Source organism: Buttiauxella cochleicola (genome assembly GCF_021283185.1).
GTDB classification, from domain to species: Bacteria; Pseudomonadota; Gammaproteobacteria; order Enterobacterales; family Enterobacteriaceae; genus Buttiauxella; species Buttiauxella massiliensis.
Genome location: NZ_JAJSOS010000001.1, coordinates 115,344 through 171,665, shown reverse-complemented (window position 1 = coordinate 171,665; position 56,322 = coordinate 115,344). Strand labels below are relative to the sequence as shown.

Annotated in this window: 55 protein-coding genes and 1 riboswitch (2 of these 56 running past the window's edge); of the genes, 32 read left to right on the top strand and 23 right to left on the bottom strand. The window is 50.4% G+C overall.

The genetic code is table 11. The annotated features are described in order from the left end of the window. On the bottom strand, positions 1 to 2,220 hold the 5' portion of the coding sequence (gene rcsD / locus LVQ76_RS00790) for a phosphotransferase RcsD (protein ID WP_370640053.1). 420 nt of this gene lie to the left of the window's left edge; only the first 2,220 of its 2,640 coding nucleotides appear in the window; its start codon is at positions 2,218 to 2,220; its stop codon lies off the left edge, out of view. An 880-nt stretch (positions 2,221 to 3,100) separates the two neighbouring features. Between rcsD and LVQ76_RS00785 the strand changes: the two genes are divergently transcribed. The 9 genes from LVQ76_RS00785 (at position 3,101) to modC (ending at position 13,123) form a co-directional block, all read left to right on the top strand. Beyond that, the gene (locus LVQ76_RS00785) at positions 3,101 to 4,195 is read left to right on the top strand and encodes a porin OmpC (protein ID WP_232920749.1); all 1,095 of its coding nucleotides are present in this window, start codon (positions 3,101 to 3,103) and stop codon (positions 4,193 to 4,195) included. A gap of 139 nt (positions 4,196 to 4,334) precedes the next feature. Next, positions 4,335 to 5,375, top strand: coding sequence for an FAD:protein FMN transferase ApbE (gene apbE / locus LVQ76_RS00780; protein WP_232920748.1), 1,041 nt, complete (start codon positions 4,335 to 4,337; stop codon positions 5,373 to 5,375). Between the two features lie 82 nt (positions 5,376 to 5,457). Further along, a complete protein-coding gene (ada, locus tag LVQ76_RS00775; RefSeq protein WP_232920747.1) occupies positions 5,458 to 6,528 on the top strand; it encodes a bifunctional DNA-binding transcriptional regulator/O6-methylguanine-DNA methyltransferase Ada in 1,071 nt (356 codons plus the stop codon). Beyond that, positions 6,528 to 7,169, top strand: a complete 642-nt coding sequence (gene alkB, locus LVQ76_RS00770; RefSeq protein WP_232865111.1) for a DNA oxidative demethylase AlkB — start codon at positions 6,528 to 6,530, stop codon at positions 7,167 to 7,169. The genes ada and alkB overlap by 1 nt, the downstream gene beginning before the upstream one ends. An 83-nt stretch (positions 7,170 to 7,252) precedes the next feature. Next, entirely contained in the window at positions 7,253 to 8,899 is a 1,647-nt protein-coding gene (locus LVQ76_RS00765) for a multidrug ABC transporter permease/ATP-binding protein (protein WP_151992831.1), read from the top strand. Between the two features lie 150 nt (positions 8,900 to 9,049). Continuing rightward, a complete protein-coding gene (gene mgtE, locus LVQ76_RS00760) occupies positions 9,050 to 10,477 on the top strand; it encodes a magnesium transporter (protein ID WP_232920746.1) in 1,428 nt (475 codons plus the stop codon). 122 nt (positions 10,478 to 10,599) lie between these two features. Beyond that, positions 10,600 to 11,376 (top strand): molybdate ABC transporter substrate-binding protein, encoded by a 777-nt coding sequence (modA, locus tag LVQ76_RS00755; RefSeq protein ID WP_232920745.1) that lies wholly within the window; start codon positions 10,600 to 10,602, stop codon positions 11,374 to 11,376. After that, entirely contained in the window at positions 11,373 to 12,065 is a 693-nt protein-coding gene (modB, locus tag LVQ76_RS00750; protein WP_064517172.1) for a molybdate ABC transporter permease subunit, read from the top strand. Before modA ends, modB begins: the two co-directional genes overlap by 4 nt. Continuing rightward, a complete protein-coding gene (gene modC / locus LVQ76_RS00745) occupies positions 12,065 to 13,123 on the top strand; it encodes a molybdenum ABC transporter ATP-binding protein ModC (RefSeq protein WP_232904018.1) in 1,059 nt (352 codons plus the stop codon). The genes modB and modC overlap by 1 nt, the downstream gene beginning before the upstream one ends. 48 nt (positions 13,124 to 13,171) lie before the next feature. On the opposite strand, the gene LVQ76_RS00740 is transcribed toward modC, so the two are convergent. Continuing rightward, on the bottom strand, positions 13,172 to 13,990 hold the full coding sequence (locus tag LVQ76_RS00740; protein ID WP_232920744.1) for a pyridoxal phosphatase: 819 nt from the start codon (positions 13,988 to 13,990) through the stop codon (positions 13,172 to 13,174). 129 nt (positions 13,991 to 14,119) lie between these two features. Here LVQ76_RS00740 and pgl point away from each other — a divergent pair, with 129 nt between their 5' ends. After that, positions 14,120 to 15,118, top strand: a complete 999-nt coding sequence (gene pgl / locus LVQ76_RS00735; protein ID WP_232920743.1) for a 6-phosphogluconolactonase — start codon at positions 14,120 to 14,122, stop codon at positions 15,116 to 15,118. 66 nt (positions 15,119 to 15,184) lie between these two features. Here pgl and LVQ76_RS00730 read toward each other — a convergent pair whose 3' ends face one another. From LVQ76_RS00730 to bioA, 4 genes are all read right to left on the bottom strand, one after another. Beyond that, a complete protein-coding gene (locus LVQ76_RS00730) occupies positions 15,185 to 16,483 on the bottom strand; it encodes a putative acyl-CoA thioester hydrolase (RefSeq protein WP_232920742.1) in 1,299 nt (432 codons plus the stop codon). Positions 16,484 to 16,785: 302 nt separating this feature from the next. Then, the gene (locus LVQ76_RS00725) at positions 16,786 to 17,262 is read right to left on the bottom strand and encodes a kinase inhibitor (protein ID WP_232865104.1); all 477 of its coding nucleotides are present in this window, start codon (positions 17,260 to 17,262) and stop codon (positions 16,786 to 16,788) included. Between the two features lie 15 nt (positions 17,263 to 17,277). Further along, positions 17,278 to 17,958 (bottom strand): type 1 glutamine amidotransferase domain-containing protein, encoded by a 681-nt coding sequence (locus tag LVQ76_RS00720; protein WP_232904015.1) that lies wholly within the window; start codon positions 17,956 to 17,958, stop codon positions 17,278 to 17,280. Between the two features lie 70 nt (positions 17,959 to 18,028). Further along, positions 18,029 to 19,318, bottom strand: a complete 1,290-nt coding sequence (bioA, locus tag LVQ76_RS00715; protein ID WP_232920741.1) for an adenosylmethionine--8-amino-7-oxononanoate transaminase — start codon at positions 19,316 to 19,318, stop codon at positions 18,029 to 18,031. Between the two features lie 89 nt (positions 19,319 to 19,407). On the opposite strand from bioA, the gene bioB reads away from it, so the two are divergent. The 6 genes from bioB (at position 19,408) to LVQ76_RS00685 (ending at position 23,986) form a co-directional block, all read left to right on the top strand. Further along, positions 19,408 to 20,448, top strand: coding sequence for a biotin synthase BioB (bioB, locus tag LVQ76_RS00710; protein WP_064517189.1), 1,041 nt, complete (start codon positions 19,408 to 19,410; stop codon positions 20,446 to 20,448). Beyond that, positions 20,445 to 21,596, top strand: coding sequence for an 8-amino-7-oxononanoate synthase (gene bioF / locus LVQ76_RS00705; protein ID WP_232920740.1), 1,152 nt, complete (start codon positions 20,445 to 20,447; stop codon positions 21,594 to 21,596). The genes bioB and bioF overlap by 4 nt, the downstream gene beginning before the upstream one ends. Next, the gene (gene bioC, locus LVQ76_RS00700) at positions 21,580 to 22,338 is read left to right on the top strand and encodes a malonyl-ACP O-methyltransferase BioC (RefSeq protein ID WP_232920739.1); all 759 of its coding nucleotides are present in this window, start codon (positions 21,580 to 21,582) and stop codon (positions 22,336 to 22,338) included. The genes bioF and bioC overlap by 17 nt, the downstream gene beginning before the upstream one ends. Further along, complete coding sequence (gene bioD / locus LVQ76_RS00695) at positions 22,331 to 23,014, top strand: dethiobiotin synthase (protein WP_232920738.1); 684 nt, start codon at positions 22,331 to 22,333, stop codon at positions 23,012 to 23,014. The genes bioC and bioD overlap by 8 nt, the downstream gene beginning before the upstream one ends. Positions 23,015 to 23,186: 172 nt before the next feature. Then, complete coding sequence (locus LVQ76_RS00690; RefSeq protein ID WP_151992814.1) at positions 23,187 to 23,450, top strand: hypothetical protein; 264 nt, start codon at positions 23,187 to 23,189, stop codon at positions 23,448 to 23,450. 17 nt (positions 23,451 to 23,467) lie between these two features. Beyond that, positions 23,468 to 23,986, top strand: a complete 519-nt coding sequence (locus tag LVQ76_RS00685; RefSeq protein ID WP_232865098.1) for a helix-turn-helix transcriptional regulator — start codon at positions 23,468 to 23,470, stop codon at positions 23,984 to 23,986. 44 nt (positions 23,987 to 24,030) lie between these two features. On the opposite strand, the gene LVQ76_RS00680 is transcribed toward LVQ76_RS00685, so the two are convergent. Continuing rightward, positions 24,031 to 24,741, bottom strand: coding sequence for an ABC transporter ATP-binding protein (locus LVQ76_RS00680; protein ID WP_232920737.1), 711 nt, complete (start codon positions 24,739 to 24,741; stop codon positions 24,031 to 24,033). Between the two features lie 814 nt (positions 24,742 to 25,555). Here LVQ76_RS00680 and uvrB point away from each other — a divergent pair. Then, positions 25,556 to 27,571, top strand: coding sequence for an excinuclease ABC subunit UvrB (gene uvrB / locus LVQ76_RS00675; RefSeq protein ID WP_151992811.1), 2,016 nt, complete (start codon positions 25,556 to 25,558; stop codon positions 27,569 to 27,571). Positions 27,572 to 27,601: 30 nt separating this feature from the next. Here the strand turns inward: uvrB and yvcK are convergent, their stop codons facing one another. Further along, complete coding sequence (gene yvcK / locus LVQ76_RS00670; protein ID WP_232865096.1) at positions 27,602 to 28,510, bottom strand: uridine diphosphate-N-acetylglucosamine-binding protein YvcK; 909 nt, start codon at positions 28,508 to 28,510, stop codon at positions 27,602 to 27,604. 209 nt (positions 28,511 to 28,719) lie between these two features. After that, positions 28,720 to 28,851: riboswitch (molybdenum cofactor riboswitch) on the top strand. Here yvcK and moaA point away from each other — a divergent pair. The 6 genes from moaA to LVQ76_RS00640 all read left to right on the top strand — a co-directional run bounded on the left by moaA (position 28,839) and on the right by LVQ76_RS00640 (position 32,366). Next, positions 28,839 to 29,828, top strand: coding sequence for a GTP 3',8-cyclase MoaA (moaA, locus tag LVQ76_RS00665; RefSeq protein ID WP_151992809.1), 990 nt, complete (start codon positions 28,839 to 28,841; stop codon positions 29,826 to 29,828). (Overlaps the previous riboswitch by 13 nt.) 46 nt (positions 29,829 to 29,874) lie before the next feature. Next, positions 29,875 to 30,387, top strand: a complete 513-nt coding sequence (moaB, locus tag LVQ76_RS00660; protein WP_232920736.1) for a molybdenum cofactor biosynthesis protein B — start codon at positions 29,875 to 29,877, stop codon at positions 30,385 to 30,387. A 3-nt stretch (positions 30,388 to 30,390) separates the two neighbouring features. Further along, positions 30,391 to 30,876: a cyclic pyranopterin monophosphate synthase MoaC gene (gene moaC / locus LVQ76_RS00655; protein ID WP_232920735.1), complete on the top strand. Its 486-nt coding sequence runs from the start codon at positions 30,391 to 30,393 to the stop codon at positions 30,874 to 30,876. After that, entirely contained in the window at positions 30,869 to 31,114 is a 246-nt protein-coding gene (gene moaD, locus LVQ76_RS00650; protein WP_232920734.1) for a molybdopterin synthase sulfur carrier subunit, read from the top strand. Before moaC ends, moaD begins: the two co-directional genes overlap by 8 nt. Before the next feature lies 1 nt (position 31,115). Then, a complete protein-coding gene (moaE, locus tag LVQ76_RS00645) occupies positions 31,116 to 31,568 on the top strand; it encodes a molybdopterin synthase catalytic subunit MoaE (protein WP_151992805.1) in 453 nt (150 codons plus the stop codon). A gap of 87 nt (positions 31,569 to 31,655) precedes the next feature. Then, positions 31,656 to 32,366, top strand: coding sequence for a Bax inhibitor-1/YccA family protein (locus LVQ76_RS00640; RefSeq protein ID WP_034456535.1), 711 nt, complete (start codon positions 31,656 to 31,658; stop codon positions 32,364 to 32,366). A gap of 51 nt (positions 32,367 to 32,417) precedes the next feature. On the opposite strand, the gene LVQ76_RS00635 is transcribed toward LVQ76_RS00640, so the two are convergent. The 3 genes from LVQ76_RS00635 to LVQ76_RS00625 are packed head-to-tail and all read right to left on the bottom strand — an operon-like array spanning position 32,418 to position 35,385. Then, on the bottom strand, positions 32,418 to 33,386 hold the full coding sequence (locus tag LVQ76_RS00635) for a lysylphosphatidylglycerol synthase domain-containing protein (protein WP_232865091.1): 969 nt from the start codon (positions 33,384 to 33,386) through the stop codon (positions 32,418 to 32,420). Next, positions 33,386 to 34,630 (bottom strand): cardiolipin synthase ClsB, encoded by a 1,245-nt coding sequence (clsB, locus tag LVQ76_RS00630; RefSeq protein WP_232904006.1) that lies wholly within the window; start codon positions 34,628 to 34,630, stop codon positions 33,386 to 33,388. Before clsB ends, LVQ76_RS00635 begins: the two co-directional genes overlap by 1 nt. Continuing rightward, positions 34,627 to 35,385 carry an endonuclease/exonuclease/phosphatase family protein gene (locus LVQ76_RS00625; protein WP_232904005.1) on the bottom strand — a complete coding sequence of 253 codons (759 nt, stop codon included), beginning with the start codon at positions 35,383 to 35,385 and terminating at the stop codon, positions 34,627 to 34,629. Before LVQ76_RS00625 ends, clsB begins: the two co-directional genes overlap by 4 nt. Positions 35,386 to 35,517: 132 nt before the next feature. Between LVQ76_RS00625 and LVQ76_RS00620 the strand changes: the two genes are divergently transcribed. After that, positions 35,518 to 35,928: a YbhQ family protein gene (locus LVQ76_RS00620; protein ID WP_232904004.1), complete on the top strand. Its 411-nt coding sequence runs from the start codon at positions 35,518 to 35,520 to the stop codon at positions 35,926 to 35,928. On the opposite strand, the gene LVQ76_RS00615 is transcribed toward LVQ76_RS00620, so the two are convergent. From LVQ76_RS00615 to cecR, 5 genes are read right to left on the bottom strand one after another with little or no spacing between them, the layout of a single operon-like run. Then, a complete protein-coding gene (locus tag LVQ76_RS00615) occupies positions 35,890 to 36,996 on the bottom strand; it encodes an ABC transporter permease (protein ID WP_232904003.1) in 1,107 nt (368 codons plus the stop codon). The two genes, LVQ76_RS00620 and LVQ76_RS00615, sit on opposite strands and share 39 nt — an antisense overlap. Positions 36,997 to 37,005: 9 nt before the next feature. Continuing rightward, positions 37,006 to 38,145, bottom strand: coding sequence for an ABC transporter permease (locus LVQ76_RS00610; RefSeq protein ID WP_232920733.1), 1,140 nt, complete (start codon positions 38,143 to 38,145; stop codon positions 37,006 to 37,008). Then, complete coding sequence (locus LVQ76_RS00605) at positions 38,132 to 39,880, bottom strand: ATP-binding cassette domain-containing protein (RefSeq protein WP_232920732.1); 1,749 nt, start codon at positions 39,878 to 39,880, stop codon at positions 38,132 to 38,134. Before LVQ76_RS00605 ends, LVQ76_RS00610 begins: the two co-directional genes overlap by 14 nt. Further along, positions 39,873 to 40,859, bottom strand: coding sequence for a secretion protein HlyD (gene hlyD / locus LVQ76_RS00600; protein ID WP_370639849.1), 987 nt, complete (start codon positions 40,857 to 40,859; stop codon positions 39,873 to 39,875). The genes LVQ76_RS00605 and hlyD overlap by 8 nt, the downstream gene beginning before the upstream one ends. A 1-nt stretch (position 40,860) precedes the next feature. Continuing rightward, the gene (gene cecR, locus LVQ76_RS00595; protein WP_232920731.1) at positions 40,861 to 41,556 is read right to left on the bottom strand and encodes a transcriptional regulator CecR; all 696 of its coding nucleotides are present in this window, start codon (positions 41,554 to 41,556) and stop codon (positions 40,861 to 40,863) included. Positions 41,557 to 41,809: 253 nt separating this feature from the next. On the opposite strand from cecR, the gene rhlE reads away from it, so the two are divergent. Together rhlE and dusC are read left to right on the top strand one after the other, a co-directional pair. After that, the gene (gene rhlE / locus LVQ76_RS00590; RefSeq protein WP_232920730.1) at positions 41,810 to 43,177 is read left to right on the top strand and encodes an ATP-dependent RNA helicase RhlE; all 1,368 of its coding nucleotides are present in this window, start codon (positions 41,810 to 41,812) and stop codon (positions 43,175 to 43,177) included. Positions 43,178 to 43,245: 68 nt separating this feature from the next. Continuing rightward, entirely contained in the window at positions 43,246 to 44,178 is a 933-nt protein-coding gene (dusC, locus tag LVQ76_RS00585) for a tRNA dihydrouridine(16) synthase DusC (protein WP_232865081.1), read from the top strand. Positions 44,179 to 44,282: 104 nt separating this feature from the next. Here the strand turns inward: dusC and hpdC are convergent, their stop codons facing one another. From hpdC to LVQ76_RS00575, 3 genes are all read right to left on the bottom strand, one after another. After that, the gene (hpdC, locus tag LVQ76_RS22345; protein ID WP_166671953.1) at positions 44,283 to 44,537 is read right to left on the bottom strand and encodes a 4-hydroxyphenylacetate decarboxylase small subunit; all 255 of its coding nucleotides are present in this window, start codon (positions 44,535 to 44,537) and stop codon (positions 44,283 to 44,285) included. A gap of 464 nt (positions 44,538 to 45,001) precedes the next feature. Next, positions 45,002 to 45,211, bottom strand: a complete 210-nt coding sequence (marB, locus tag LVQ76_RS00580) for a multiple antibiotic resistance regulatory protein MarB (protein WP_232904000.1) — start codon at positions 45,209 to 45,211, stop codon at positions 45,002 to 45,004. Positions 45,212 to 45,233: 22 nt separating this feature from the next. Next, positions 45,234 to 45,629, bottom strand: coding sequence for a helix-turn-helix domain-containing protein (locus tag LVQ76_RS00575; protein WP_232865080.1), 396 nt, complete (start codon positions 45,627 to 45,629; stop codon positions 45,234 to 45,236). Positions 45,630 to 45,946: 317 nt separating this feature from the next. Here LVQ76_RS00575 and licT point away from each other — a divergent pair, with 317 nt between their 5' ends. The 3 genes from licT to LVQ76_RS00560 all read left to right on the top strand — a co-directional run bounded on the left by licT (position 45,947) and on the right by LVQ76_RS00560 (position 50,183). Continuing rightward, complete coding sequence (gene licT, locus LVQ76_RS00570; RefSeq protein WP_232865079.1) at positions 45,947 to 46,789, top strand: BglG family transcription antiterminator LicT; 843 nt, start codon at positions 45,947 to 45,949, stop codon at positions 46,787 to 46,789. A 144-nt stretch (positions 46,790 to 46,933) separates the two neighbouring features. Beyond that, positions 46,934 to 48,781 (top strand): PTS beta-glucoside transporter subunit IIABC, encoded by a 1,848-nt coding sequence (bglF, locus tag LVQ76_RS00565; RefSeq protein ID WP_232903999.1) that lies wholly within the window; start codon positions 46,934 to 46,936, stop codon positions 48,779 to 48,781. Between the two features lie 10 nt (positions 48,782 to 48,791). Further along, positions 48,792 to 50,183, top strand: coding sequence for a glycoside hydrolase family 1 protein (locus tag LVQ76_RS00560; protein WP_064517269.1), 1,392 nt, complete (start codon positions 48,792 to 48,794; stop codon positions 50,181 to 50,183). A gap of 57 nt (positions 50,184 to 50,240) precedes the next feature. Here LVQ76_RS00560 and LVQ76_RS00555 read toward each other — a convergent pair whose 3' ends face one another. The 4 genes from LVQ76_RS00555 to LVQ76_RS00540 all read right to left on the bottom strand — a co-directional run bounded on the left by LVQ76_RS00555 (position 50,241) and on the right by LVQ76_RS00540 (position 53,482). Beyond that, positions 50,241 to 51,155: a LysR family transcriptional regulator gene (locus tag LVQ76_RS00555; protein WP_232920729.1), complete on the bottom strand. Its 915-nt coding sequence runs from the start codon at positions 51,153 to 51,155 to the stop codon at positions 50,241 to 50,243. Between the two features lie 120 nt (positions 51,156 to 51,275). Then, on the bottom strand, positions 51,276 to 51,359 hold the full coding sequence (gene yohP, locus LVQ76_RS00550) for a small membrane protein YohP (protein ID WP_072009412.1): 84 nt from the start codon (positions 51,357 to 51,359) through the stop codon (positions 51,276 to 51,278). 106 nt (positions 51,360 to 51,465) lie between these two features. Further along, complete coding sequence (locus LVQ76_RS00545) at positions 51,466 to 52,203, bottom strand: class I SAM-dependent methyltransferase (protein ID WP_232920728.1); 738 nt, start codon at positions 52,201 to 52,203, stop codon at positions 51,466 to 51,468. Positions 52,204 to 52,333: 130 nt separating this feature from the next. Beyond that, positions 52,334 to 53,482 carry an MFS transporter gene (locus tag LVQ76_RS00540; RefSeq protein WP_232920909.1) on the bottom strand — a complete coding sequence of 383 codons (1,149 nt, stop codon included), beginning with the start codon at positions 53,480 to 53,482 and terminating at the stop codon, positions 52,334 to 52,336. A 242-nt stretch (positions 53,483 to 53,724) separates the two neighbouring features. Between LVQ76_RS00540 and LVQ76_RS00535 the strand changes: the two genes are divergently transcribed. The 3 genes from LVQ76_RS00535 to LVQ76_RS00525 all read left to right on the top strand — a co-directional run. After that, entirely contained in the window at positions 53,725 to 54,189 is a 465-nt protein-coding gene (locus LVQ76_RS00535; protein ID WP_232920727.1) for a winged helix-turn-helix transcriptional regulator, read from the top strand. A 165-nt stretch (positions 54,190 to 54,354) separates the two neighbouring features. Next, complete coding sequence (gene mdtQ / locus LVQ76_RS00530; protein WP_232920726.1) at positions 54,355 to 55,800, top strand: multidrug resistance outer membrane protein MdtQ; 1,446 nt, start codon at positions 54,355 to 54,357, stop codon at positions 55,798 to 55,800. Between the two features lie 65 nt (positions 55,801 to 55,865). Continuing rightward, positions 55,866 to 56,322, top strand: partial view of an SDR family oxidoreductase gene (locus tag LVQ76_RS00525; RefSeq protein WP_232865072.1) — the 5' portion only. 317 nt of this gene lie beyond the right edge of the window; the window shows 457 of its 774 coding nt (coding positions 1-457); its start codon is at positions 55,866 to 55,868; its stop codon lies beyond the right edge, outside the window.

Genomic DNA, 56,322 nt, shown 5'->3' with positions numbered 1-56,322 from the left:
GCTTAAAAGCAAACCCGAAGATGTAAGATTAGACGGATTATCTGTCAGGAAGATATCAAACTCTTGACTTGCCAGTCTTTCATCCGGAGTGATGCATTGCGCGCCCCAGTTTTCCAGCAGGCGGGTGACAATATTTCGGACTTCATTGGAGGTGATATCAATCATCGCCACCACATCATCGAGCAGTTTCTCTTCTTGCTCTTCCTGCTGCGGTTCGGCTGTCATTCTGATGTGCAAATTGTAACGTGTACCTATTTCCTCACGGGTCTTGATATTCAGATGCCCGCCGAGTTTGCGTGAAAGCTGATCGCATAAATAGAATGTTAATCCATTAGCACGCCCGTAACGATCTTCACTGGTTTCGTTGAGGAAAGGGAAGTGCAGATTATCGACTTCACCACTACTGATGCCTTCACCAGTATCCAAAATACGGAATAGTAGACGGTCCGGCCCGGACTCTTCTTCAGTAATATCCAGGGTGATTTTGCCAATTTGGGTAGTCGTTACTGAATAATGCAGCAATAACTGGAGCACTTTGCGAAGCGCTTCCCGGTCGCCATGACGCTCTTCATCTGCCGCCAGATGGTTGTTGATTAGCAGTTGCAAGCCTTTACGTTTGATGATCGGCAACATCTCAAGTGCAACTTCATCAATCAATGGCTGGATTGCGAACAGCGTTGCATTCGTTTTCCAGGTATCGGTTTCCAGCATGTTCAGCAACTGAATCTCATCCACCAGGCGCACAATGCTTTGGGCTTCATTGGCAACTGCATGCGCCTCTGGAGTATCTAGTGCGCTGGCGTGTTCGGCGATATTTTTCACCGGTTGCTGTAGCGCTTCCCCAATGTGCTGCATGAACGTAATTCGTCCCTGCTGGTTTTTTTCGTATAAACGCTGAGCTTGCTTGAGCTTTTTGTTAACCAGAATTTCGCGGTCCTGATCGCGAATCACAAATATCTGCGTGCGTGGTGCAATCTGGCTGCGAAACTGGCGAATCTCATACAATTCATTATTGATAGTTGCCTGAATAACACCTTGATGCTGATCGGCCATCGCAATGATGTTTTGCAGATTAAGGTGTGGCAACAAATGATCGGCAATTTTATTGCTGATGACTGTGCGATTTGAATCCAGGTCATGTACCAACAGGCCCAGCGGCAATTGCGAGACAATCTCTTCGTTAAGTGCACGTAAAATTTGCAATTCGCCGTTGCCGTTTTGTACTTCTGCAGGACGTGCTGCCTGTTGGCGGAAAGTGGTGAAGCCGAAGAGCGCCAGTGCCAGCAGGCCAATATTGAGTAGCAGAGGTAAGATAATATTCTGCAAGGTGTCCATCAGCAGAGTGCCGAGCGGAACCTGCCAGACCAGCCGCATATGGGTTGTAGCAAGCGGGGACGCTATTTCAATTTTCGCGCCATTAAAATTAATGGAGATGCTATCCGGATCTTCTTTTTCTATGCCGTTAGCCGCCATTGGAGCGTCGTTATTTTCCAGACGGAAGTTGTCAAGTGACATCCCCGGTGGGATCAAATCGTTGATGGGTAAATCAAACGCTACGACCGTTGCCAGGTGGCCTGGCTGGTTAAAGGTTGTTCGCAGGGTAAAGTAATAACCGTTTTGCCATGCCAGGTGGCGTAGTTGAGAGAAGCTTTCACGCTCATCAAGTGCGTTTGCTTGCTGAAGCATTTCAGCTCGGCGTGAATCGACTATTGAACTGACGCCGCTTTCTTTAAGACCGGAAGAAAGATCTTTAAGTGGAAGGGTGGAAACCAGGATCATGCTGTTATCCTGGCCATTTAAATAGTACATCGACCATGGGTTGTTTTCAGCGCCCCACAACGTATCAAGATAAGTAGAGATACGTTGTGTCATATCCAGTGTTGAGCTGTCGTGTGAGCCAAAAATCAGGGCTTCGGTTTTACGACGTGGCTTTTCTAAATAATACACATCCTGGCGTAGACGCGTTTCTTGCAGGCCGTCGCTTGCTGGCGCCGTTGAGACGGCGATGTTGTCATATATCTGCCAGGTTGCGTAACGATAGGTCTCAACCCTTTTGTGAAGTGCATGGGTGATGTCGACAATCTGATAGCTTTTATCCTTGAGCCAGGTGTTGACGGCACTTTGCACCATGACACCCATGGCAACCAGTAGCACGACTATCAATAGCAGGAAGAAGCGCGTGATATTACCGGGAATAAGCGAAAATTTATTAGGGATCATACGGTCTGACTGACTCATTGTTAGCGCGCAACCCGGCGAGCATTCGCCACTTAAAAAAATCCACTGCTCTGCAAGGCAAGCCAGCAGGCGTTATAGCTGTTAGTAAGTAAACCAACATATCCAGATCAAGAATACCTGCAACAGGCGTTGGCGTCATCGTCTGTGTCTTAAAACTCAACGAGTATAATTCGAAATCGTGACATTTCCAGGCTGTTGATAATTAGCCGAAATAACGTCATTGAACGGAGTGTATTTTAATCAACTTTCCGCGGTATTTTTGTACAAAACAGTTTCACTTGTACAATTATTTAATATGAAATGATTGTCTATTTAGGTTTTCTTTTTTTAGAAAGTTCCCGCATGAGAGGTGAGATTTATCTGTAAGCGAAGCGGTAATTTGTTAATAGACGTTATTTTTTGAAGGGGATAGCACAAAATGATTAAAGTTACGTAAAGAAACGTAAAAAAAACCGGATGCAAGCATCCGGTCCAAATTGGGGTAAACAGACATTCAAAGCTGAATGACGGTAATAAATAAAGTTAATGATGATAGCGGGAGTTATTTTATATATAAATAATGAGCGTGTTTTATCATTCAGTGCTACAGCGGGCGATATAATTTTAACTATTGATTTTAATAGTTATTTTATTTTTTTTGACGATTAGTGCTTATATTATTATCTTTTTGTGCGGAAAAAAGTTCCATTGAATTTACATTTTGAAACACGTATGTGGATAAATGAAACATCTCTATGGTTTTAGTATCATATTCGGATTGGATTAATCTGTATTTGTTTTGGACAATGGGTTAGCCGACTGATTAGAGAATTAATCAGTAAGCAGTGGCATATAAAAAGGCATATAACAGAGGGTTAATAACATGAAAGTTAAAGTACTGTCCCTCCTGGTTCCAGCATTGCTGGTAGCAGGCACCGCTCATGCGGCCGAAATTTATAACAAAGACGGCAACAAATTAGATCTGTACGGTAAAGTAGATGGTTTACATTACTTCTCCGACGACAAAGGCGTTGACGGTGACCAGACTTACTTCCGTCTTGGCATTAAAGGCGAAACTCAGATTAACGACCAACTGACCGGTTATGGCCAGTGGGAATACAACGTTCAGGCTAACAACGTTGAAGGCAGCAGCGATCAGGCGTGGACTCGTCTGGCATTTGCAGGTTTGCGTTTTGCTGACTACGGTTCATTCGACTACGGTCGTAACTACGGCGTTGTCTACGACGTAACTTCATGGACCGACGTTCTGCCAGAATTTGGCGGCGACACTTACGGTTCTGATAACTTCCTGCAATCACGTGCAAACGGTGTTGCAACATACCGTAACACCGACTTCTTCGGTCTGGTTGACGGCCTGAACTTTGCTCTGCAATACCAGGGTAAAAACGGCAGCGTTTCTGGCGAAGGTTCTACTCAGAACGGTCGTGGCGCTCTGAAACAGAATGGTGACGGCTTCGGCGGCTCCCTGACTTACGATCTGGGCGAAGGTTTCAGCCTGGGTTCAGCAATCTCTAGCTCTAAGCGTACTACTGAGCAGAACAGCGCTGCATATTTGGGTGAAGGCGATCGCGCTGAAACTTACACCGGCGGTCTGAAATATGACGCTAACAACATCTATCTGGCAACTCAGTACACCCAGACTTACAACGCAACTCGCGCGGGTGACCTGGGCTTTGCTAACAAAGCACAGAACTTCGAAGTTGTCGCTCAGTACCAGTTCGACTTCGGTCTGCGTCCTTCCGTTGCTTACCTGCAGTCCAAAGGTAAAGACATCGAAGGTTACGGCGACCAGGATCTGGTTAAATATGTTGATGTTGGCGCGACTTACTACTTCAACAAAAACATGTCCACCTACGTTGATTACAAAATCAACCTGCTGGACGAAAACGAATTCACTCGTAACGCTGGCGTCGGTACCGATGACATCGTAGGTGTTGGTCTGGTTTACCAGTTCTAATTCCTGCTTTCGCAGTGTTCGTTGTAAAAGGCGCCTTAGGGCGCCTTTTTTACGTCCGGACTCTCAACAATCTTTCACTTTTAATCCAATTCTTTGCCAGTTGGTGTACCCTTTTGCGCTCAAACAGGAGAGAGAAACAATGGACTTACGATTATTACGCTATGGCCTGTTTGCCATAGTTTTGGGTGCTTTGGCAGGCTGTGATAACCCAGCAGCAAAAGGTAATACTGGCATGGTGCTGGAAGGTAAAACCATGGGGACATACTGGCGTGCAAGTCTCGCGGGTGTGGACAATGCAAGACAGACTGAGCTGCGGGAAAAAATTCAGGCGCAGCTAGATGGTGACGACCGCCTGTTGTCGACCTACAAAAAAGATTCTGCCTTATCGCGCTTTAATCAGTCCTCTACGACGGAACCTTATCCCGTCGCTGAAGCAATGAGCGATATTGTGACTATGGCTTTGCGCATTGGCGCGAAGACCGATGGCGCGATGGATATTACCGTCGGGCCGCTGGTGAATCTGTGGGGATTTGGCCCAGATAAACAACCGATAAAAACGCCTGATCAGGCACAAATTGATGCTGCGAAAGCGCTGACCGGGTTGCATCATCTCACGGTGATAAACCAGGCCGGGAAACAGTGGTTACAGAAAGATCTTGTGGGTTTGTATGTTGATCTCTCCACGATGGGTGAGGGTTATGCTGCCGATCATCTGGCGCGTTTAATGGAACAAAATGGCATCAGCCGCTATTTGGTTTCCGTGGGTGGCGCAGTGGTAACGCGAGGGACTAATCCTGATGGTAAAGCCTGGCGAGTGGCGATTCAGAAACCTACCGATCGTGAAAATGCTGTACAGGCGGTGGTTGATCTCAATGGGCACGGGATAAGCACCTCCGGCAGCTATCGCAATTATTACGAACTGGATGGCAAGCGTTTGTCCCATGTAATTGACCCACAAACGGGCCAACCGATTCAGCATAAATTAGTTTCCGCGACAGTGATTTCACCAACAGCAATGGAAGCTGATGGTTGGGATACCGGTTTGATGGTGCTTGGAACTGAAAAAGCTAAACAGGTGGCAGAAAAAGAGGGTTTGGCGGTTTATTTAATCACTAAAGAGGGCGATAGTTTTACTACCTGGATGTCGCCTCAGTTTAAAACCTTCTTACTTAGCGAGTAAAATTAGAAAGCAAGATTGCGGGTTTCCCAGCGTCCTAAAACTGTCACAGTCATATCATGACAGCAAAATACAGGAGCCAGTCATGAATCATTTTTTTGATAAAGCCAACGATGAAAGCCGCTGGCAGGCTGTGGAAACCCGTGATAGTCGCGCTGATGGGCAGTTTGTCTTTGCGGTGAAAACTACCGGGATCTGCTGCCGTCCTTCTTGCAGCGCGCGCCATCCGTTACGCAAAAATGTGCTGTTCTTTGAAAACGTTGACGCCGCCGTTGATGCTGGTTTTCGCCCGTGCAAACGTTGCCAGCCAGACAAACAAGCGCCTGAGCAACAACGTATTGACCGCATCACGCAGGCCTGCCGAATTCTTGAAGCCAGCAACGAGTCAATCGTTCTTGCCGACCTGGCTTCGCAAGTGGCAATGAGCCCGTTCCATTTTCATCGTCTGTTTAAACAAGTCACTGGGCTAACGCCTCACGCGTGGCAAAAGGCGTTGCGGGCGAAACGGTTACGTGCGCAGTTGGCTCAGGGTGAGCCTGTCACACGGGCTGTTTTCGACGCCGGTTTTCAGTCAGGAAGCAACTACTACCAGCAGGCGGATAAAGTCTTAGGGATGACGGCGAAGCAATACCGGCAGGGAGGGGAACGCACCGTGATTCAATTTGTGGTGGGGTCCTGTCGTTTGGGGATGTTTCTGGTCGCGCAGAGTGAGCGAGGTATTTGCGCCATACTGTTAGGTAACGATGCCAAAACGCTGATTGCCGAATTGGAAACGCTGTTCCCGCACTCTGCATTAATGGCCGGTGACGAACTCTTTGTGCAAAATGTCGCCCAGGTGGTGAGTTTACTGGAGAGACCGGGCCAGCAGTTTGATTTGCCGTTGGATATTCAGGGCACCGCATTTCAGCAGCAAGTCTGGCAGGCATTGCGTGAGATTCCTACCGGGCAGACTGCAAGCTATCGTGACATTGCTGAACGTATCGGCAAGCCGCAGGCAGTACGTGCAGTGGCCGGAGCATGCGCCGCAAATAAACTGGCGGTCATTATTCCATGCCACCGTGTTGTGCGTAATGACGGTGCGCTTTCTGGCTACCGTTGGGGTGTTGAGCGTAAGCGCCTACTTCTTAAGATTGAAGCCCAACAGCAGGGGGAGTGATGCTCGATTTATTTGCCGATGAAGCACCGTGGCTAGAGCCGTTGGCTGATGGCGCAGTTATTTTGCGTCGCTTTGCCTGTGCTGATGCACGGCTGCTTATCGCGCAAATTGAGGAGGTTGCCGCACTTTCCCCATTTCGCCAGATGGTCACGCCAGGCGGTTACACGATGTCGGTGGCGATGACCAACTGCGGCGAAGTCGGCTGGACCACTAACGCTCACGGCTACCTCTATTCCCCGATTGACCCGCTGACCTCACAACACTGGCCCGCGATACCGACTGTTTTTCGCCAGTTATCCGATGCCGCCTCAAAGGCTGCGGGGTATCCTGATTTTAATCCTGATGCCTGTCTGATTAACCGCTATGCACCGGGCGCTAAGCTTTCACTCCATCAGGACAAAGATGAGCTAAATCTACAACAGCCAATTGTTTCGGTGTCGCTTGGGTTACCCGCCGTGTTTCAGTTTGGTGGGCTTAAGCGCAATGACCCGCTGAAAAGAGTGATGCTTGAACATGGTGATATCGTGGTTTGGGGCGGGCCGTCAAGGCTGTTTTATCATGGTATTTTACCGCTTAAACCGGGCCATCATCCTGCTACTGACGAGTTTCGCTACAATCTCACTTTCCGGCACACCCGTTAACACGAATATAAATAAGAATTATTCTTGCTGTACAGTAATTGCCGTTTAAACTGCTCGCTGTTTTCGATTTTGGGTAGTGAGTGATGGAACTTTTACGTGTGGTTTACCGGCAGTATCGCTGGCCTTTCTTGACAGTAATGGCATTAAGCCTGCTCAGTGCGGCGTTAGGTATCGGCTTAATTGCCTTTATTAATTTGCGGCTGATTGAAACGCCCGATCTCTCCCTATCGGTGCTACCAGAATTTCTTGGCTTATTACTGCTATTAATGGCAGTGACATTAGGTTCACAGCTGGCGTTGACCACACTTGGCCACCACTTTGTATTCCGTCTGCGCAGTGAATTTATTAAACGCCTGATGGATACGCACGTTGAACGGGTTGAACAACTGGGCAATGCGGCACTGCTGGCGGGTTTAACCAGTGACGTGCGCAACATTACCATTGCCTTTGTGCGCCTGCCGGAATTGGTGCAGGGCATTATTCTGACCTTTGGTTCAGCGGCATATCTGGCGTGGTTGTCGCCAAAAATGCTCGGTGTGACGGCGATTTGGGTCGCGATAACCATCTATGGCGGCTACGTGCTGGTGGCGCGAGTTTACAAGCATCTGGCGCAGTTGCGTGAAATTGAAGACCAGCTTTACAACGATTACCAGACCGTGATTGAAGGGCGCAAAGAACTGGCGTTAAACCGCGAACGTGCTGAACGCGTCTATGAAGACACTTATATTCCTCATGCTAACGATTATCGCAGCCATATTATTCGCGCGGATACCTACCATCTGAGTGCGGTGAACTGGTCGAATATTATGATGCTCGGCGTGATTGGCCTGGTGTTCTGGATGGCGAATAGCCTCGGTTGGTCTGATACCAACGTTGCCGCCACGTTTTCTCTGACATTATTGTTCTTACGCACGCCGATGTTGTCGGCGATTGGCGCATTACCGACGTTGCTTACCGCTCAGGTGGCATTCAACAAGCTGAACAAATTCCATCTTGCACCGTACGATGCCGAATTCCCGCGAAGCCTTGAACCGGCCCACTGGCAAACCCTCGAAATGCGCGATGTGGTGTTCCAGTACGGTGACAACAGCTTCTCCGTTGGGCCGCTGAATCTCAAAATTGAACGTGGTGAATTGCTGTTCCTTATTGGCGGCAACGGTAGCGGAAAATCCACCATGGCGATGCTGCTGACCGGGCTTTACCAGCCGGTATCTGGCGCAATTTATCTGGATGGTAAAAAGATTGATGCCAGTAATCAGGACGATTATCGCAAGCTGTTTTCTGCGGTGTTTACCGATGTCTGGTTGTTTGACCGCCTGCTCGGGCCGCAGGGTGAACAGGCTAACCCAGAGTTGGTTGCTCAATGGCTTGAACGCCTGAAAATGAGCGACAAGCTGGAGCTGGAAAACGGCACTATTCTCAATCTGAAACTGTCGAAAGGGCAGAAAAAACGCGTCGCTTTACTACTGGCATTAGCGGAAGAGCGCGACATTATCTTGTTAGATGAATGGGCCGCCGACCAGGACCCGCATTTCCGCCGCGAGTTCTACCAGACCCTGTTGCCGCTAATGCAGCAAATGGGCAAAACCATTTTTGCCATCAGTCATGACGATCACTACTTTATTCATGCCGACCGGTTATTGGAAATGCGCCACGGGCAACTCAGTGAGTTAACCGGCCATGAGCGCGAGCATGCCTCAAGAGATGCCGTCGCGAGAACCGGAAGCTAATCTTCTTCGTAGGTCGGGCAAGCGCAGCGCCCCCGACATTACCGACCACAATGGTGGATGAGGCTAGCCGCTTATCCACCCTACAAAATCTGGTTATCTTCGGCCCGACAGGCTATAACTTAGCTCGTCGTTCTCAGGGAAAACTGCCAGATGTCTGTCACTCCAAAGTACAGCACTAAACAACGTGCGCAAGACCGAGCCCGCATCCTACAAATTCTATTAACCAATAAAGCTGTTGCCACAGGCATTCTGGGCAGGTTGCCACAACCTGATGCTCATACTCCCGAACAGGATATTTCAGAGGTAGCCACGCTTGTGGCAAGACTGCCCGCAGCCGATCTTGCTGACGTACTGGAAGCTCTACCGACGGAAGAGCGCCATGCGTTATGGCGTCTGATCAAAGATGATCAGCGCGGCAAGATATTAATTGAAGCCTCGGAAACTGTTTGGGATGACCTGATTGAAGGGATGAGCGATAAAGCGCTGCTCAATATCATTCGCCCGTTGGATATAGACGACCAAATTTACCTTGCGCAATATCTTCCTCGTGACTTGATGGGGCGTTTGCTGGCGACCATGCCACAGGAACAACGCGCCCGTGTCAGGCAAGTGCTGCACTACGAAAAGCACAGTGTTGGCGCGATTATGGATTTCGAAGTCATCACCGTACGGGCGGATGTCACGCTTGCAGTGGTACAACGATTCCTGCGTTTACGCGGCAAAGTGCCGCAAAACACCGATAAAGTTTTTGTCACCACGCGAGATAAAACGCTGCTTGGAGAGCTGGGGTTAACCACCATTTTACTGCATGCTCCGCAGACGTTGGTCATGAGCGTGATGGATGACAATCCAACCTGCTTTGCTCCCGAAGACAACGACGAAGTTGCCGCGCGTACCTTTGAACGTGATGACTTAGTCAGTGCGGCGGTTATCGATAGCAGCGGCAAACTGATTGGCCGCCTGACGATTGATGAGATCGTTGATGTGGTTTACGAAGAAACCGACAACGATTTGCGCCGTATGGGTGGCCTGAGCGCGGAAGAAGATGTGTTCGCCCCGGTGAGTAAAGCGGTTAAAGCGCGTTGGGCGTGGCTGGCAATAAATTTGTGTACCGCGTTTGTCGCCTCACGCGTTATCGGCCTGTTTGAACACACTATTTCTCAACTGGTGGCACTGGCTTCTCTGATGCCGATTGTTGCAGGTATCGGCGGTAATACCGGTAACCAAACCATCACCATGATTGTGCGGGCGCTGGCGCTGCAACATATCCAGCCGGGGAACTTCGCCTTTTTAGTGTTGCGTGAACTGGGCGTTGCCTTATTTAACGGGATTATCTGGGGCGGTGTCATGGGGTGCGTGACATGGCTGCTCTACGACGACATGGCGTTGGGCGGCGTGATGACGCTTGCGATGGTACTCAATCTGCTGGTGGCATCGCTAATGGGCGTGCTGATCCCGATGATCATGATGCGTCTGGGCAAAGATCCGGCTGTCGGTTCAAGCGTGTTGATTACCGCTATCACCGACACCGGTGGTTTCTTTATATTCCTGGGGCTGGCGACCATATTTTTGTTGTAGCCACAGCCACTTGAACTTCTCCTGTGGGTAAACTTTCCGCCCGTATTGCCGATAAGATCTGTAAATTCCGCCTTAGCATCGTTATATTATTAGCTACATAACGAAACCAAGTGGAGTAACAAATGGCTAAGCAATGGGTATGTCTGGCATTAGGTGCCGCATTGAGCGTCACAATGGCAGGGCAGGCATTTGCCGATAACAGCAAAATTACCGTTTTCGCCGCAGCATCCTTAACCAACGCGATGCAGGATATTGCTACGCAATACCAGAAAGACAAGACTGTTGAAATCGCATCTTCTTTCGCTTCATCTTCAACGCTTGCGCGCCAGATTGAAGCGGGTGCTCCTGCTGATTTATTCATTTCTGCTGACCAGAAATGGATGGATTACGCAGTAAGTAAAGATGCTATCAAAACTGACACCCGCGAAACGCTGCTCGGCAACAGCCTTGTGGTCATTGCACCGAAAGCCAGTAAAATTGGTGATGTGGCCATTAATGCAAAAACCGATTGGGCTTCATTACTCAACGGTGGCCGTCTTGCTGTTGGCGATCCTGACCATGTTCCTGCTGGCATTTACGCTAAAGAAGCGCTGCAAAAGTTAGGCGCGTGGGATACCCTATCGCCAAAATTAGCTCCGGCAGAAGATGTTCGTGGCGCACTGGCTCTGGTTGAACGTGATGAAGCACCACTTGGTATCGTTTACGGTTCCGATGCGGTTGCCAGCAAAGGCGTGAAAGTAGTGGGCACCTTCCCGGAAGATTCCCACAAGAAAGTGGAATACCCAATTGCCATTGTGAAAGGCCACGACAACCCAACAGTTAGCGCGTTTTACACCTATCTGAAAGGACCGGAAGCGGGCGCTATCTTCCAACGTTACGGATTTACGACTATCAAATGATATTGACCGATCCCGAATGGCAGGCGGTACTGCTGAGCCTGAAAGTCTCCACCCTTGCGGTGCTATTTAGCCTTCCTTTTGGGATCTTCTTTGCCTGGGTGCTGGTGCGATGCCGGTTCCCGGGTAAAGCTTTGCTCGACAGTATTATCCATCTCCCATTAGTTCTCCCCCCCGTAGTCGTTGGTTACTTATTACTGATTGCGATGGGTCGACGTGGCGTGATTGGTGCCTGGATTTACGATGTTTTCGGTATCACCTTCGCGTTTAGTTGGCGCGGCGCGGTGCTTGCCGCGGCGGTTATGTCGTTCCCGCTGATGGTGCGAGCGATTCGCCTTGCGCTCGAAGGTGTCGATATGAAACTTGAGCAGGCGGCGCGCACATTAGGTGCCGGGCGCTGGCGAGTGTTCTGCACCATTACGCTCCCTCTGACTTTACCTGGCATTATTGCCGGAACGGTGCTGGCTTTTGCGCGTTCGCTCGGTGAATTCGGTGCCACTATTACCTTCGTTTCCAATATTCCAGGTGAAACCCGTACCATTCCTTCGGCAATGTATACCCTGATTCAAACGCCTGGTGGCGAAAATGCAGCCGCGCGATTGTGCGTGATTTCTATCGTGCTGGCGCTAGTGTCTTTGCTGGTGGCCGAATGGTTAGCGCGCCAGAGCCGTAAACGGATAGGGGCACTTTAATGCTGGAGCTAAATTTTGTTCAGACGTTGGGCGACCATCGCCTGGCGATCAACGAAACCTTGCCGGGGCAGGGGATTACTGCGGTATTTGGCGTTTCAGGTGCAGGGAAGACCTCGCTGATTAACGCAATAAGTGGCCTGACGCATCCGCAGCAAGGGCGAATTGTACTGAACGATCGCGTATTGAGCGATGCTGAAAACAAGCGTTTCCTGGCTCCTGAAAAACGCCGTATCGGTTATGTGTTTCAGGATGCACGCCTGTTCCCGCACTACCGCGTGCGCGGCAATTTGAAATACGGCATGCCGCGATCCGCCGCCGGGCAGTTTGATAAGTTAGTCGCCTTACTGGGTATTGAACCTTTACTGGAGCGCTTTCCGTGGAGTTTGTCTGGTGGGGAAAAACAGCGTGTAGCGATTGGCCGCGCTCTGCTGACGTCGCCAGAGTTGCTGCTGTTGGATGAACCGCTCGCCTCGCTGGATATCCCCCGTAAGCGCGAATTGCTGCCGTATCTGCAACGCCTGGCGCGTGAAATTAACATTCCGATGCTATATGTCAGCCACTCGCTGGAAGAGATCCTACATCTGGCGGATAAAGTGCTGGTGCTCGATGGCGGTGAAGTGAAAGCGTTTGGCAATCTGGAGGAGGTATGGGGTAGCAGCGTTATGCACCCATGGTTGCCAAAAGAGCAGCAAAGTAGCGTGCTGAAAGTGACGGTATTGGAACATCATCCGCATTATGCGATGACCGCGCTGGCGCTGGGCGACCAGCATTTATGGGTGAATAAACTGGAAAGCCCATTGCAGTCAACATTGCGTATTCGCATTCAGGCGTCAGATGTTTCATTGATTCTCCAGCCGCCGGTCAACAGCAGTATTCGTAACGTGTTACGTGCCAGGGTTGCACAGTGCTACGACGATGAAGGGCAGGTTGAAGTGCAGTTGGAAGTGGGTTCAAGAACACTTTGGGCGCGAATTAGCCCGTGGGCGCGTGATGAGTTAATGATTAAGCCGGGCCAGTGGTTGTACGCGCAAATTAAGAGTGTTTCGATAACCGCGTGATTTTTGTCGGGTGGATAAGCGAAAGCGTCATCCACCATTTTCATAAAACTAAATCAAATGCTTATAAATCGTCTCGGCAATGCCTGTTTCCAGGTTAGTACCAATCACCAAATCCGCGCGTGCTTTAATCGCGTCATCAGCGTTACCCATCGCCACACCCAGACCTGCGCTTTCCAGCATGCTCAGGTCGTTAAAGTTGTCACCAAACGCCATCACCTGGCTCATTGATAAACCTTGTGATTCAACCCATTTCGCCAGGCGATTACCTTTACTGTTACCGTTTTGCGCCACATCGACTTGATCATGCCATGACCATTCGCACGTCAGTCCAAGCTGCTGCTCAACGACCTGGGTAAAGTTTTGCAGTTTCACCGTGTCTTGATCGGTAAGAGCAAATTTCCAGATTGCATCAACGTCATAAGCCGCTTCACGCAGTGAATTCACATGGCGGAACACAGGACGTTGCGATTCAGGTAAAGATTTTGCCCAGTTTTCAGCACGTAAAACGTGGCCGGTAGGCTCTTGATACAGCATGGCATCATCAACATACATCAGCCCATGAACGTTGTGGGCATCCAGTAAGTCAATTAACTGATTGGCCTGCTGCGGTTGTAAAGGATCGGACTCAAGAACCTTTTTCGCATGATAATCATACAAATAAGTGCCATTACAGCAAATTGCAGGTGTATCCAGGGTCAGTGCCTGATAAAAAGGATGGATGGCAACGTGATGACGGCCCGTCACGATGACAACTTTCACGCCAGCGTCACGTGCGCGTTGTAAAGCTGTCAGTGATTCAGGAAGAATGGTTTTTTGCGGTGTCAGCAATGTACCGTCAAGATCAAGGGCGATTACGCGATAAGTCATTTAGGGTTCCAGTCAAATTCAGAATCATAAGGCCTGTGTTGATGTTACACCGCTTGCCGCGTTGTTCAAAATGGCAACACGCACTACCCTTGTGACAATAACTCAATATGTTGGGAGGAGAGAGATTCCATGAAACAAACAGTCTATACGGCCAGCCCGGAAAGCCAGCAAATTCACGTCTGGCAGCTTAACCCAGGTGGTGAGCTTACGCTTGTGCAGGTCGTTGATGTCCCAGGCCAGGTTCAGCCAATGGTTATCAGCCCTGACAAACGTTACCTGTATGTGGGTGTGCGCCCTGAGTTTCGCGTTATCGCCTATCGTATTACGCCTGATGACGGCTCGCTCACCGAGGCGGGTGTCACTGCCATTCCTGGCAGCCCAACGCACATTTCTACCGACCATCAGGGCCGCTACCTGTTCAGCGCTTCTTATAATTCAGGCAGCGTAAGCGTTGTTAGTCTTGCCAACGATGGCCTGCCAGGTGAAGTTGTTGATGTGGTGGAAGGGCTGGAAGGTTGCCACTCAGCCAATATCACCCCGGATAACCGCACACTTTGGGTTCCGGCACTGAAGCAAGATCGCATTTGTCAGTTTACCCTGTCTGACGATGGCCATCTGGTGGCGCAGACCCCGGCAGAAGTTATCACTGTTGAGGGCGCAGGCCCGCGCCACATGGCGTTCCACCCGAATCAACAATACGGTTACTGCGTGAACGAGCTCAATGGTTCTGTTGATGTCTGGGAGCTGAAAAATGCTAACGGCAAAATTGAATGCGTGCAGACGCTGGACATGATGCCTCCGGGCTTCTCAGATACTCGCTGGGGCGCAGATATCCACATTACACCTGATGGTCGCCATCTCTACACCTGCGACCGTACTGCCAGCATCATCACGGTATTTAGCGTGTCTGAAGATGGTAGCGTTCTTGCAGTGGAAGGCTATCAGCCGACTGAAACGCAACCGCGTGGCTTCAATGTTGATCACAGTGGTAAATATCTGATTGCAGCAGGCCAGAAATCGCATCACATCGCGGTTTATCAAATTACCGGTGAACAAGGTTTACTGGAAGAGAAAGGCCGTTATGCAGTAGGGCAAGGGCCGATGTGGGTTGTAATAAACGCTAAGTAATTTCTGATTTAGTGATAAAAAAACCTCGCCGTGGCGAGGTTTTTAGTTTTATGCGGATACTTAATTTTACTCAGCAACAACCGGGCTACCCACGCCACGGTTGTTGAACTCCCATAGACGGTTAGCATTCGCATCATTCAAATCGCGTTGGATTTCGCCTTTCTCGCCTTTAGTACCGATATTGCCAGCGAATGGACGCTTAGAACCAGCGGCATCGCCCCAAGGTTTTGCACTGTTAAAACCTTCGTTAATCACGCTGTCACGGATAACTACCTGGCCATTAGAGGTCTGGCCTGCGGTATAACCATTTTCACTTGCTTCAATATCCCAGGCGCGGCCCAGTTGCGCGACGTTATCGCCTGCTGCAGTGAAGCGGCTGTTGATGGCCAGGAAACCGTAATAAATATTCGGCAGTGTAGCTGGCGCAAACACGGTGCCTTCTTTTGTGCGGCTGTTAACCAGACGGAAGTCGGTATTTTCGAACACCACAGCACCACGACCTGCAACCACATCCACATCACCTTCAATGTAGCTGTTAGTCACTAATGTGCGTGTCTGGCGGTCATTTAACAGGCGGTTTTGCACATCGCTGTTAGTGACGAAGAAGGTATTCTGGCGGCCCAGCAGGTGAACATTGTTCAACTGTACTTTATCGCCATCAGTGCGCAGTGCTACAGCCTGATGATTGCCGGCATCTACGCTGTCACCCAGAGTGTTAGCGATAGTCAGGTTTTGCATCTGCAAGCCACTGTTCTGCGACCAGACAGCAGCAGAACACATAATACCTACGGTGGCATTACGCTTGTTCTGGCAGCTATCAAACATGTACCAGGCTGGTTTACCCGGCATATATTTACCACCTGGGTTAACTGCACGACGCCAGGTATTCGCATCGATTTCAGAATCCAATGGCATAGTGATTTTCACATCACTTGCATTATCAGTGGTGCCGTACAGCGTTACGCTGCCAGAAGCGGCCGGAATATAAACGGTGCCGACATACTCACCTGGCTGAATAGCGATGTATTGACGGGTGTTGCTATGTTTCATGATGGCTGCATCAACGGCAGCCTGGACAGACGTGTGGGTCACACCTTCGCCACCGGCTGCACCAACAACAAAGTCAGGCTGCTGCGGAATACGAATAGATGACGGAGCCCAAGGGGCTTCATTTTTATTTTTAGATGAGAAGTAACGTGCCTGAACAAAGTTCTGGGCTTCATCGGACGATAAAACTGGACGAGATTGGGTGCCTGGTGCCACTTGCGTGGACGGTTTATCTTCTGGCGGTGTTGAGCTACAAGCCGATAGCGCCACAACAAAAGCGAGCACAGCTGCCCGACGAGAAACAGAGAAGGTGTTCAAGGGTTGCTCCTTGCAGTGCAAATTTAAAAGGGGATCTGAAAGCCTGCTTTTTTATACTAAGTTGGGGGAAACTGGAAGCCGATTGTGCAAATCGGCTTCATATACCCGTCATTCTTCGAGTTGCAGGGTTGTTGGCTACGCTCAATCGCCCGAATCACTTACTCAAGTAAGCTCATCGGGACTCTTTCTCTTGCCGCGTTACTCGGCAAAGCCTCGCCCCGTTGGGGCCAGCGCAAGCGCTGTTCAAAAGGCTGAAGCCTTTTGTCCTGCAACTCGAATTATTTGGGTATAAAAAGATAGGGTTAATTAAACTTCGCGGTGATTGAAGCGCTGCCTAATGAATGGAAATGGACGTTGTAGCCCACCATTGCCCCGGATGCATTTTCCGTCACATCTAGCTTTTCAACATCAAGCGCGTGAACTGTGAAAATATAGCGGTGTACTTCACCTTTCGGTGGCGCTGCACCACCATAACCCGGTTTACCAAAGTCGGTGAGTGTCTCCACGGCAGGTTCTGGCAGTTCAGCCAGGCCTGAACCTGCACCTTGCGGCAGGACGCGTGTATTGGCTGGCAGATTGATTACCACCCAATGCCACCAACCAGAACCAGTTGGTGCGTCAGGATCGTAGCTGGTCACGACAAAGCTTTTGGTTCCCGTAGGAACATCATCCCACGCTAGATGAGGCGAAATATTATCGCCATCGTAACCCATTCCATTAAGTACCTGACGCCAGGGGAGTTTATCCCCATCTTTGAAATCCTGACTGACCAGTTTCATCTCAACTCCTCGCGCTTAGAGATTCAGTAACTTCAGCAGTTCTTCAGCCGCAATCGCTGAAGATGCCGGGTTTTGCCCGGTAACTAAGTGCCCGTCAACTACAGCATACTCGCCCCAGTCATCGGTGCGCTCAAACAAGCCACCTGCTTTTTTCAGCTCATCTTCTACCAGGAAGGGCACCACTGCGGTTAAACCCACACCTTCTTCTTCGCTATTGGTAAAGCCGGTGACCCTTTTGCCTTTGACCAACGGTGAGCCGTCGGGTTTTGTCACTTTGCGCAAAACACCGGGGGCATGGCACACCGCAGCAACTGGTTTGCCAGCGGCCCAAAATTGCTCAATTAGTTTGATGGAGTATGTGTCTTCCGCGAGATCCCACAACGGCCCGTGGCCGCCTGGGTAAAACACCGCGTCAAAATCATCGGCCTTGATGCCCTCGAGTTTTTCGGTATTGGCTAATAACTTTTGCGCGGTAGCATCGCCACGGAAACGACGGGTATCGTCGGTTTGCGCGTCCGGCTCGTCGCTTACGGGATCGAGCGGCGGCTGCCCGCCTTTTGGTGACGCGAGCGTGATTTTCAACCCGGCATCGTGAAAGACATAATACGGCGCGGCAAACTCCTCAAGCCAAAAGCCTGTGGGTTTGCCGGTGTTGCCGAGCTGATTGTGCGAGGTTAAAACCATGAGGATTTTCATCTGAATCTCCCTGTGTGGGACGTGAAAAGATCCTCGAAGTGTAGTGCATACCCGTAAGGCTTGCTGGCTCTCAGCTTCTGAAAAATGCCGGATTTTGTACCGCACACGCCACGGCTTGAATCAATTTATCCAGTTGCTCAGGGTTGATAACGTAAGGTGGCATCAGGTAAATCAGCCGGCCAAACGGGCGAATCCAGACACCTTGCCCGACAAAGAACGCCTGAAGTGCTGCCATATCCACCGGCTTGTGCGTTTCGACAACGCCAATTGCGCCAAGCACGCGTACATCGGCCACTAGCTCACATTCCAATAACGGTTTCAGTCCTGCCGACAACTGCTCCTCCAGCGCCTGCACTTGCTGCTGCCAGTGGCCTTCTTCGAGCAACGCAAGGCTTTCGGTCGCAACAGCACACGCCAGCGGGTTGCCCATAAACGTTGGGCCATGCATAAAGCATCCGGCCTCACCATCGCTGATGGTTTCTGCGACCAGGCGAGTGGTGATAGTTGCAGAAAGTGTCATTGTGCCGCCCGTCAGCGCTTTGCCGAGGCACATAATATCCGGTGAAATTTCAGCGTGTTCACAGGCAAACAGCTTGCCTGTACGACCAAAGCCGGTCGCAATTTCATCGGCAATCAGCAAAATCCCTTCGCGGTCGCACATGCGGCGAATGCGCTTTAGCCATTCCGGGTGATAGAACCGCATACCGCCAGCCCCCTGAACAATCGGCTCAAGGATCACTGCTGCAATTTCCTGGCGATGAGCAGCCATTAAACGTGCGAATGGCACGATGTCCATCTCATCCCATTCATCGTCAAAACGGCAATTTGGCGCGGGAGCAAACAGGTGTTCAGGCAGGTAACCTTGCCACAGGCTGTGCATTGAATTATCCGGATCGCACACCGACATGGCACCAAAAGTATCGCCGTGATAACCGTTGCGGAAAGTGAGGAAGCGCTGGCGAGGTTCGCCTTTGGCGTGCCAGTACTGCAATGCCATTTTCATTGCGACTTCTACGGCGACAGAACCGGAGTCTGCAAGAAATACGCATTCGAGATTTTCCGGCGTCATGGCGACCAGTTTACGACACAGCGCCACTGCGGGTGGGTGCGTGATCCCGCCAAACATGACGTGCGACATCTGGTCAATCTGGTCTTTCATTGCCTGATTTAAGCGCGGGTGATTGTAGCCATGAATTGCCGCCCACCAGGACGACATCCCGTCAACAAGGGCTTTACCATCAGCAAGTTTTAGTTCGCAGCCTGTTGCCGCCACAACCGGATAAACCGGTAACGGTTTAGTCATGGAGGTGTAAGGGTGCCAGATATGTTGTTGGTCGAACGCTAAATCAGCAGGGGTCATAGGGTGACTTGTAAACCATTTGAAAAAGATTTAGGTTTACAAGTATAACGTCAATCAATGGCTAACAACACCCTTTTTGGAGATGCCCCATGGCTCACCACGCACGCTGGTCAATGTCGCAGGTCACTGCTTTATTTGAAAAACCTTTCCTCGAACTGATGTTTGAAGCACAAACGGTGCATCGTCAGCACTTCGATCCCCGCCACGTTCAGGTTAGTACGCTGCTGTCGATTAAAACTGGGGCGTGCCCGGAAGACTGCAAATATTGCCCGCAAAGTGCGCGCTACAAAACCGGGCTGGCTTCCGAGCGCTTGATGGAAGTTGAGCAAGTGTTGGACTCCGCACGTAAAGCGTTAAATGCGGGGTCTACTCGTTTCTGCATGGGCGCTGCCTGGAAAAACCCGAACGATCGCGATATGCCGTACCTTGAACAAATGGTGCAAGGCGTGCGCGAAATGGGGCTTGAAACCTGTATGACGCTCGGCACCTTAACCGATACGCAGGCACATCGCCTGGCGGCAGCAGGGCTTGATTACTACAACCATAACCTCGACACCTCGCCAGAATTCTACGGCAATATCATCACTACGCGTACTTATCAGGAACGTCTTGATACGCTCGATAAAGTGCGTGATGCCGGGATTAAAGTCTGCTCTGGCGGCATTGTCGGTCTGGGTGAAACGGTAACCGATCGTGCCGGGTTGCTGCTGCAACTAGCGAATTTACCAACCCCACCAGAAAGCGTGCCAATCAACATGCTGGTGAAGGTAAAAGGCACCCCGATGGCAGATAACGAAGACGTCGATGCGTTTGATTTTATTCGCACTATTGCTGTCGCGCGTATCATGATGCCGACCTCTTTCGTACGGCTTTCTGCCGGGCGCGAGCAGATGAGTGAGCAAACTCAGGCCATGTGCTTCATGGCTGGCGCAAACTCGATTTTCTATGGCTGCAAATTACTGACTACGCCAAACCCGGAAGAAGACAAAGACCTGCAATTGTTCCGCAAGCTTGGGCTTAATCCGCAGCAAACAACCACTCATGCAGGCGACAATGAGCAGCAACAACAACTAACCGATCAATTGCTCAACGCGGATACGGAGAATTACTACAACGCGGCGGCTGTATGACCTGGCAGCAACGCATTGATAATGCGCTTGCCAGGCGGCGCGAAAGCGACAGTTTTCGCACCAGGCAGGCCAACCAACAAGGTAGCGGGCGCTACCTTGTTCAAAACGATATCCGTTATCTAAATTTTTCCAGTAACGATTATCTGGGAATCAGTCACCATGCTGAAGTGGTTAATGCCTGGCAGCAGGGTGCTGAGATTTACGGTATTGGGAGTGGTGGTTCCGGGCATGTCACCGGGTATCACGAAGCCCATCAGCGATTTGAACAGCAGTTAGCTGACTGGCTGGATTATCCGCGCGCATTACTGTTTATTTCAGGTTTCGCGGCTAACCAGGCGCTTATCGCTGCACTGACTGAAAAATCAGACCGCATTGTTGCCGATAAACTTAGCCATGCTTCACTTCTGGAAGCCGCAATGCACAGTCCAGCGCAGTTACGGCGTTTTGCCCATAACAATATCGCATCGTTGAAAACGCTGTTGGCCTCGCATACTGATGGTCAACAACTGGTTATTACCGAAGGTATTTTCAGTATGGACGGAGATGCCGCTCCGTTGGCTGAAATCGCGCAAGCTACCCGGGAAGCACGGGGTTTGTTGATGGTTGACGATGCCCATGGTATTGGCGTAATAGGTGAAGAAGGGCGTGGTAGCTGCTATCAGCAACACGTCAAACCAGACTTGCTGGTCGTAACGTTCGGCAAGGCATTTGGTGCGAGTGGGGCCGCAGTTCTGTGTAGTGAATCTATGGCTGATTATCTGCTGCAATCCGCCCGGCATCTTATTTACAGCACCTCTATGCCACCTGCACAGGCGTGTGCGTTATCGGCAGCGTTGAATGTTATCCGCCGTGAGGATTCCCGGCGTGCTCAATTACACGCCAATATTGCCCATTTTCGCGCGGGAGCCGCACAACTACCGCTGCAATTAATGGCCTCACAAACTGCCATCCAGCCGTTGATCGTGGGGGAAAATCAGCCTGCGGTGAACCTTGCCGCTACTTTACGTGAACGCGGATTCTGGCTAACAGCGATTCGTCCACCAACGGTGCCACCAGGTACGGCGCGGTTGCGTGTGACGCTTACTGCAAGCCACACCAGCGAAGATATCAACAAGCTTTTGGAGGCGCTGTATGACGCGACTCGTTGATAAAGCGGCTATTGCCGCAGCATTTGGCCGTGCGGCAAGCACCTACGACAGCCACGCCGAATTGCAACGCACCAGCGGGGACTTGCTGGTGGGAATGCTTGAAGGCCGTCAAATCAGCAACGTGTTGGATGCTGGATGCGGTACGGGTTGGTATAGCCGCGCATGGCGTGAAAAAGGCTGCCATGTTACGGCCCTGGATCTCTCACCCGCGATGCTGAACCACGCTGCACTTCAAGGTTCAGCTGATAACTATCTCGAAGGCGATATTGAAGCCATCAAACTTGCCGACCAGCAGGTGGATCTCGCATGGAGTAATCTCGCGGTGCAGTGGTGCAGCGATTTACGCAGTGGCTTAAGTGAGCTTTATCGTGTCACTCGCTCTGGCGGTTGCCTGGCATTTACTACGCTTGCTGCAGATTCACTTTGCGAACTGCATACCGCCTGGCAGGTGGTGGATGAAAGGTCTCATGCCAACCGATTTATGACGTTTGAGCAGATTCAGGGCGCGTGCGAAGGGTGGCGCTACACTCTAAAAATTCATGAAATCAGCCAGTCTTACGATAGCGTATTAAGTGCCATGCAATCGCTAAAAGGCATTGGTGCGACACATCTTCATGATGGGCGTAAAGCATCGCTGATGACCCGCCAACAATTACAAAAATTAAGTCTCGCCTGGCCACAGAAACAGGGGCAATTCCCTCTGACCTGGCAACTCGTTTGTGGAGTGATTGAACGTGATTAAAAAATGGTTTGTAACCGGAACGGATACGGAAGTGGGTAAAACCATTGCCAGCTGTGCTTTGCTTCAGGCCGCAGGAGATGCGGGTTACCGTACTGCAGGATATAAGCCGGTGGCCTCTGGTAGTGAAATGACTGCTCAGGGTATTCGTAACGGTGATGCGCTTGCCTTACAGCGCTACAGTAACGTCAAATTAAGCTATGCACAGGTTAACCCGTTTGCGTTTTTAGAGCCTACATCGCCGCATATCGTTAGTGCGGAAGCACTGCAGCCTATCGAGTTTTCGCAGATGTCAGCAGGCCTTGAAGCACTTACTTCACGGGCCGACTGGTTACAGGTTGAAGGGGCGGGGGGCTGGTTTACACCACTGTCAGCAACAACCACTTTTGCAGACTGGGCAATACAAGAGCAGTTGCCTGTAATTTTGGTCGTAGGGGTAAAACTCGGCTGTATCAACCATGCCATGCTAACTGCGCATGCAGTGCAACATGCGGGTCTGCGCCTTGCGGGCTGGATTGCTAATGACGTTCAACCTACCGGCAAGCGCCATGCTGAGTATCTCGCAACGTTACGTGATGTTTTAAAAGCCCCCATGTTAGGTGAGATCCCATTCTATCCGCATATCGACGATGAAACTTCGCTCGGCCGTCACCTGGATATCTCCCTTCTTTCGCAGTAATTCGCAAATCCACTGCTCATTGTTGCAACGCCCGATAAATCTTGCGGGCGCTCTTCGATATACCGCTAATTTTCAAATCTTCTCCTTGAAGAAAAATACCTCGCAGGTAAATTGTTTCTCAATTTCAAGTTGTCACATGACAACTTATTTGCGAGTATGGACAGGAGGTTTTATGAAGCGGCGTATACACCCCAATAAGGACATTGAAGCAGCATTAAGTTATGCCGAATGTCAGGGCTGGCAAGTGCGGCCGGGTGGGGCACATTGTTGGGGGAAAATGTATTGTCCGTGGAACGACAAAGCCTGCCGCTGCGGTGAGTTTTGCATTAGCTGCATCTGGAGCACCCCGCGCAGTGCTTATAACCATGCAAGGCAGATACGTCGTGTCGTCGATAACTGTAGCCAGCAAGGCTCGCCACCTGCCATCAGACATTAATTTTCAAGGAGCAGAATATGTCAGAATTTAGCTTCACGTTGATTTTCACCCTGCCAGAAAATGGCCAGAATCCGGAGCAATGGGTTGAAGCTTTGGGTGCGCAAGGTTGCGATGACGCGCTGGTGGGTGTGGGTGTCACAGGGCGAATTGCACTGAATTTCATCCGCGAAGCATCGGATGCAAAACTAGCCGTTGTTTCAGCGATTCAGGATGTAAAACGCATTATTCCAGGTACTGCGTTGGTTGAAGTGATGCCAGATCTGGTCGGGCTAACAGATATTGCTGAGCTGCTTGGGTTTTCCCGGCAGTATATTCGCAAAGTAATGGTAAGCCGCGAGGCTTTTCCGCAACCAATACACGACGGTAAAACCGCTATCTGGCATTTGGAACCGGTGCTGCGTTGGATGCGCGAAGCAGGTGTTTCAAAAGTACCTTTACCACTGGTGGAATTATCTGCTGTAACCCGGCAATGCAACTTACAACGGGAGCTCGCCAGTCTCGATAGAAATATGCAGAAGCAACTTGGTAAGTTGTGACGGCAGAACCTGAGAGGCTGTTCATGCCGTCGTTTGACGCACCATCATGGATCTATCCAACTGGATATCAGCTTATCATCCAGAAGCGCAACATTTCCCTGAGCAACATTACGGCCCCGGTGTAGCAAGCAGAAACGGTCCGCTACGCGGCGAATGAACGATAAGCGTTGCTCTACCAGCAATATAGTCAGGCCAAAATCACGGCTCAGACGGCGGATAATATTGCCCAGCTCATTGATAAAACGTTGTCCGCTGCCAAAAGTGGGTTCATCAAGAATCAACAGTTTTGGTTCTGTCACCAGCGCTCTTGCCAATGCCAGTTGCTGCTGAAGATCATTTGATAGCTCACCACCGCGCATGTGCCTTAAGCTGTACAGTTCAGGGAACAGTTCATAGATCATGCCTGGAATGCTACGGGAACTCACGCGGGCAGCCAATAGCGCGATTTGCAGGTTTTCCTCAACGCTTAGTTGGGAGAATATTCGCCGGTCCTGCGCGACATAACTCATTCCCAGAGCGACTCGGCCTTCTAGAGGTTGGGTGAGAAGATCCTGTGGTGGATGGCCTGCTTCAAGCCAGGTCATACTGCCACTTTGTACTGGCAAGTAACCCGTAATACAGTTTACCAGCGTTGTTTTCCCCATCCCTGGTGCGCCAAGAACACAGGTGCACTCTCCAGGCACCAGCTCAAGATCCAGATTCCACAGGATATGGCTTTCACCATAAAACTGATTAACAGCACGCAGGCTCAACATCGATATTTTCCTTCTGGCAGGGTTAACGACCCAGGCTGCTTGTGCAACACGAAGCAAGAGTTACAAACTTTGCAATTACCTTGCCATTAACCCGTTTAAAGACCAGAACAATGCAACTTTGAGAAAAGCCTCATGAAAATGGTTGAATAAACCTTAGGCTTCTACGACTCGAAAATCAGAATGCACTTTGTCGGTGCCTGGTCTTTGGTGTGTTTGGTGCAACATCAGACCAATGCTCCATACAAATGCGCAATTCGTGAGCAGGATCATAAGAAATGGCTGGCTTCAGGTAAGTCCAAAAAGGGTAAAAATAATGATGAAAAATATTTTTGGGCCCCGGCACAGAGAATTTATGGTTTTTTGCGGTGTGCGCTGCAAAAGGGCTGAGAGCAGTTATCCACTATTCCTGTGGATAACCATGTGCATTAGAGTTAGAAAACTTGCGGTAAGCGAGAGCGGGCGCGGGTTGCGCATGAATTGGCGCGAAACCAGACTTTCTGAAATAACTTTTTTAAATCAATTAGTTGAATAAAATCAATCGTTGCAATAAAAGTGCCACAGATGTTCCTTACGCTTTTATGACACTGCTTGACAAATGTTAAAAGGTAAAAAAATCTGGGGATAACCATTTTGGTCAGCTGAAATATCTGCGAGTAGAGTATTTTACCGGCAAACCAGACGGTAAAGGGGGTAAGTATCATAAACGCGGTAGTGAGTAACTGGTTTTTCATCCAGTATTATTTTCTGGCAAAATTTTCTGTGCCGAGTAAAATTACCCTCCGGCCCGCTCGTTTCTTCATCAGGTAGCCTCTTCATGAGTAAAGCGTTCAAATTAAATTCAGCTTTTAAACCTTCTGGCGATCAGCCAGAGGCCATTCGTCGCCTTAAAGAAGGTCTGGAGGACGGGCTTGCCCATCAGACTTTATTGGGAGTGACGGGCTCTGGTAAAACCTTTACCGTGGCAAATGTGATTGCTGATTTACAACGCCCCACTATGGTGCTGGCTCCTAACAAAACGCTGGCCGCGCAGTTGTATGGTGAGATGAAAGAGTTCTTTCCGGATAACGCGGTGGAGTTCTTCGTCTCTTATTACGACTACTACCAGCCAGAAGCCTACGTCCCAAGTTCCGATACATTTATCGAGAAAGACTCTTCGGTTAACGAGCACATCGAGCAGATGCGTCTGTCGGCGACCAAAGCATTGCTTGAAAGACGTGATGTGATTGTGGTGGCGTCTGTGTCGGCAATTTACGGTCTGGGCGACCCGGATTTATATCTGAAGATGATGCTTCACCTGACCAAAGGGATGATCATCGATCAGCGCTCAATTATTCGCCGCCTGACTGAGCTGCAATATACCCGCAACGACCAGGCATTCCAGCGTGGTACTTTCCGCGTGCGCGGCGAAGTGGTTGATATCTTCCCGGCCGAGTCGGACGACCTCGCATTACGCGTTGAGCTGTTCGATGAAGAAGTCGAACGTCTATCGCTGTTTGACCCGCTGACCGGGCAAATTGACCAGGCTATCCAGCGTTTCACTGTCTACCCAAAATCGCACTACGTCACACCGCGTGAACGTATTCTGCAAGCCATGGAAGAGATCAAAGTTGAGCTGGCAGACCGCCGCAAAGTTCTCTTGGCAAACAATAAACTGCTTGAAGAGCAGCGCCTGACGCAACGCACTCAGTTCGACTTAGAGATGATGAATGAATTGGGTTACTGCTCAGGGGTAGAAAACTACTCGCGATTCCTCTCTGGGCGCGGTCCTGGCGAGCCACCTCCTACGCTTTTCGATTACTTGCCAGCAGATGGTTTGTTAATTGTTGACGAGTCCCACGTGACAATTCCGCAAATCGGCGGCATGTACAAAGGTGACCGTTCACGCAAAGAAACACTCGTGGAGTATGGCTTCCGTTTGCCATCTGCACTTGATAACCGCCCGCTGAGATTTGAAGAGTTTGAAGCGCTGGCACCGCAAACCATTTATGTTTCGGCAACGCCTAGCAACTATGAGTTAGAAAAGTCTGGCGGCGATGTTGTCGACCAGGTTGTCAGGCCAACAGGTTTGCTGGACCCAATTATCGAAGTTCGCCCGGTTGGCACTCAGGTTGACGACCTGCTTTCTGAAATTCGCAAGCGCGTGGAAGTTAACGAACGCGTGCTGGTCACCACACTGACCAAGCGTATGGCAGAAGATCTAACCGAATACCTCGAAGAGCATGGCGAAAAGGTACGTTATCTGCACTCAGATATCGACACCGTCGAGCGTATGGAAATCATCCGTGATTTGCGCCTTGGCGAGTTCGACGTGCTGGTGGGCATCAACTTGCTGCGTGAGGGGTTGGATATGCCTGAAGTGTCGCTGGTCGCGATTCTGGATGCCGATAAAGAGGGCTTCCTGCGTTCTGAGCGTTCGTTGATTCAGACCATTGGCCGTGCGGCACGTAACATCAACGGTAAAGCGATTCTGTACGGCGACAAGATCACAGCATCAATGGCTAAGGCTATCGGTGAAACTGAACGTCGCCGTGAAAAACAGCAGCGTTACAACGAAGAAAACGGTATTACGCCGCAAGGGCTGAACAAAAAAGTCGTGGATATCCTTCAGCTTGGTGAAGGCATGGCGAAAACCAAAGGCCGAATGAAGAGTAAAGCCCGCAGCGTGATTGAAGATGATGAAATCATCCTGACGCCAAAAGCTTTGCAGCAGAAAATTCACCAGTTGGAAGGGAAGATGCTGGAGCATGCGCAAAACCTGGAATTTGAAGAGGCCGCGCAGATCCGTGACCAGCTTCATCAGCTTCGGCAGTTGTTTATCGCAACGTCGTAATAATAACGCCTTCGTGAAGAAGGCGTTGTCTTATCCGAGTTGTTGAATCGCTTTTTCCAATGCCTGGCGTAGTAGATGCCGGTCGTGGCGATAACGAATATCAACTGCTTCCAGTGGCTCCTGAATGACTACACGGTCGGTAATTTCAGAAACGTCGGTCTGCGGGCCAACCACCACCGCATCAACAATACGTTTCCCGATGCGCTGTTCCATGATGTCCAGTGTCTGCCCAAGCGACAGGCTGGCGGCGGCGGTACTTAATTCTTTACCCAGATTGCCGATAAACACTACTGGAGCTGGAGTCCTGCGCAATGCTTGATCCATATCTTCCAGCAAAAGTATCGGCATTAAGCTTGTGTAAAAACTACCGGGCCCAATCAGAATAAGGTCTGCTTCAGAGATAGCCTGAACAGCTTCGCGGGTAGCATGCGCTTTTGGGTACAGCGATAGCTCCTGGGGCGGTGAAGAAAGCTGGTCAATATTTACTTCACCGTAAATAAAATGGCCATCTGCGTCTGTTGCCATCAAATCCACGGGGTGTTCAGACATCGGGATTAGAAATGCATCCACTTTTAGCAGGTTACGAATTAAATTGATGGCTTCTAAAGGCCTCACGCTCAGGTGATCCAATGCCTTTAACATCAAGTTTCCGAGGTTATGCCCGGAAAGTTCGCCATTACCGCCAAAACGGTACTCAAACATAGCAGAAGCAACGCTTTGTTCAGTAATTAACTGATTTAAACAGTTGCGCATATCGCCCCAGGCAATGCCTCCCTCAGAGCGCCTGATACGACCTGTCGAACCACCATTATCGGTTGTGGTAACAATGCCGGTTAAGCGTGAACCAAGAGAGGATAGGGATGACATAACCCTGCCCAGACCGTGCCCACCGCCAAGGGCGACCACCCGGTCTAAATCCGCAAACGTACGATTGCGCATAACTATTCCTTATGACGAACTATCGAAATAAGGTAGCGCAAAAGAGTACAGAATACGATTCAGGCTCAAGGGTTAATGATGTATATCAAAGCAAAAGTTCACTTTTCGCGTAGTCTGTGGCGAAATTGAACGATTAGTTCGTTATGTATATATTTATATAGCGAAAGCTGTTATGGCAGTTAACGCCGTCACGCGCTACTATCGCTTATCGCTCTAAAACACACTAAGCCTCTGGACCTAAGTCGAAAGATACGGTGCTTTGGCCGTGACCTTGAGTCACCAGGGTGCAGAAAGAAATGACTGCATCTCCCGTATTTGGAAGGTGTACATGGCTACTCAACTTACCGATGCATTCGCTCGTAAGTTTTTTTACCTGCGTCTGTCTATTACCGACGTTTGCAATTTCCGTTGCAACTATTGCCTGCCGGATGGCTACAAGCCTCATGGCGTGGCAAACAAAAGTTTCCTCAACGTCGATGAAATTCGCCGTGTAACGCGCGCTTTTGCCGCCCTGGGTACTGAAAAAGTACGCCTGACAGGTGGTGAACCCTCTTTGCGTAAAGACTTCACTGACATTATCGCCGCTGTGCGTGAAAACCCTGGTATTCGCCAGATTGCCGTGACAACTAACGGCTATCGCCTTGCACGTGATATCCAGCAGTGGCGCGATGCAGGGCTCACCGCAGTGAATGTCAGTGTCGATAGCCTCGATGCTCGCCAATTCCATGCTATTACCGGGCAGGATAAATTCCGCCAGGTGATGGATGGCATTGATGCCGCGTTTGCCGCAGGTTTTGAACGTGTAAAAGTGAACACAGTGCTGATGCGCGACGTAAACCACCACGAACTCGATACCTTCCTTGCGTGGATCAAACCCCGTCCAATCCAGCTACGCTTTATCGAGCTGATGGAAACCGGCGACGGCGGCGATTTGTTCCGCAAACACCACATTTCTGGCAAAACCATTCGCGACCAACTTCTGGCTCGCGGCTGGGTTCACCAGCTTCGCAGCCGCAGCGACGGCCCGGCGCAGGTCTTTTGCCACCCGGATTATCAAGGCGAAATTGGCCTGATCATGCCGTATGAAAAAGATTTCTGTGCCAGCTGCAACCGCCTGCGCGTGTCGTCTGTCGGCAACCTGCATCTGTGTTTGTTTGGTGAACAGGGCATTTCCCTGCGTGACCTGTTAGCTGATGACGGGCAAATCGACGAGCTTGAGGCGCGCATTGCTGAAGCCTTAACGCACAAAAAACAGACCCATTTCCTGCATGACGGTGATACCGGTATCACTCAAAACCTGTCTTATATCGGCGGCTAAAACCCGCTGGACCCCAATAATTTTGGGTATAAAAAGGAAGATAACAATGAGCCAGATAAGTAGCGAATTTGTCCCGGTAAATATTGCCATTCTGACCGTCTCAAGCCGCCGTGGCGAAGAAGACGACACCTCCGGCCATTATCTGCGTGAAGCGGCAACTGACGCGGGCCACCACATTGTTGCCAAAGCGATTGTGAAAGAGAACCGCTACGCGATCCGCGCCCAGGTTTCCCAATGGATTGCCGATGAAGACGTGCAGGTGGTGTTGATTAACGGTGGCACTGGTTTTACCGATGGTGACCAGGCTCCAGAAGCGTTACTGCCGCTGTTTGACCGCGAAATCGAAGGTTTTGGTGAAGTGTTTCGCATGCTCTCTTTTGAAGAAATCGGCACATCAACGCTGCAATCGCGCGCGCTGGCAGGTATCGCGAACCGTACGCTGATCTTTGCTATGCCAGGTTCAACCAAAGCATGTCATACCGCGTGGGAAAATATCATTCAGCCACAGCTGGATGCCCGCGTGCGCCCTTGTAATTTCCACCCACATCTCAAGAAATAAACTATGTCGCAACTGACTCATATTAATGCGCAAGGCGAAGCGCACATGGTTGATGTTTCCGCCAAGGCAGAAACCGTGCGCGAGGCGCGTGCGGAAGCGTTTATCACCATGGAAGCTGCAACGCTCGCCATGATTATTGAAGGCAGTCACCACAAAGGTGATGTATTTGCCACGGCGCGTATTGCCGGGATTCAGGCTGCGAAGCGCACCTGGGATTTGATTCCGCTCTGCCACCCGCTAATGCTTAGCAAAGTCGAAGTCAATTTAGCCGCTGAGCCTGAACATAACCGCGTGCGTATTGAATCTGTATGCCGTTTGACGGGCAAAACGGGTGTTGAAATGGAAGCACTGACCGCAGCATCTGTCGCCGCGTTAACCATCTACGATATGTGCAAAGCAGCGCAAAAAGACATGGTGATTGGCCCGGTGCGTTTGCTGGCAAAAAGTGGCGGTAAGTCTGGCGACTTTAAGGTTGAGAGCAATGATTAAAGTTCTGTTTTTTGCCCAGGTGCGTGAATTGGTCGATTGTGACCAACTGCAACTAGACGCCACTTTTAGCGATGTTGAACAGCTGCGAGAGAACCTTGCAGCCAAAAGCGATCGTTGGGCGCTGGCATTAGAGTCCGGGAAATTACTGGCTGCCGTGAACCAGACGCTGGTGAGTTTCGACCATCCACTTACCGACGGTGATGAAGTTGCTTTCTTCCCACCGGTTACCGGAGGCTGAAATGGAGAACACCCGAATCCGCGTAAGCCATGAAAACTTCAACGTGGGTGATGAGTACCAGTGGCTCGCGCAGTGCGATGAAGACGGTGCGGTGGTGACCTTTACTGGCAAAGTGCGTAATCACAATCTTGGCGATAGCGTCAGCGCTTTAACGCTCGAACACTATCCCGGCATGACCGAAAAAGCGCTGGCGGAAATTATCGAAGAAGCGCGTAATCGCTGGCCGCTCCAACGTGTCAGTGTGATTCACCGTATTGGTGAGCTATGGCCGGGTGATGAAATCGTTTTTGTCGGGGTCACCGGCGCGCACCGTAGTTCGGCATTCGAGTCTGCGCAATTCATTATGGATTATCTGAAAACGCGTGCGCCGTTCTGGAAGCGCGAAGCCACTGCTGAAGGCGACCGTTGGGTCGAATCACGCGAAAGTGATAAGCAGGCGGCCAAACGCTGGTAACAGGCACCTTCGCGCAGTTGTGTTAATCTTAAAGTACAGGCTATCAAGCCTGAAATTCGGTCAACGTAATTCACTTAAGGAAGCATCATGGATCGATTCCCACGTTCCAATGACACCATCGTGCAGCAGGCCCGTACCGGCTTGCAGGCATATATGGCACAAGTTTATGGCTGGATGACCTGCGGCCTGTTACTGACGGCATTTGTCGCCTGGTATGCTGCGAATACGCCAGCAGTAATGGAATTCGTTTTTTCCAGTAAAATCACTTTCTTCGGGCTTATCATCGTTCAGTTGGGTTTAGTATTTGTGCTCTCGGGCATGGTGCATAAGCTCAGCGCAGGTATGGCAACCAGCTTGTTTATGCTCTATTCGGCATTAACGGGTCTGACGCTTTCCAGCATTTTTATCGTCTACACCTACTCGTCTATCGCCAGCACCTTCGTCGTTGCAGGCGGCATGTTCGGGGCCATGAGCCTGTACGGTTACACCACCAAGCGTGATCTCAGCGGATTTGGAAATATGCTGTTTATGGCGCTGATCGGTATTGTGTTGGCTTCACTGGTGAACATGTGGCTGAAAAGCACGGCGCTGATGTGGGCTGTAACATATATCGGCGTGATTGTGTTTGTGGGTCTGACGGCTTATGACACCCAGAAGCTGAAAAACATCGGTGAGCAAATTGATACCCGTGATACGCAAACTATGCGCAAATATTCAATTCTTGGCGCATTGACCCTGTATCTCGACTTCATCAACTTGTTCTTGATGTTGTTGCGTATTTTCGGCAACCGCCGTTAATTTCGATGATTATGTAGGGTGGATTAGCGTAAGCGACATCCACCCTAATTCTTACGAACTCTCCTGAATATTCTTCTCGTTCTTCACGCGCATCTTCTTCGCCCGACTCTCAAGCCCTAAATAGCAAACAATCGCCAGCAGCAGAGGAGCGATAAAATAGAGCATTCGATAGGCGATCAGGGCGGCAATAATAGTGCCGTTGCTAACATGCTCTCCTGCCAATAGCGCGATAAACACCGCCTCTAGCACGCCAATCCCGGCAGGAATATGCACAATCACCCCGGCAATACTGCTGACCAAAAGCACGCCTAACACAAAGAAGTAATTCACATCCTGACCCAGCAACAGCCAGATAATCGCGCCCATAACCATCCAGTTGGCGCCTGAAATTGCCAATTGCAACAAAGCAAACTTAAACGATGGCAGCACCAGACGCTGGCCTTTTATCGTCATATGGCGATGTTTAGCAAAGGCGCAGAACCACAAATACACCGCGATAATCGCCAGCAGAACGGCACCTAAAATTCGCAGTGTCGTCTCATCGATGTACCAGTGCTCCGGTAGTTGCACCACGCCGACGGTAAAAATCATGCCGGCCAGCAGAATATAGCCGAGCCAGTTAGTCGAAATACTTAACGAAAAAATACGCGTAATAGTGGCACTGGGCAGGCCAAGCCGTGAATAGAGCCGGTAGCGCATGCCAATTCCGCCAACCCAGGTACTCAGCGTTAAGTTAAAGGCATAACAGATAAACGACACTAACATCACCTGGCGCTTTGCCAGTTTGTGCCCGCAATACGACCGCGCCAGTAAATCGTAACAGCCGTAGATCAGGTAGCTCAAAATGACCAGACCGACTGCGCTAAACAGTGCCAGGCGGTTATAGTTACGAATAACCTTCCAGACCTCCTCCCAGTCAACCTTCGTTGCATACACCGTCAGCAGCACGATAACGGCGATGAAAAACAGCCAGGTGAGTATCTTCTTCGCTTTGCGCCATTTTGGATGCGAGTGCGACATCAGTATTTCACCCCTGGATTATCTGTCTCAACCCGATCCTGCGTTTCCATATGTGGCTGCGCGGGTGGCATCACTTGCGCAAGTTTTGGCGTATGCGCAGGTAACCAGCCGACCATCGCCGGGAAGTGGCGCAAGAAGTGGAATGCCAGCACGCTCTTACCCAAATTCCACCAGGTGCGTTTTGGCAGCATCGATTCGACAACCGGGTGGCAATCTTTGGCAATCAACCCGGTTAGATTGCCACGCAGCGTGTCATTGAATGTGCGGTCGTGAATAATCAAATTCGCTTCAAGATTTAGCGACAAACTCAACGGGTCAAGATTGCTGGAGCCGACCGTTGCCCAATGGTCATCCATGATAGCGACTTTGCCGTGTAGTGGGCGGCGGTGATATTCATAGATTTTCACTCCGGAACGCACTAAGTAGTTGTACAGCAGGCGCGCACCGACTTTGACAATCGGCATGTCAGGCTCGCCTTGCACAATCAATTTCACCGATACGCCACGGCGAGATGCAGTACGCATTGCATGGAGCAGCCGGTAGCCGGGGAAGAAATAGGCGTTGGCAATAATCACTTCACGCTTCGCTTTGCTGAGCATTTTCAGGTAATAACGCTCGATATCATCGCGGTGCTGGTTGTTATCTCGCCAGACAAACAATGCTTGTGCTTCACCGGGCGTCAGGTTTTCTTGCGCTGGGTTACGGCGGCGTCGCCACCAGTGGCGTTTATCGTCGTGACCGGGCAGGTTAGAAATCACGTACTGGTAAATATCATCCACCACCGGCCCTTCAACTTTGACCGAGTAATCTTGTTTAGCCTCCGGGCCGTAATCACTCATCTGTTCAGCGGAATAGTTAATACCGCCGACAAACGCCACCGTGCCGTCGACCACCACAATTTTGCGATGCATACGGCGGAACAGATTGGTCCGCATGCCAAACACTAACGGGCGCGGATCGTAATAGCGGAACATCACTCCTGCGGTAGTCAGTTGGCTGACAAAATCATCGCTTAAATCTGGCGAGCCATAGCCATCAAGCAAGACTTCGACGCTCACGCCGCGACGGGCAGCATTAAGCAAAACTTCATGTAATTGCTTTCCAACATCATCTTCAAACCAGATGAATGTCTCGAGAATCACTTTGCTGCGGGCATGTTCTATGGCTTTAAATACAGCCGGGAAAAACTGGTCACCGTTTTCGAGTAATGTAATTCGGTTCCCGTCACGCCAGTTATTTTTCATAAATGAATCTCCACGGCTAATGGCGCATGGTCGGAGAGATGCCGCCACTGCCGCAATGGCAGCGCCGTTGGTGCACTCGCGGACGCATTTTTCACATAAATTCTATCGAGGCGAAGCAGCGGAAAGCGAGCAGGGAAGGTGCGTGCCGGACGGCCGGTTGCGCGAGTAAATACCTCATCCAATCCGGTTTGCTTTAATTGCCGGTTAGCGCGTTGCTGCCAGTCGTTAAAGTCGCCAGCCACAATTACTGGCTCGCCTTCTGGCAGTTCATTAACCAGTTGGCAGAGCATATTGAGCTGAGCCTGGCGGTGAGCGTCATGCAAACCGAGATGCACACAAATGACATGTGCACGAATATTGGCACCCGGTAGGTTTATCTGGCAGTGCAACATGCCGCGTTTTTCGTGGCCTTCTACCGAGATATCGCGATTTTCATACTGGCTGATAGGGAAGCGAGATAACACGGCATTGCCGTGATGGCCTTCGGGATAAACCGCGTTGCGGCCGTAGGCAAAATCGCTCCACATTGTATCGGCGAGATATTCGTAGTGGCTGGTATCCGGCCAGTTATCAACATGCAGTGAGTGTGCTTCGTGAGCACCCATCACCTCCTGCAAACAGACAATGTCAGCAGAAACCGCACGTACTGCATCACGCAACTCAGGCAAAATGAAACGCCGGTTGAGTGCGGTGAAGCCCTTGTGTGTATTAATTGTGAGCACTTTAAAAGATAGGTGCTGAGCCTTATTACTCATGCTTCTCCCGGCATTGTTAACATCCTGATGAAAATAAAGTGTAGTCTCTGTCACAAATAGGTGCCGGGTTACGGAATTTTCCGCATACTGCGGTACTCTGAATGACAGGAAATAGCGGCCAGGAGAGAAATAATGAAATGGCAACAACGTGTACAAGTGACAACAGGCCTAAGCTGCTGGCAGATAATGCTGCATCTTTCTGTGCTTTGTTTACTGCTCGTTGGCTGGAAAACTGCCTCCCTCATACCGGTCGGGATTGGCTTATGTTTGCTGTATGCAGCAACAGTAATTTTAATGTTCGCCCTCCAGCGTGTACGCACCGGGCGGTTACGTGACATTGGTGATTTTCTTGAAGAGCTGACTACCACCTGGTATTTCGGCAATGCGATGATCGTGCTGTGGCTGTTGTCACGCGTGGTCGAAAACAAATTCCTGCTGGCAGGCGCAGGCCTGGCAATGATTGCCGGACCGATTATTTATTCGCTGCTGGTTAAAGATAAGGCATCAGGCGATTTTGCGCCGAAACATCCAATACGCCGCTGAACCCGTTGTGGCTGCTATCACCAATAGTGGCCACACACTTCCCCACACAATGTCAAAACTCGCGTTCTTCAAATAAATCTGCTTAGTGATATCGGTGAAATGCCGTATCGGATTTACCCATGTCAGATTCTGCAACCACACTGGCATATTCTCGACAGGCGACACGTAACCCGACAGCAAAATCGCTGGCATCATAAAGACAAATACCCCGATAAACGCTTGTTGTTGTGTTGAACATAGCGATGAGATCAGCAACCCAAACCCCACCAGCGACAAACCGTATATCAGCATCGTGAAGTAAAACAAAAGCAGCGAGCCGGAAAATGGAATGTGATAACCCCATATCCCAACACCCAGAACGATGGTTGCCTGGCCAATCGCCACAATTTGCGCAGGCACTGCCTTGCCAACAAATATCTGCCAGGTCGCCAGTGGGGAAACCAGCAGTTGGTCGAGCGTGCCTTGTTCACGTTCGCGAGCCACGGAAAGCGAGGTAACAATCATCACGCCGATGGTGGTGATCATCGCAATCAGCGAAGGCACCACGAACCATTTGTAATCCAGATTTGGGTTGTACCAGTTGCGAACCACCAGTTCGCTGTTATTCGGTTTTGGCTGCCCGGAGACCAGTTCCTGTTGGTAATTCTTGACGATCTGTTGCAGGTAATTTGCCGCAATCTGTGCGCTATTGGAGTTACGCCCATCGAGAATAATTTGCAGTTTTGCCGGTTGCTGGCTGGCAATATCGCGTGAAAACTCTGCCGGGAAGCGAATCAGCAGCAAGGCTTTTTGGTTGTCGATAGTCGACTGGATCTCCTGCGGGCTTTTTAGCAACAGCACATGGCTAAACGCTTTAGCGCGCGCAAAACGCTGAGTCAATTCAACCGAGTGGCTGCCGTTGTCTTCGTTATAAATGGCGATGGTCGCATTAGTCACTTCGAGCGTTGCGGCGAACGGAAACAGCACCACCTGCAATACCACAGGCAAAATCAAGATCGCCCGCGTTTGCGGTTCGCGCAGTAGGGATTGCAGCTCTTTACGTATTAATGTCCATAACCGATAAATCATCGCTTTCCCCTAATCAAGACGGCGCTTGGTTTTAAGTGCCGTCAGGCCGATAAACATCACCGCCGAGGCAATCAAAAACAGTGTGTTGATAATCAAAACGGTCGAAATATTCCCCGCCAAAAACAGGCTTTGCAGCGTACTGACAAAATAACGGGCAGGGATCACGTAAGTCACTGCGCGGATGATGGCTGGCATGCTGTCAATCTGGAAGATAAAGCCCGACAGCATAATCGACGGTAGAAACGCGGCGTTTAACGCCACCTGGGCTGCATTAAACTGGTTGCGGGTGATCGTCGAAATTAACAGCCCCATGCCAAGCGTGCTGAGTAAAAACAGGCTGGTGATAAAGAACAGAATGAGCAACGAACCCCGGTACGGCACGCCAAGAATAAACACCGACACCAACATGCATAGCAGCATCGCCAGCATACCCAGTACGTAATAAGGCAGCAGTTTGCACAGCAGCAACTCGGTGCGCGTCACCTGAGTTGAGAGCAACGCTTCCATAGTGCCGCGTTCCCATTCGCGCGCCACCACCAGCGAGGTCAGGATCGCGCCAATCACCGTCATGATGATGGTAATGGCTCCAGGAATAATAAAATGTTGGCTAATGGCTGCCGGGTTAAACCAATAACGTAGTTGCACATCAATTAACGGCTCAAACTTCTCGCCCCGATCTTCCGCTCGCTGTTGCTGCCAGATTTGCCAGATACCCTCCATGTAACCCTGCACAAAGTTGGCGGTGTTCGGCTCGCTACCGTCGGTAATCACCTGCACCGGGGCGGTGGCTCCGGCTCGCGCCATGTTCTGCGCAAAATCAGTAGGGATAACCACCAGCCCGCGAATTTTTCCTGCCTGCATCAGTTGAATCAGATGCTGGCGGTTATCGCTGATGGTGGGGGCGATATAGGGTGAGGCCGTAATGGTATGGGCGAAATCCAGTGCCTCCTCGCTTTGCTGCTCCAGCAAAACCCCGACGCGCAGGCGGCTGGAGTCGAGATTGATGCCGTAGCCAAAAATAAACAGCAACAACAGTGGGATAACCACCGCAATCAGCCAACTGCTTGGGTCGCGCACGATCTGGCGTGTTTCTTTCACGCACAGAGCGCGTACGCGCCGCCAGGAAACGGCTTGATTATGCTCGCGCATTTTCGTGCTCCTTATCCCACTGATGGATAAGCGTAATAAATGCCTGCTCCATCGTTGGGTCAGTTTGCTCGTCGTCGGCTGCTTGTTCTTTCAGGTCATCCGGTGTGCCGCTGGCTATCAACTTACCGCGATACACAAGGCCAATGCGGTCACAGTATTCGGCTTCATCCATAAAGTGCGTGGTCACCATAACGGTCACGCCTTTTTCCACCATGCTATTGATATGCAGCCAGAACTCACGGCGGGTGATCGGGTCAACGCCCGAGGTAGGTTCATCAAGAAACAAAATATCTGGCTCATGCATCAGCGAACAGGCCAGCGCCAGGCGCTGCTTAAAGCCCAGGGGTAGCGCATCTGTTGAGCTGTTCATGATGGGTTTTAGGCTGAACGCTTCACTCATTCGGTTAATTTTTTCCTCCTGAGCTTTGCCGCGCAGACCATACACACCGGAGAAAAATCGCAGGTTTTGTTCCACGGTAAGGTTGCCGTATAACGAAAATTTCTGTGCCATATAGCCAAGATGCTGGCGAGCTTTTCCAGAGCTGGTTTTCAAGTCCATATCCAGCACCAGCGCTTTGCCAGACGTTGGCACCAGCAGGCCGCACATCATTTTAAAAGTGGTGGATTTCCCGGCACCGTTTGGCCCTAACAGACCAAAAATTTCCCCGCGCTGAACGGTAAAGTCAACGTTATCAGTGGCAGCAAAATCACCGAATTTTTTGGTGAGCGATTCGGCTTTGATAACAGTTTCCCCCGGTTTCCCTTCCACGGTATGCAGAATTTTCCCCAGCGGAGATTCCTGGGTTGCCGCACCGCCTAGCAGGTCGATAAACGCATCTTCAAAGCGTGGCTCGGTTTGTGAAATATTTTCTGGTGGCACATTCAGCGCCTGGGTGAGTTCTTCAACGGAGGCGTCTTTGGAGAGTATCAGGCGCACCGAACGGCCCTGAATCACGCCATCGCTGACCTGTGGTAATTTCAGCGCACGTTGCAGTAACTTGCGGTTGTTCTCGTCACTATGAGTGACCAGAAGCGAGCGCCCAGCCATTTGCTGCGTCAGTTCTTTAGGGGCACCGTGATACAACAGCTCGCCTTCGTTCATCAGTAGCACGTCGCGGCACTGTTCTGCTTCGTCGAGGTATGATGTACTCCATAGAATCAGCATGCCGTCGCCTGCCAGTTCATGCACCATTTGCCACAATTCGCGGCGAGAAATCGGGTCGACGCCAACGCCGGGTTCATCGAGCAGCAACACTTTTGGCTGGCCGACCAGCGTGCAGGCGAGGCCGAGTTTTTGTTTCATCCCGCCGGAGAGCTTCCCGGCAAGGCGAGTGGTAAACGGGCCGAGCGCGGTAAATTCCAGCAGCCGCTTAAAGGTTTTTTCGCGTTCCTCCCCGGTTACACCACGTAAATCGGCGTACAGCGTCAGGTTTTCCATCACGGTTAAATCTTCATACAGGCCAAACTTTTGCGGCATGTATCCCAGAACCGCATGTAACGCACGGTCATCTTCTATAGGATCGAGCCCGATTACGCTGGCATTCCCTTCGCTTGGTTTTAACAGCCCCGCCAGCATGCGCATCAGCGTGGTTTTCCCTGCACCATCCGGGCCGACGAGACCTGTCACTGAACCGGTATGAATCTCGCACTCAAGGCGTGCCACCGCTGGTTTTTCCTGGCCTGGGAACTGCTTCATTAGCCCTTGCAGGCGAATGATACCGTCCTGGCTACTCATGCGCTTTCTCGTCATTGAATTTCACGGTGACCGGCATTCCCTGGCGCAGCGCGTCGTCGGCATCGGTTACGATAATTCGCAGGCGATAAACCAGGTCGGTGCGTAAATCAGGTGTTTCAACAGTTTTCGGAGTGAATTCAGCCGTTGGGGAGACAAAGCCAATCTTTCCGTGATAAGGCTTATCCGGGCGACCATCGGTGTAAACCAGCAGTTCAGTGCCTGGTTTTGCCTGATTCAGACTCACCTCGTTGACGTAAGCTCGCACCCAAACCGGGCGGGTGAGGGAGAGGGTTAACACGGTGCTTCCGGCGTTCAACATGGTGCCAGGTTCAACCGCGCGGGTCAGCAGCGTACCGTCAGATGGCGCGATCAGCGTGGTGTCTTGCAAGTCCAGTTGCGCCTGAGCAAGCTGCGCTTTCGCCTGTTGCAGGCTGGCTTGCGCCTGGGCAATTTCCTGCGGGCGGTTACCGGTGCGGTACTGGCTTAACTTATCGCGTGCGGCTTTCAGCGTCGCTTTCGCCTGGTCACTCGATGAACGGGCATTTTCCAGTTCGTTGGCAGAAATAACCCGGCGCGCCCATAAACCTTGCTGGCGCTGATAAAAGTTCTGTGCGTAATCAAAAGCGGCCTGTGCCTGGTTTACCTGTGCTGCGGCCTGAGCGATTTCTTCGTCACGGTAACCGGCGATGATCAAATCAAATTTTGCCTGCGCTGCTGCGACATTCGCCTGCGCTTGCAGCAATGAGTTTTGATAAGGCCCTTGATCCAACTCGCCCAGCGTTTCCCCGGCTTTGATTGCATCACCTTCGTCAACCTGCAGGGCCGCAAGTCGCCCGCCAACGCGAAAGCTCAAATTAACGGTGCGAATATCCACGTTTCCATAAAGAGTCAGGCCTTGGTCTTGCTGGCTTTTGTACCAGTACCAACCGCCAAGCCCCGCCGCGATAAGCGCCACCAGCGCCACAATAATTATTGGCATTTTACTTTTCATTGCTGGCATTTCCTCGTTCCATTGATAACCCCTGCAAAATGAAATCGATATGGCTGCGTACCACATCGCTGATTTGTTTCACGTTCTCTTTATCAAACGTCGGCCACCCAGCGCGCAGCAGAATGGTTTCGCGCCCGAGGCGAAACGCCAGAACCTGCCCGAGTAGCGCGTGAGTGTGCAAAATGGTGGCGGTATCATCAGGGCTGCGCCCGGTGTAGCGCCCAACCAGCGTGGTGAGATGGGTGTGCATCGGTGCAATCACCTGCTCGTGAATCAGTTGATAAGCCGGGGTCGGTGAGAGCTGCTCGCGGGAGATAAACTTGCTTAGATTGAGCGTTTCATCGGCGGTCAGCAGGATGATCATATGCTCGCAAGCGGTATGAATCAGTTCGCGAATCTGCGGTTTATCGGGCTGCTGCTGGCTAAGGATCGCCTCGGCGCGTTCGACATGAGGCCTGAAATTTTGCGTGATAAAGTCGGCTATCCATTGCGCAGACGCCATATACAGCTCTTCTTTTGAGCCAAAATAGTAAGTGATAGCGGCAATGTTTTGCCCGGCAAGAGCCGCGATATCGCGAGTCGTGGCGTGTAAACCGTATTCGCCAAATTGGGCAATGGCTGCGGTAATCAGCGTGTTTTTGGCCTGCTCGCCACGGGAGGTGACAGGCGTCGGTGTGGCGTTCATACCGACCTCTTAAAAAAGTTAATCAATCGATTGACTAAGAGTAGGCTCCCGATTCAGTCGTGTCCAGTTGCAAACATTTATCTTGTGGATGCGTGCAAAAATAGAATTTGTGCGCAAAGTCACAAAAGCTGCTACACTGCGCGGCTTACGGCACCGTGGTTTGTGCCCCTCTCTCGCGCCAGAATGACTGGCGTCATATGAACCCCTGGAAACTACACCGCACCTCGCGGTCAGGGCGATTCTGGAGTTCCAAATGTCTTTTGATTCTCTCGGCCTGAACGCCGATATTCTGCGTGCAGTGGAAGAGCAGGGCTATCGTGAGCCTACCCCTATTCAACGCCAGGCGATTCCGGTTGTTTTATCCGGCCGTGACCTGATGGCCAGTGCCCAAACCGGCACAGGTAAAACAGCAGGCTTTACCTTGCCGCTCTTGCAGCGCCTGGTAGACAAACAGCCTCATGCCAAAGGTCGTCGTCCGGTTCGTGCGCTCATCCTGACGCCAACTCGTGAGCTTGCCGCTCAGATTGGCGAAAACGTGAGTGACTACAGCAAGTATTTAGATATCCGTTCGCTGGTGGTTTTCGGTGGCGTGAGCATTAACCCGCAGATGATGAAACTGCGTAGCGGTGTCGATGTGCTGGTGGCAACACCTGGCCGTCTGTTAGATCTGGAACACCAGAACGCCGTGAAACTCGATCAGGTCGAAATTCTGGTGCTGGATGAAGCTGACCGCATGCTGGACATGGGCTTTATCCACGATATCCGTCGTGTGCTGGCTAAATTGCCTGCGCGTCGTCAGAACTTGCTGTTCTCCGCAACCTTCTCTGATGAGATTAAAGGCTTTGCTGAAAAGCTGCTGCACAATCCAGAAGAAGTTTCTGTTGCGCGTCGTAACACCGCATCCGAGCAAGTCACTCAGTACGTTCATTTCGTCGATAAGAAACGTAAAAGAGAACTGCTGTCACAGATGATTGGTGAAGGTAACTGGCAGCAAGTGCTGGTGTTTACCCGTACCAAACACGGTGCGAACCACCTGGCAGAACAGCTGGGTAAAGACGGTATTACCGCAGCGGCGATTCACGGTAACAAGAGCCAGGGTGCGCGTACTCGCGCATTGGCTGATTTCAAAAACGGTGGTATTCGTGTGCTGGTGGCAACAGACATCGCCGCGCGTGGTCTTGATATCGAAGAACTGCCACACGTTGTGAACTACGAACTGCCAAACGTTCCGGAAGATTACGTACACCGTATTGGCCGTACTGGCCGTGCGGCTGCGACCGGCCAGGCGCTGTCACTGGTTTGTGTTGATGAACACAAACTGCTGCGTGACATCGAACGTGTGCTTAAACGTGAAGTGCCGCGTATGGCGCTGCCAGGTTACGAAGTTGACCCATCAATTCCTGCTGAGCCGATTGTTAATGGTCGTCAACAGCAGCGTGGTGGCGGTCGTGGTAATGGCGGCGGTCAGGGCCAGGGCCAACGTCGTGGTGGCAATGGTGGCGCATCTTCTGAGCGCAGCAATGCACCGCGTCGTCCATCTCGCCCACAAGGTGATGGTGCTGCGAAACCGGCTGGTGCGAACGCTCGTCGTCGTCCGGCGCGTAAGCCTGCATCCGCATAATTAATTAGGCTTTGCCAACTCAAATAGAGGCGCTAACATAGCGCCTCTTTTTTTACCGGAAAAACGCTATGCGTGTACTGCTTGCGCCAATGGAAGGGGTTCTCGACTCGTTGGTTCGTGAACTGCTGACAGAGGTCAATGACTACGACTTGTGTATCACCGAATTCTTGCGCGTGGTCGACCAGCTTTTACCGGCAAAATCCTTCCATAAACTTTGCCCCGAACTGCATCAGGCGAGCCGTACATCATCCGGTACGTTAGTCCGAATTCAACTCCTGGGGCAACATCCGCAATGGCTGGCTGAAAACGCTGCGCGCGCGGTGGAGCTAGGTTCCTGGGGTGTTGATCTTAACTGCGGCTGCCCATCTAAACTGGTGAATGGTAGCGGCGGCGGTGCCACACTGCTCAAAGATCCCGATCTGATTTACCGCGGCGCGAAAGCGATGCGTGAAGCCGTGCCTGCGCACTTACCCGTAACCGTTAAAATTCGACTCGGTTGGGACAGTGATGCGCGGCAGTTTGAAATTGCTGATGCGGTGCAGCAGGCAGGCGCCACTGAACTTGTCGTTCACGGGCGTACCAAAGAAGACGGCTATAAAGCCGAGCGCATTAACTGGGCTGCGATTGGTGAAATCCGCAAACGGTTATCGATCCCGGTGATTGCCAACGGTGAAATCTGGGATTGGCAAAGTGCGCAGGATTGTATGGCGGCAACGGGCTGTGATGCAGTGATGATCGGCCGTGGCGCGTTGAACATCCCCAATCTCAGCCGCGTGATTAAATACAACGAGCCGCGTATGCCATGGCCGGATGTAGTGAAACTTCTGCAAAAATATAGCCAGCTCGAAAAGCAGGGCGATACCGGTATGTATCACGTTGCGCGCATCAAGCAGTGGCTGGGGTATTTGCGTAAAGAATATGTTGAAGCGACGGATGTTTTTGCTGAAATTCGCACATTGAAAACATCGAAAGATATTGCCTCATCTATTCAACGGCTTTGATTTGTATTTGAAGTATCCAGCATAATTGTGACTAGCATTGCAGACCCTGGAAAACGAAATGTTTATGGCATTGACGCTTTGGTGTCGTCACCAGAATTAATCGGCTAATAAGGTTTAAAGGCATTGCATTGTTCGGCATGGGTGTCGGCATCGACTATGCTCAGTTTTGTTAGACCTGAGCATAGTGCGGGTACTGTTGCATCACAAAAATGGTAGCAATGTCTACAGCACAATCTCTCGCTGAAGTTTCTGCAACGCGGATCGTTATTCATGATGATATTTCCGCTTAGTTGGCATTGACCTTTTGTTCCATCAATCGGGCAAAAGTGATTGCAGTGGGTATGGTTAAGCTTGCTCATGGTTAATACCTTTATTTGCAATGAATTTGCCATGCAGCAATATAATCAAGGTCATACAGCATGAAATTTCCTATAGCCTGGGAGAGTTGGTTAGCTCTTAATGATGAATATAAATTAAGGGTTTTCATAATCAATAATTCCGCATATTAAAAACGGAATTATCCCGGTGCATAAAACTAATACGTTCGGCAATGAAACCTTCTGTAATAACATTGAAATTGCGAATGACTCCATACTGCACACCCATCAACAATAATATTCTGTTACCGGTTAATATAGTTCACACCAACGCCAAAGGGTTCGGGTAAGTCATAACCTTTAACTCGCGTATTACCACCACAAATAGGTAAAAATTCAGCGGATTTATTTGTAGAGAGTGAGTTGTAAAAAAAAGTACAGGGAGAGAAATCTTACCCCAGGGATTAATACTAAACATGCTGGGTTTTTCTTTATCAATGAAAGTATTAAATAATGTTGTCATTATAATAAGGTGAAGAGAGTGATTCTGATTTATCACTATAATTATGGAGCGCATTGATATCGTAAGGATCATCAGTATGCGGGATGATCATTTCTCCCTCGTTACTTTGGGGGGCGTTAAAGTTATTAGGTTGTTCTGCCAGAATATTATTTGATGTCAGAAGAAGAATGACAAATAAAACAAAATTTTTCATAACCCCTCGTTTTATCTACCGCTTAAGCGATGGAATGCATTGAATGTGGTATGCGGAGGAAATACATTTCCTCTGCGCGTTCTACGTGCGCAACACGGTATCTGTGCGGTGGTACGGAAAAAAAGTTTTTGAAGGCGCGCGTGAGAGACTGTTGTGATTCAAACCCATAAAGATAGGCTAAATGGATAATTGACCCATCGTTTTGTTTGAGTCTGCGGGCTATCTCCGTCAGTTTACGGTTGCGGATGTATTGGCCTAATGAATAGCCAGTCTCTTTTTTAAACATCCTTTGCAAGTGCCACTTCGAATAGCCTGAACGATCTGAAACCCTTTCAATTGACATTGAAGCTTCCAGGTTCTCTTCTATCCAATCCAAAATGCAATCAATTGTCATTGCATCGTTGTTTCGTCTGGACATCACTACAACTCCAGTCAAGCTAAAAATCGGTTTTCAATTTGATTAGCTGGCTTCTAATTTGATAATGATATTATTACCACGCTAACCATTTGTCAATGTTATGAATGCTCTGACGAAAACAAAGCTTAAGATCTGATATACCGTGTTCCTACAGGGAGGCATTAAGCCGCGATCTTCGTCACGATTTTCAACACATTCATTTGAGTGATATTTCGAAGCTGATAGAGTGTCCCAGTTGGATTGTTACTGCTGCGGCAGGCAAAACCTGATTTTCTGGCTCCTGCCGGATGTCAGGTTTTTTTGTTTCTGGGGTACTGATGAAAATCGCCAAAATACTCAATAACAATGTAGTGGTGATTCTTGACGAACACGGACGTGAACAAGTGGTTATGGGGCGTGGCCTTGGCTTTCAGAAGCATATTGGCGACACCCTGGAAAACGACAAGATCGAGAAAGTGTTTGCCCTGAAAAGTGATGAGCTGGTAGCGCGTTTAGGTGAGCTGTTGAGCCAAATCCCGCTGGAAGTGATGACTACCTGCGATCGTATTATCGAGCTTTCTCGCCAGAAGTTGGGGAAGTTACAAGATAGTCTCTACATCACGTTGACCGACCACTGCCATTTTGCCATCGAGCGGCAAAAGAAGGGGGTGGCAATCCGTAACGTGCTGCTTTGGGAAATTAAGCGCCTTTACCCTAAAGAGTTTCTGCTGGGTCAGGAAGCCGTAGAGCTGATTGGAAAACGGCTTAATGTGCAGCTCGCTGAAGACGAGGCCGGGTTTATCGCGCTGCATCTGGTCACCGCGCAGTTAAACAGCGAAATGCCGGAAGTGATGCATGTTACCCGGGTGATGCAGGAGATTTTGCAAATCGTAAAGTACCAGCTACGGTTTGAGTATGATGAAGATAGTTTGAGTTATCAGCGCTTTGTTACCCATCTTAAGTTTTTCGCCCAGCGGATGCTAAGTCGTAATGTGGTGGCAGATGATGACTTAACGCTCCATGCGGCGGTGAAAGATAATTATCCCCACGCATGGCGCTGTGCTGAAAAAATTAGTCGTCATTTGGTGAGTGAATACCAGCGTGAACTGACGACGGAAGAGATTATGTTTCTCGCTATTCACATTGAGCGAGTGCGTAAAGAGAGTCTTAAAGCTTCATAAATGCGCGTCGTAAGACGTGTGATAAAAACGGATTGTTACTGCTGCGGCAGGCAAAACCTGAGCACTGGCTTCCCTTCACGGGAGGCTGGTCTCAGGTTTTTTTTTACTCAAGACACACATGCCGAAAGGTGGAAGGAAAGCATTATGGGATATCAAGAGGTTGCCAGAGACATTCTGACCCATGTTGGTGGGCGCGAGAATATAGCAAGCCTGGTGCATTGCGCTACACGGCTGCGTTTTAAGTTAAAAGACCCGAAAAAAGCCGCAGCGGAGACGCTCAAAAAAAATCCGGGCGTCATTATGGTGGTGGAAAGCGGCGGTCAATTCCAGGTGGTGATTGGTAACCACGTCCATGATGTTTACAACGCCGTTTGTGCTGAAGCGGGGATTACGGAAGATACAGCCCAACAAGAACAGGAATCAGGTGAAAAAGTCAGTCTGCTCAGCCGATTGATTGATATTGTCTCGGCAGTTTTCACCCCTTTTATTGGTGTGATGGCGGCCTCGGGTATTCTCAAAGGCTTACTGGCTATGGCGGTGGTGTTCGGCTGGCTGGCGACCGATAGCGGTACTTACAAGCTATGGTTTGCGGCAAGTGACGCACTGTTTTATTTCTTCCCGCTGGTGCTCGGTTATACGGCAGGCAAGAAATTTGGTGGAAATCCATTTATTACCATGGCTATTGGTGGAGCGTTAACCCACCCGGTGGTGATGCAGGCATTAGATGCGGGCGCTGCGACTGAATATTTCCTCGGCATACCCATTACTTTTATTAACTACAGCTCATCGGTTATCCCCATTATTTTTGCTGCATGGGTAAGTTGTTGGGTGGAAAAGCAGGGCAATAAGTTGCTGCCTTCTGCGGTGCGTAATTTCTTTACCCCACTGTTTTGCCTCGCGATTACCGTACCGTTGACTTTCCTTTTGATTGGCCCGGCGGCAACCTGGCTTAGCCAGATGCTGGCGCATGGATATCAGGCGATTTACACCTTTGCACCCTGGCTTGCAGGTGCCGTGATGGGTGCTATCTGGCAGGTGTGCGTTATCTTCGGCCTGCACTGGGGCATGGTGCCGCTGATGATTAACAATTTATCGGTATTTGGGCACGACACACTGTTGCCACTGCTGCTTCCGGCGATTATGGGGCAGGTTGGTGCCTGTCTCGGTGTCTTCCTACGAACTCGTGATACACGCTTGAAAATGCTGGCAGGGTCGGCGGTGAGTGCCGGGATCTTTGGTATCACTGAACCCGCCGTTTATGGCGTCACATTACCGAATCGTCGTCCGTTTATTTTCGGATGTATAGCAGGGGCGTTTGGTGGTGCCATCGTGGGGTTCAGCCACAGTAACGTTTATTCATTTGGCTTTGCCAATATCTTCACCATCGCGCAAATGATTCCGCCAGGCGGTATTGATGCCAGCGTGTGGGGCGCGGTAATTGGGATGGTTCTGGCTTTGGTACTGGCTTGCGCGCTGACCTATATCGCGGGATTACCTCGCAGCGAAGCCACAGAGAATGTCGCGACGAACACGAGTGAAAACGACATTCTTGCACCAATGAGCGGCACCGTTCTGGCGATGGATCAGGTCCCTGATTCCACATTCGCCAGTGGTTTGCTCGGTGAGGGGGCGGCAATCATTCCACTCACTGGCAAGGTTATCGCACCTTTCTATGGCGAAGTAGCCTCGTTATTCCAGACACGCCATGCCATTGGTTTACTTAGCAATAGCGGCATTGAAGTACTCATTCACATCGGTATTGATACAGTAAAACTGAATGGTCAGCACTTCACGACCCATGTGAAGGTGGGGGACAAAATTAAGCCAGGTGACCTGCTCATTGAATTCGACAGGCAGGCCATCCTGGATGCTGGATACGACCTGGCGACGCCGGTGATTATCAGCAATAGCGATGAATACACAGCAGTGACACGTATGACTAATAGTCATTCCATTGATTCGGGCATGCCGTTCCTGACGGTTCAACATTAAGGAGAAGTAGATGAAAGCATTTCCTGAGAAGTTTCTGTGGGGCGGCGCGATTGCCGCAAATCAGGTAGAAGGTGCGTGGCAGGAAGACGGAAAGGGGATTTCTACGTCCGACGTTCAGCCGCATGGCGTATTTGGTGATGTCGCCGAACGCAAACCAGGTGATTTTGGCATTAAAGACGTCGCCATTGATTTCTACCACCGCTATCCAGAAGATATCGCGCTGTTTGCAGAAATGGGCTTTAGCTGCCTGCGCGTCTCCATTGCCTGGACGCGTATTTTCCCGCAAGGGGACGAAACTCAGCCAAATGAAGCGGGCCTTGCCTATTACGACCGTTTGTTTGATGAATTGGCGAAACATAACATCACGCCAATGGTGACGCTGTCCCACTACGAAATGCCGTGGGGACTGGTGAAAAATTATGGCGGTTGGGGCAATCGTGAAGTCATCACATTCTTTGAGCGTTACGCCCGCACCGTGTTCACGCGATATAAAAACAAAGTGAAACTGTGGCTGACCTTTAACGAAATCAACATGTCGCTGCATGCGCCAATGACGGGTGTTGGGCTAAGTGAGAGCAGCAGCAAAGCAGAAATTTATCAGGCGATTCACCATCAGCTGGTCGCCAGTGCGTTGGCCGTGAAAGCCTGTCACGAAATCATTCCCGATGCGCGTATCGGTAACATGCTGCTTGGTGGCCTGGTTTATCCGCTGAGCTGTAAGCCAGAAGACGTGCTGGAAACCATGCAGGAAAACCGCAACTGGTTGTTCTTTGGTGATGTGCAGTGCCGGGGCGAGTACCCGGGTTATATGCTGCGTTACTTCCGCGACAACGGCATTAAGCTTGAGATCTCAGATAGCGACCGCGAAGCGCTGAAAACCACAATCGACTTTATTTCGTTCAGCTATTACATGACGGGTTGCGTCACTTCTGATGAAGCTCTGAATGAGAAGGCGCGTGGCAATATCCTCAACATGGTGCCAAACCCGCACCTGCCGAGTTCTGAGTGGGGCTGGCAGATTGACCCAGTAGGCCTGCGTATTTTGCTCAACAAGCTGTGGGATCGTTATCAGAAACCACTGTTTATTGTTGAAAACGGTCTTGGTGCTAAAGACAAGCTCGAAGCCGATGGCACAGTGCATGACGACTACCGCATTAGCTACCTCAACGACCACCTGGTGCAGGTGCGCGAAGCGATTGAAGATGGCGTGGAAGTGCTGGGCTACACCTGCTGGGGGCCAATTGACCTGGTGAGCGCATCGAAAGCTGAGTTATCTAAGCGCTACGGCTTTATCTATGTCGATCGCGACGACCAGGGCAACGGTACCCTTGAGCGCCGCCGTAAGAAAAGCTTCAACTGGTATAAAGAAGTGATTGCCAGTAATGGGGCGAGTCTGAAGTAGGCCGGATAAGCTTGCGCCATCCGACATTTGGCGGATGGCATTTTATTTTAAATAAGCTTAACCCACCAGGCGCTTAATAAAACCACGAACCCACATTAGCGCCGCGTCACTGTTATGGCGCTGATGCCATAGCAATGCCACATCAAACGGGGCCATCTCCAGCGGAACAGGGCTGCTGCGTAATCCCCATGTTTTCTGCCAACTCTCACAAAGCCCCTGCGGCACGGTCGCAAGCACAGGCATCATGCTTAATAAACCCGGTAAAGCGGAGAAATGCGGCGTGGTGTAGCTAATCTCACGTTTTAGACCCTGCCTGGCTAACAATGTGTCGATGTGGCTACTGGATGCCTCACGGTAGCTCACCAGGACATGTTGCTGCGCGGCATACGTCTCTGCGTTAAGCGGTGCCTCAAGCTGTAGCTGAGTGGGATTCCAGAGAGTGACAAATTCCATTGCACTCAACTGTTCACGCTCCATCCAGCGCGCTGACTGATTCGCCACGCTGATGATCATATCCAGTTCGCCACCTTCCAGACGCTGCGCATCAGTGAAAGGATCGTTTGCCACTACGTTAAGGCGCACGCCAGGGGCATGTTCACGCAACGCAGGAACCAGTTGCGGCATCAGCCACATCTCTACCCAATCGGTCATGCCAATGGTAACTGTTGCTTTCGCATGCGCAGGGTTGAACTCTGCCTGTTGGAACAGTGCGCTCTGCAATTGCTCAAGCAGCGGCATCAGTTCGCCATGCAGTTCTGACGCCCGTGCGGTAGGCTGCATACGATGCCCGCTACGAATAAATAGTGGGTCGTCAAACATCTCACGTAGACGAGCGAGCGAGCCGCTCACCGCAGGTTGTCCCAGATGCAGCTTATCAGCCGCCAGCGAGACGCTTTGTTCGCGAAATAAAACCGCAAAGGCAATCAGCAGGTTGAGGTCAATTTTGCGAAAATCACTTTCTTTGATAGTCATTATTTCTCCAATCAATTGGAGTGATAATAATGCTTCGCCACCAGGGTTCGCAAGTGTAGGGGATTTAAATTGAAGGAAGGGATAAGCAAAGGGGTGCCACCATGGTGGCACCCGCAGATATCAGAAAATCATTTTAAACACGCCAGTCACGACCAGTAAGCCAATAATAAAGATAATCAAAACTGCCCATAGAATAATTTTCATCAATGCTTCCTATTTTATGACTAGTGTTTAAAGAGTATAGGCAAGGATGGAAAACGCGGGGGGAGTGACCTCCCCTTGGGCAGAAAATGAGAATAGTTGAAGGCAATTAGATAAGTGGTTTACGCGCCGCCAGCAGGAAAATCATCGGGCGTTCTTTTTCTTCATCAAGCGCTGGGTTTTGCGCGATTTGCTCGGCACTCGGGCCCCACTCATCAAGTTTCTCGATGACAAACCCACTAGCAATGAGTGCGTTTATCCAGCTTGAAAGCTTGCGATGCTGCTTTTTAACACCGTCGGCAAACCAGTTACTGATGCGCTCGCCCTCTTGCTGATAGTGATTCACTGGCCAGGATTTTTGCCCGGATTGGTCAGATAGCCAACCCTGCTGTAGCGGTGCGGTATAAATCGGATGTTCTGCAGAGAACACCAGCATGCCGCCAGGTACCAGCGTCTGATAAAGCGTGGCAAAAAGCGCAGGAATATTTTCCAGATAATGCAGCGCCAGCGAGCTGTAAAACAGATCAACGCTTTGTGCCTCAAGCTGCAACTGCTCGAGATCTTCACGGCGATAAACAATATCTTCGCCAGTTGTCATCTCCCGAGCCTTCTCCAGCATTTTTACGGAGACATCCAGCCCCAGTACATTTGCTGCACCCTGGTCATGTGCGTAACGGCAAAACCAGCCGTAACCGCAGCCTAAATCTACTACTGTTTTTCCCTGTAGCGCAGGAAGTAGCTTTTGCATGCTTGGCCATTCAGGTGCGCCATCCAACCCTTTAATCGAGCGGTCGAGCGTGGCGTAACCTTCAAAAAAAGCCGGGTTATCGTAGATATTTTGTGTCATTGCAACTCCTGTTCGCAAAGCCGTAATTGGCAGGCTATCAGTAGGTAGAAATCTGCGTTGCTGAGCTGATAGTGAGACATTGAGCTGCTCAAAGTATACCTTTAGAAAAGCCATACCTCTGGCTGTAATTTCATTCTTTCTGTGACCATAACCAGAAAAGCAAAGCTGCCGCACTGATTCCTGCACCCAACGCGCATACTGCGTACCAACCCCAAAGTGAGTAAAACTGGGTTGAGGCGATGGCGCCCAGTGCGCTGCCCAAAGAATAAAAGCACATATAGGCCCCGACCAGGCTGCTGTGTGCATTAGGTCTTGCGGAAAATATAAGGCTCTGGTTTGTCACGTGTACCGCTTGTACGGCGAAATCCAGCACTATGACACCAACAATTAGTAACAGGAGGGATCTTTCGGCGAATGCAATGGGTAACCAGGAAAGCAGCAATAAGGTCAGTGATAACCCCGTAGTACGTTGTCCCATGCCCCGATCGGCCCACTTCCCGGCTTTTGACGCAGCTAATGCCCCAGCAATACCTGCCAGGCCAAACATACCTATTTGAGTATGTGAGAGCGATTGCGCGCTTAGCGGTAATACCATGGATGTCCACAATACGCTGAAAGCGGCAAAAATAAGCAGGGCAAATATCCCTCTGGCTCTTAGCGTTGGTTCAGTTATAAAAAGCATAAATACTGACTTTATCAGCACCCAATAAGAACTCTTAACTCGTGGCTGTGGCAAGGAGGGCATTGCTTTGTAAAGTACGCCAGCCATCATCAGCATGAGGCAGGCAGAGCTCAAATACACGGCACGCCACCCCGCAAGGTCGGCAATGACACCTGATGCAAAACGAGCCAGGAGAATGCCCAGTACCACTCCACTTGTCACAGCACCGACGGCTTTTCCTCTCTGATGTGCTGCCGCCAGCGAAGCCGTATAGACCACCACAATCTGAACGACTACTGCCATTAGTCCGACAAAAACCATCGCCCCCAGAAATGTTGCCCAGTTTTGAGAGAAACCAGCAATGAACAATGCTGTCGCTAAAAGCACCATCTGGGTAATGACGAGATATTTACGATTAACGATATCGCCAAGGGGAACGATAAAAAGTAGGCCAGCCCCATATCCGACCTGAGTCATTGTCACAACCATACCGATCGCAGCGGACTGTACGCTGAAGCTTTTTGCCATAGATTCGAGGAGAGGCTGCGCAAAATAAACATTCGCGACGGCAAGCGCAGACGTCAATGAAAAGAGAAGTGTTAGAGCTGGTGTTAACAAAGGAGCAGCCTGCGCGTGGTTTTGACTATTATTTTCTGTTTTAGAAACAGTACTGCCGGCTGTTATTTCTGTTTTAACGACTGATACGACTGGTTTCATATTCATAACTCGTTTCCAGTGACATTGTGGTTGCTTTTAGCAACCAGGTTATTTGTTTTTATCAGTGGTGGTTTTATTTTGCAACCAGTTTGTTATGCGATTATGCTCTCGAAATATAAGTACGCTATTAAAAGGAAGCTCAAATGGCTAAACAGGAATCACTCACAGGCAGCGAATGCCCTGTCGCAAGGACTTTAGAGGCGATTGGCGAGCGATGGTGTTTGATGATAATTCGCGAGGCATTTGACGATGTTCGCCGGTTCAGCGAGTTTCAGAAAAACCTGGGTCTGGCAAAAAATATTCTGGCTGCGCGGTTGAAGCAGTTGGTCGAACTTGGGGTGCTTGAGATACGTCCAGCTTCAGACGGTAGTGCCTATAAAGAATATGTGCTTACAGAATGCGGACGTTCCGTCTTTCCTATCGTTGTTGCTATGCGCCAGTGGGGCGAGCGCTACATGTTCGAAAAAGGAGAGACGCACTCTGTGTTGCTGGATAACGAGCTTGAACAAACCATTTTGCCACTAGAAGTGCGTTCCGCTCGGGGTAAAAAACTCGAGCCCGGAGACTGCCACAGACGCCTGGTGGTCAAAACCGAAAACAGCGCCTAAAGAATATGTAGTAACTATGATTATATTTAGCATGGTAATAATAATTACTGTAAATCAATTTCAAATTGTATCCCTTATTAACCTTATGTGTATTGCCACTGATACCTAAACTTTTCAGTCCCGGAATGCGTAACCTGAGCCCTTTCTATTACTCTGTGGCTAATTATGACTTCCTCACGTTTCCCTCTCGCGGCGACTGGCGTCGCGTTAATGCTCGTTTTGTCTGGCTGCGCGCCAATGCATGATGACGATGCACCTCTCGCTCAAAAAACGCCTCCACAACAGCTTGATACCAAACTTCCGCCTGAGTTGGCACACGGTTGGCCGGGCAGTGATTGGTGGCGTGGTTACCACGATAGCCAAATTGACAGGTTGGTAGAACGCTCGCTCAAAGACTCACCAGACCTCGCCGTCGTGCAACAGCGTATTAAGCTTGCCCAGGCTCAGACGCAAATGCAGGAGGCAAGCGACGGGCCGCAGATGGATTTCTCAGCTAACATTGAGCGTCAGAAAATGTCCCAGGAGGGGGTGATGGGGCCCTTTGCTCTGACTGATCCAGCCGCGGGTACTACAGGCCCGTACTACACCAACGGTAACTTTGGGCTGACCGCCAGTTGGGATCTGGACTTGTGGGGTAAAAACCGCTCGGAAGTGGAAGCTAAAGTGGGTGTCATGAGGGCGAAGCAGGCGGAGTTGGCCCAGGCAAAACAGGTTATTTCGGCAAATGTCGTGCGTTTGTATTGGGATATGCAGACCCTGTTGGCATTAAAAGATGTGAAACAACAAACGCTTGCTGCGCAGAAGAAGATAGTTGATGTAGAGACAAGCCTGTATGCCGAAGGGATTAATTCATCGGTGGACGGCGTAGAACCCAATATCGATTTCGTGAAAACTCAGCAGCAGATTGATGAAATAGATGGGCGTATCAACATGGCTAAAGCGCAGCTCGCCGCAATTACCGGTGACGCCCATGCCGCATCAAATATTAAACGTGTATCGCTGCCGAGCGTGAAAAGCCAGGTACCTGATCATATGGGTTATGAACTGTTGGCTCGTCGCCCAGATCTTCAGGAGGCGCACTGGTACATCGAATCCTCACTGAGCAGTGTTGATGCCGCAAAAGCCGCTTTCTACCCGGATGTAAACCTGAGTGCCTTCTTGCAAAATGATGCTCTGCACTTGAGTGATTTGTTCCGCGGTTCCGCTCAGCAAATGGGCGTGATTGGGGGCTTTACGCTGCCCATCTTCGACAGCGGCCGACTCAATGCCAATCTCGATATCGTGCGCGCGGAAAGTAATTTGTCGATTGCCAGCTACAACAAAGCTGTTGTTGGAGCGGTAAATGATGTGGAGAAAGCAGCAAGCCAATTGAATGCTATTGCGGCTGAAAACCAGCACCAGGTTACCGTTTTGCAAGGCACGCAAAAACTCAAGACGCTTGCCCAAGCTCGTTATAAAGCCGGTATTATTTCCGGTGCGAAGATGAGTGCCGCGTTGCTGCCAGATCTCTCCGAGCAGGCCAAAGCCATTCAGCTCCACGGCCAGTGGCTGAACGCTGATGTGCAGTTAGTCTCTGCATTAGGTGGGGGTTATCGGGCAGGAAAAGCGTAACGAACACGGATTTTTCTCCACCTCCTATAATTACGTACAGGTCAAAATGTACTCTGGAGGTGGTGATGTCTGGGGCTAATAAAGTCGTTATCGTCACGGCGTCGGATTCAGGAATTGGCAAAAAATGCGCGCTGCTTCTCGCGCAGCAAGGCTATGACGTGGGTATCACCTGGCATTCCGATGAACAGGGTGCGCAAGAAACAGCAGACCAGGTCAGGGGGTACGGGCGACGAGCCGAAACTGTACAGCTTGATTTAGCCAACCTGCCTGACGGAGCCGCAGGTATTGATGAACTGATTAGCCGTTTCGGACGTGTCGACGCGCTGGTGAATAATGCGGGTGCGATGAGCAAAAATCCTTTCCTTGATGTCACTCTCGAAGAGTGGCGTAAGCTTTTTACTGTCGATGTAGACGGCGCATTTCTCTGCTCGCAAAAAGTGGCACGGGCGATGATTTCGCAAGGTGAGGGGGGGCGAATCGTGAATATCACCTCTGTTCACGAGCACACGCCGCTTCCTGAAG

Excerpts from the sequence above, each read along its gene's own strand:
- LVQ76_RS00785 (WP_232920749.1), top strand. The coding sequence starts at position 3,101 with ATGAAAGTTAAAGTACTGTCCCTCCTGGTTCCAGCATTGCTGGTAGCA.
- apbE (WP_232920748.1), top strand. The coding sequence starts at position 4,335 with ATGGACTTACGATTATTACGCTATGGCCTGTTTGCCATAGTTTTGGGT.
- ada (WP_232920747.1), top strand. The coding sequence starts at position 5,458 with ATGAATCATTTTTTTGATAAAGCCAACGATGAAAGCCGCTGGCAGGCT.
- alkB (WP_232865111.1), top strand. The coding sequence starts at position 6,528 with ATGCTCGATTTATTTGCCGATGAAGCACCGTGGCTAGAGCCGTTGGCT.
- LVQ76_RS00765 (WP_151992831.1), top strand. The coding sequence starts at position 7,253 with ATGGAACTTTTACGTGTGGTTTACCGGCAGTATCGCTGGCCTTTCTTG.
- mgtE (WP_232920746.1), top strand. The coding sequence starts at position 9,050 with ATGTCTGTCACTCCAAAGTACAGCACTAAACAACGTGCGCAAGACCGA.
- modA (WP_232920745.1), top strand. The coding sequence starts at position 10,600 with ATGGCTAAGCAATGGGTATGTCTGGCATTAGGTGCCGCATTGAGCGTC.
- modB (WP_064517172.1), top strand. The coding sequence starts at position 11,373 with ATGATATTGACCGATCCCGAATGGCAGGCGGTACTGCTGAGCCTGAAA.
- modC (WP_232904018.1), top strand. The coding sequence starts at position 12,065 with ATGCTGGAGCTAAATTTTGTTCAGACGTTGGGCGACCATCGCCTGGCG.
- LVQ76_RS00740 (WP_232920744.1), bottom strand. The coding sequence starts at position 13,990 with ATGACTTATCGCGTAATCGCCCTTGATCTTGACGGTACATTGCTGACA.
- pgl (WP_232920743.1), top strand. The coding sequence starts at position 14,120 with ATGAAACAAACAGTCTATACGGCCAGCCCGGAAAGCCAGCAAATTCAC.
- LVQ76_RS00725 (WP_232865104.1), bottom strand. The coding sequence starts at position 17,262 with ATGAAACTGGTCAGTCAGGATTTCAAAGATGGGGATAAACTCCCCTGG.
- LVQ76_RS00720 (WP_232904015.1), bottom strand. The coding sequence starts at position 17,958 with ATGAAAATCCTCATGGTTTTAACCTCGCACAATCAGCTCGGCAACACC.
- bioA (WP_232920741.1), bottom strand. The coding sequence starts at position 19,318 with ATGACCCCTGCTGATTTAGCGTTCGACCAACAACATATCTGGCACCCT.
- bioB (WP_064517189.1), top strand. The coding sequence starts at position 19,408 with ATGGCTCACCACGCACGCTGGTCAATGTCGCAGGTCACTGCTTTATTT.
- bioF (WP_232920740.1), top strand. The coding sequence starts at position 20,445 with ATGACCTGGCAGCAACGCATTGATAATGCGCTTGCCAGGCGGCGCGAA.
- bioC (WP_232920739.1), top strand. The coding sequence starts at position 21,580 with ATGACGCGACTCGTTGATAAAGCGGCTATTGCCGCAGCATTTGGCCGT.
- LVQ76_RS00690 (WP_151992814.1), top strand. The coding sequence starts at position 23,187 with ATGAAGCGGCGTATACACCCCAATAAGGACATTGAAGCAGCATTAAGT.
- LVQ76_RS00685 (WP_232865098.1), top strand. The coding sequence starts at position 23,468 with ATGTCAGAATTTAGCTTCACGTTGATTTTCACCCTGCCAGAAAATGGC.
- LVQ76_RS00680 (WP_232920737.1), bottom strand. The coding sequence starts at position 24,741 with ATGTTGAGCCTGCGTGCTGTTAATCAGTTTTATGGTGAAAGCCATATC.
- uvrB (WP_151992811.1), top strand. The coding sequence starts at position 25,556 with ATGAGTAAAGCGTTCAAATTAAATTCAGCTTTTAAACCTTCTGGCGAT.
- yvcK (WP_232865096.1), bottom strand. The coding sequence starts at position 28,510 with ATGCGCAATCGTACGTTTGCGGATTTAGACCGGGTGGTCGCCCTTGGC.
- moaA (WP_151992809.1), top strand. The coding sequence starts at position 28,839 with ATGGCTACTCAACTTACCGATGCATTCGCTCGTAAGTTTTTTTACCTG.
- moaB (WP_232920736.1), top strand. The coding sequence starts at position 29,875 with ATGAGCCAGATAAGTAGCGAATTTGTCCCGGTAAATATTGCCATTCTG.
- moaC (WP_232920735.1), top strand. The coding sequence starts at position 30,391 with ATGTCGCAACTGACTCATATTAATGCGCAAGGCGAAGCGCACATGGTT.
- moaD (WP_232920734.1), top strand. The coding sequence starts at position 30,869 with ATGATTAAAGTTCTGTTTTTTGCCCAGGTGCGTGAATTGGTCGATTGT.
- moaE (WP_151992805.1), top strand. The coding sequence starts at position 31,116 with ATGGAGAACACCCGAATCCGCGTAAGCCATGAAAACTTCAACGTGGGT.
- LVQ76_RS00640 (WP_034456535.1), top strand. The coding sequence starts at position 31,656 with ATGGATCGATTCCCACGTTCCAATGACACCATCGTGCAGCAGGCCCGT.
- LVQ76_RS00635 (WP_232865091.1), bottom strand. The coding sequence starts at position 33,386 with ATGTCGCACTCGCATCCAAAATGGCGCAAAGCGAAGAAGATACTCACC.
- clsB (WP_232904006.1), bottom strand. The coding sequence starts at position 34,630 with ATGAAAAATAACTGGCGTGACGGGAACCGAATTACATTACTCGAAAAC.
- LVQ76_RS00625 (WP_232904005.1), bottom strand. The coding sequence starts at position 35,385 with ATGAGTAATAAGGCTCAGCACCTATCTTTTAAAGTGCTCACAATTAAT.
- LVQ76_RS00620 (WP_232904004.1), top strand. The coding sequence starts at position 35,518 with ATGAAATGGCAACAACGTGTACAAGTGACAACAGGCCTAAGCTGCTGG.
- LVQ76_RS00615 (WP_232904003.1), bottom strand. The coding sequence starts at position 36,996 with ATGATTTATCGGTTATGGACATTAATACGTAAAGAGCTGCAATCCCTA.
- LVQ76_RS00610 (WP_232920733.1), bottom strand. The coding sequence starts at position 38,145 with ATGCGCGAGCATAATCAAGCCGTTTCCTGGCGGCGCGTACGCGCTCTG.
- LVQ76_RS00605 (WP_232920732.1), bottom strand. The coding sequence starts at position 39,880 with ATGAGTAGCCAGGACGGTATCATTCGCCTGCAAGGGCTAATGAAGCAG.
- hlyD (WP_370639849.1), bottom strand. The coding sequence starts at position 40,859 with ATGCCAATAATTATTGTGGCGCTGGTGGCGCTTATCGCGGCGGGGCTT.
- cecR (WP_232920731.1), bottom strand. The coding sequence starts at position 41,556 with ATGAACGCCACACCGACGCCTGTCACCTCCCGTGGCGAGCAGGCCAAA.
- rhlE (WP_232920730.1), top strand. The coding sequence starts at position 41,810 with ATGTCTTTTGATTCTCTCGGCCTGAACGCCGATATTCTGCGTGCAGTG.
- dusC (WP_232865081.1), top strand. The coding sequence starts at position 43,246 with ATGCGTGTACTGCTTGCGCCAATGGAAGGGGTTCTCGACTCGTTGGTT.
- hpdC (WP_166671953.1), bottom strand. The coding sequence starts at position 44,537 with ATGAGCAAGCTTAACCATACCCACTGCAATCACTTTTGCCCGATTGAT.
- marB (WP_232904000.1), bottom strand. The coding sequence starts at position 45,211 with ATGAAAAATTTTGTTTTATTTGTCATTCTTCTTCTGACATCAAATAAT.
- LVQ76_RS00575 (WP_232865080.1), bottom strand. The coding sequence starts at position 45,629 with ATGTCCAGACGAAACAACGATGCAATGACAATTGATTGCATTTTGGAT.
- licT (WP_232865079.1), top strand. The coding sequence starts at position 45,947 with ATGAAAATCGCCAAAATACTCAATAACAATGTAGTGGTGATTCTTGAC.
- bglF (WP_232903999.1), top strand. The coding sequence starts at position 46,934 with ATGGGATATCAAGAGGTTGCCAGAGACATTCTGACCCATGTTGGTGGG.
- LVQ76_RS00560 (WP_064517269.1), top strand. The coding sequence starts at position 48,792 with ATGAAAGCATTTCCTGAGAAGTTTCTGTGGGGCGGCGCGATTGCCGCA.
- LVQ76_RS00555 (WP_232920729.1), bottom strand. The coding sequence starts at position 51,155 with ATGACTATCAAAGAAAGTGATTTTCGCAAAATTGACCTCAACCTGCTG.
- yohP (WP_072009412.1), bottom strand. The coding sequence starts at position 51,359 with ATGAAAATTATTCTATGGGCAGTTTTGATTATCTTTATTATTGGCTTA.
- LVQ76_RS00545 (WP_232920728.1), bottom strand. The coding sequence starts at position 52,203 with ATGACACAAAATATCTACGATAACCCGGCTTTTTTTGAAGGTTACGCC.
- LVQ76_RS00535 (WP_232920727.1), top strand. The coding sequence starts at position 53,725 with ATGGCTAAACAGGAATCACTCACAGGCAGCGAATGCCCTGTCGCAAGG.
- mdtQ (WP_232920726.1), top strand. The coding sequence starts at position 54,355 with ATGACTTCCTCACGTTTCCCTCTCGCGGCGACTGGCGTCGCGTTAATG.